We start from the raw sequence: 57671 nt of genomic DNA, 5'->3' as shown, positions 1-57671 counted from the left end.
ATGGAAGATATTGAAGTAACTTTGGAGGCATTCTCTGGTATACGTGAACGATTGGAAAACGGTACGTATAAGAGGCTTTCTGCAGCTGTTGCCGCAGCCATGGGGGAATAGATTAGAGCGCTTTTCTGTATGTTCTTCTTCGTTTGTGGGTAACTGGGTCAAAATGTTTCCAAATCTGCCGTATTGAGGTGTTTTCTTCCAGTTCAGGAGTTCTTATACAATTGACAATACCTCTTTTCAGGAAAGTTTTATAATACTCATTAAAGATTACTGCCGTTACCCCCCTGTTTTGATAATCTGGATGAATGCCAATAAGGTAAAAAATAACATCTTTGCTTTGTTTTTTAGCTTTTAGGAGATGGAAAACCCCAGTTGGAAACAACCTGCCTTTAGCTTTTTGTAAAGCTTTTGAAAATGATGGCATAACAATGGCAAAGGCAACCAGTTCATCCTGTTCGTCAACTACAAATTTTATGTATTCAGGATTGATAAAACTGATGTATTTCTTTTTAAAATACTCTTTTTGTACATCAGTAATCTTTACAAAAGATGCTAGACTGGAATATGAATTATTAAATAAGTCGAACATTTTGTCCACCCATGGCATAATATCCTTGCTGTTTGTAAAATTGAGTTCTCTTAATTTATATCTTTTCTTGATCAACAAATTGGCCTTGTAAAATATCTTGGGGTCTGCGTTTGCAAATAGGAATTTATTTTCTAGGTATTCTTTTTCCTTTATGAATCCGTGTTTTTCATAGTGAGATTGATAATATGGATGGTTGTACCATGTAATCATGTTTCCTATATGATCAAAACCTTCCGTTAACACCCCAACCTTGTCCAAATTGGAAAAACCAACAGGGCCTTCCATATATTCCAGTTTATGTTGCAGACCCATTTCAGCTACTTTTTCCAATAAAGCCTTGGATACCTCCATGTCATCAACAAAATCGAACCAACCAAATCGCATTTTTCTTAGCCGTTGTTCGTTTACTTCTATCCAATTTATGATTGCAGCTACTCTGCCTACTATTTTATTGTCTTTGTAAGCCAAAAAAAATGATGCTTCTGCATTTTGGAAAACTGGGTTCTTGTCTGCATCGAACGACTCCAATTCATCCTTGATAATAGGGGGCACCCAATACTTGGAATCTTTATATAACGAAAATGGAAACTTTACAAATTGTTTTAAATCAGCTTTGGATTGAGCTTGCTTTATGGTGACCATACATTATTTTTTGTAAGGCCAATATTAGGAATATTCCAAGCAGAAGAAAAATGATATAGAAAAAACTTAAAAGTCTATTTTATCTTTTTTCTTTTTGTCCTTTTTCTTTCTATTCTTTTTTGCTGAGTTTTTACGGATTTTTCCGTTCTGTCCTCCTTTTTGGTCTTCTATCGCCACCAATTTATCCTTGTGGAAATCCATTCGATATGAAAATCCCAAAACTGCAAAAATACGGGAAGGAGAGTTTTTAAAATTAGAACCTAAATGAAAATCTGCTTGAAAGTTTGGGTTAAACAAGTATGCAACGCCGGAACGCAATAAAATATCTGAGTACCTATCACTTTTAAATCCTTGGTTTTCTATAAAAACACTCCACTTAGGGTCCCTAAATGCATGTGAGAGTGAAACTGCATAGCTGAGTTCTGGAAAATCAGTTCCAATTCTATCATACGCAATATTGGAAATAAGCACAAACCGTGGAGAAAGTCTACTCTGGGTTGCAACTGCCACTCTAGGGGATACTGTTGGGTCACCAACGTAAAAAGGATTTTCTCCCAAATTAAATGTGGCACCAGCATAAAGCGAAACCGCAGGAATTAAATTTTTCCATTGAAAGACGTTGTTGGCTCTCCAACTATAAAGATTGGGTTTATTGTTTTCAGGGTTCTTGAAAGGGTCGAAAATCAGGTATTTTAGCCCCAATCTATTTCTAGAGAAATCTGTTCTGGTTTCATCGGTGCCCAAATCGGTGAAGGTTATGTTTTGGTTTATAAAAGTTCCTTCATAGTTAATTTCCAATGTTTCAAAGAGCAATCCGTACCTAATGGAGAAATCGGCACCAAAAATATTTGAGTCAGAATTTAAGGATGCGTTGTCCTGTTGTTCATAAACAAGCCCTACCTCCGCCTGAACTACATTTTTCCCAACTGCGTATGCACTTACAGCCCTACCAGGTCTATTGGAGTTTATAACATCTGTATATTGTGCATGTGCAAAAAAGGGAACAAAACAGAGAACGAAAAGGGTTTTTTTTATAATGCGGAGAGCCATATAACTGATTTTAATACTATTTTAAGATACTTTCGGGCCTTTTAAGGGACTAACAATGTAATTTTGATGCAATAGCTATTGTTATATGGTTTTATTACAAACGATTTTAATACTTGTATTAGTATACTACGCGGTAAAAATGCTTCTGAAATGGTTAGCACCCAAACTGCTTAATTATGCTATGAGAAAAACCCAAGAACGTTTTGGGCAGCAATTTGGTAATTATCAAGATTTTGGAAACAAACCTGATAATGAAGGAAAGACTCCATTTTCTAAAAAGCCATCTAGAAAAGCCAATCCTTCAAAAAAAGTTGGAGAATATATAGATTTTGAAGAAATTGACTAATATTTGTCTTTTCAAAATCAATCCATGAATCTTTCTCCAAAAGCTGTTATCACCAATATTTGTGTAATTGCTTTATTCATTCTTGCGTCACTCATATACTTTTACCCAGTACTTCAGGGCAAAGCAATTTTTCAATCAGACATTGCCCAGTACAAAGGTATGTCCAAAGAGCGCAATGATTATAAGGAATTGACAGGTGAGGAGTCCTATTGGACCAATAGCGCTTTTGGAGGGATGCCCACATATCAGTTAGGGGCAAACTACCAGCATGATTATATTAAGAAACTGGACAGACTGATTCGATTTTTACCTAGACCAGCGGATTATCTCTTTTTGTATTTTCTTGGGTTTTATGTTTTAATGCTCTGCCTAAAGGTTGAATATCGACTAGCGGTGCTTGGAGCACTTGCTTTTGGTTTTTCCACATACCTAATTATTATACTTGGTGTGGGGCATAATGCCAAGGCACATGCATTGGGCTACATTCCAATGGTTTTAGGAGGGATTGTTCTTGTTTTTAGAAAGAAGTACCTATTGGGCTTTATTCTAACCGCTTTGGCGATGGCATTGGAAATCAATGCCAACCATTACCAGATGACCTATTATTTTATGTTGTTGGTTCTGGTCTTTGGCCTAGTTCATCTCATTTATGCCATAAAAGATAGAAAGCTCAAGCACTATTTTATTTCTGTGGGAATATTAATTGCCGCGGTCGCCTTATCCATAGCTACAAATGCAACAGGCCTAATTGCCACTAAAGAATATGCGGACTGGAGTACCCGGGGCAAATCTGAACTGACTATAAACCCAGACGGAAGCCCAAAAACAGCTCAAAACGGACTTGATAAAGAATACATAACTCAATACAGTTATGGTATTGCGGAGTCTTTGAATTTATTTTCACCAAGACTGTTTGGTGGTTCTGGAAACGAGAACCTCGGAAAAAAATCCAAGGCATACGAGTATTTAACTGGTCAGGGACTTTCACCAACAAAAGCTTTGGAATTTTCTGGCGGCATGCCCTTGTATTGGGGAAATCAGCCAATAGTAGCTGGACCAGCATATGTTGGCGCAATCATATTTTTTTTGTTTGTTCTAGGTCTTTTTATGGTAAAAGGCAAAAAGAAATGGTGGTTACTAACTGGTGCTATTTTGGCCCTCCTTTTGTCTTGGGGAAAAAATTTCCCGGCACTGACCAACTTTATGATTGACTATTTTCCGTTGTACAACAAGTTTCGCGCGGTATCATCTATTCAAGTAGTTTTGGAATTGTGCCTTCCTGTATTGGGTATTTTGGGAGTTCGAGAACTTTTTAAATCAAAAATAAAGGCATCAAAAAAAATGAGATCACTAAAGCTTAGTTTTTTTATAACCATAGGCTTGGGAGTGGTCATATTCTTGATGAAAGGCTTCTTTGATTTTGATGGATTAAGGGATGAAACATATAGAGGCTACTTTGGTGATGAGCTAATGACCATGATCAAAAGGGACAGAGAAGCGGTTTATGTAAGTGATACGCTAAGATCATTGATCTTTGTTTTGCTAACAGCTGTGGCCTTATGGCTCTTGATAAAGGAAAAGTTTGGAAAAAACTTGGTCACTCTGGTTTTAGGAGCATTGGTTTTGTTTGATTTGATAGGAGTGAACCTCCGATACGTAAACAAAGATGATTTTGTGCGGCAAAGAAATGTGAATTCCCCGTTTCAAGCTAATCAGATAGATGAGTTGATCAAGCAAGATAAATCCATTTTCCGAGTTTTTGATCCACAGGAAGGATTAAATGGAGCCAGAACCTCATATTTTCATAAATCAATTGGGGGATATCATGCTGCAAAACCAAGACCGCTTCAGGATTTATTTGAGTATCATTTGTACCAAAACAATATTGAGGTATTGAACATGTTGAACGTAAAATATATTATTCAACAAGACGAAGAGGGCAACAGTTTTCCTGCTGTCAATGATAACGCCAATGGTAATGGGTGGTTTGTAGAGCAACTAAGGTTCGTTAAATCTGCAAATGATGAAATCCAAGGTTTGAAGGAGTTTGATTCTAAAAAGGAAGCGGTAATCAATACAAATAAATACCCAACGGTTACAAAATCCAATTATGTTGTTGATTCTACAGCATCAATCCAGTTGTTGGATTATCGCCCCAATTACATCAAATATCAAACTAAAAACACCAACAATGGTTTTGCAATATTTTCTGAGATGCACTATCCGTCTGGTTGGAGTGCTTTTGTTGACGGAAAACCAGAGAAACATTACAATGTCAATTATGCACTGAGAGGAATTAAAGTACCGGCGGGAGAGCATGAGATTGAATTTAAATTTGAACCAGAAATCATTCAAACGGGAAGTAAAATAGCTTTGGGTAGCTCTATTTTGTTGGGACTAATTATTATTGGCGGGTTTGGATTTTCACTTCGGCCCAAGAAATCAAAAAACAAGTCTTAATGCGGAAGGTTTTGGTCATAACATACTATTGGCCACCAGCAGGCGGGCCGGGAGTACAGCGATGGCTGAAATTTGTAAAATATTTAAAAGGTTTTAATATAGAACCTATTGTGTACGTTCCACGGAACCCAAGCTATCCCATCCTAGATGAAAATTTGATCAGTGAGATTCCAGAAGGGATCCAAATATTGAAACAGCCCATAAAAGAACCTTATTCATGGGCCTCATTGCTATCTAAAAAAAAGACCCAGACCATTAGCTCCGGTATTATTCAAGAAAGGAAAGTATCTACAGTTGAGAAAATTTTACTTTGGATCAGAGGAAACCTGTTCATTCCAGATGCCCGTAAGTTTTGGGTGAAACCATCCATAAAGTATCTATCAGAGATTATTAAAAAGGAAGAGATTAAGACAATCGTCACTTCAGGCCCTCCTCATAGTTTACATTTAATTGGACTTGGTTTAAAGGAACAACAGGAAATACATTGGATCACTGATTTTAGGGATCCTTGGACCTCTATTGGCTATCATAAGAAATTGCGGTTAACAAAATCTTCTGAAAGAAAACATAAGGAGTTGGAGAAGAGGGTACTTAATTCTGCAGATAAAATTGTGGTTACAAGCGACACAACTAAAAGGGAGTTTGAGCAAATTACCAATAAACCCATACAGGTCATTACAAATGGGTATGATGAAATTCTTGACGCTGTTTCGCTGGACCCAAATTTCACTATTTCTCATATTGGTTCTTTGCTTACAGGCAGAAACCCAATTGCGTTGTGGCAAGCCATAAAAGAATTGGTAGAAGAGCATGAAACTTTTAAAAGCCACTTAAAAATCCAATTGGCCGGAGTAGTGGGAGAAGAGGTTGTGAAATCTATTCGTAAATATGGACTGGATTCGTATACGAAGCACTTAGGGTACCTTTCGCATGAAAAGGTTTTGGATGTACAGCAAAGTTCACAAGTACTTCTGTTGTTGGAAATTGATTCGGAAGAAACCAAAGGAATAATCCCTGGGAAGTTGTTTGAGTACTTAAATGCAAAGAGACCAATTTTGGCAGTTGGCCCTAACGGATGGGAGGCTGGGACCATTGTAAAAGAAACCAACTCTGGAGAGGTATGCAGGCAAAATGACAAGACTGTTTTAAAAAATGTACTTTTAGACTGGTTTGGTAAATATGAAAAAGGAGAACTACAATTCAATTCCAAAGAAATTGAAAAGTACCACAGAAAAGAACTGACCAAAGCACTGGCAAATTTCATTCAATGGGAATCGTCTTAAAGCAGTCTTTAAAAAACATTGGTATTACGTATTTAGGATTTGCTTTTGGAGCAATAAATACATTGTTTCTCTACACAAAGATTTTACCGGATGAATACTATGGGCTTGTCACTTTTATTTTGGCCTCTGGTGCTATTTTAATGCCTTTGATGGCTTTTGGTGTGCATAATACCATGGTAAAGTTCTACAGCAATTATCATGATGCTGAAAAAGATGGTTTTTTGACTTTGATGCTATTAATACCACTGCTGGGAATTATACCAATGGCCATTATAACGTTTCTGTTTCAAGAACAGTTGGGAGCTATGATTTCTCAAGTAAATCCCATGGTGAAAGATTATGTCTGGTATATTTTTCTGGTTGCATTGTCCATGGGATATTTTGAAGTGTTCTACTCTTGGTGCAAAGTACATTTGAAGTCGGTTTTTGGTAACTTCATGAAAGAAGTTTTTGGACGTATTGCCGTTGCCATATTGCTGTTGTTGTTATATTTTGATATTGTCTCTTTAGATTCTTTCTTTAAGTGTTTGGTCGGCCTGTATATTTTAAGGACCATAATCATTAAACTGTATGCCTATAGCATTCGTTTCCCAAGGTTTAAGTTTAATTTCCCGTCCAATACCAAAGAGATTCTTGTTTATACTTTTTTGATTATTCTAGGGGGGTCAGCGGCCTTAATCTTGTTGGAAATAGATAAAGTGATGCTCAATCAGTTTATTAAAATTGAAAATGTGGCGTATTATGGGGTAGCGGTTTATATTGCTACTGTGATTATTGTACCATCTAGGGCCATGCACCAGATTACCTATCCGTTGACTGCCGAGTTGTTGAACACGGGTAATCATTTCGGATTGGAAACACTTTACAAAAAGACCTCTTTGACCTTGTTTATTGCTTCCGGAATATTGTTTGTGTTGATTGTCCTTAATTTGGAGGACCTGTATCTTTTGCTTCCGGAATCTTACCGAAATGGCTTTACAATTGTTTTTCTTATTGGCTTGGCAAAGGTTTTTGATTCTATGCTGGGGAACAATAATTCAATTTTGTTCAATTCAAAATATTACAAAACGGTTCTTGTTTTTGGCATTTGTCTGGCATTGTTGACGATTGTTTTAAACCTGGTGTTAATACCTGAGTTGGGATTGGAAGGTGCTGCTCTTGCAAGCTTTATCTCCATCTTCATTTTTAATTTGGTGAAACTGGTTTTTGTAAAGCTAAAGTTTGGTTTTTTGCCTTTTACTGGAGCTACATTTAAAGTTTTCGCCACGCTGGTGCTATTGGGTATATTATTTCACCTTTTACAGTTTTCTTTTCATCCTGTTATTAATATCATTTTAAAATCAGGACTCATTGTGCTGATGTATTTGGGTATTTTGTATCGCTTCGAAATTTCTGAAGATGTTTCGGGGATACTTGCTAAGTGGCTGAAAAGAAAAACCCCGTAGAGGATAAATCCAACTACGGGGTAAACAACTAACCAACCTAAAAACTATCTTTATTGCACTCTTCCGGAACTTCTTGTCCTAGTGCCTGAATTATTACTTCTTCTATTTGAACTTGTATTACCAGAACTTCTTTTTACTGTTGTTTTAGCACTTCTGGATACAGTTCTTTTTGGTGCACTGCTTCTACTTGCAACCGACCTACTTGTACTTTTTCTAGCTTGTGGTCTTTTATAAGTATTTGTTGTGCTGCGGGTGACCGTTTTGCTTCTGGGCGTGGTGGTCACTTGTCGCTTGGTCACAGTTCTACTGTTCGGCTTTCGCGTTACTTGTCTTTGTGTAACCGTTCTACTATTAGAGTTGCTTCTTGTTGCAACATTTCCTCTTCTATATTCGCTCTGCTTAACTGTTCTATTAGTACCAGTATTTCTTTTTACACTGTTGTTAGAACGGCTTACAGCATTTCCTTTTCTATAGTTTCCTTGATCAGTAGATCTTCTTGTAGTGGTATTTCTACTCACTCTTCTGGTATCTGACCTGTAATCATCACGGTTCACAGACCTATTGCTTCTACCATAATCACCACTTCTTCTCACATTGTTGTTTCGTTCAGAAACTCTTCTGTCATTTCTATAAATATTATCTCTTCTATGTCTTCTATCGTTTCTATATGTTTTACCATATGATGCATAAGACCTTCTATAGTTGTGTCTGTATGGCCTATAATATGTATAGCGTATAGGATTGTAATACCTTCTATATGGCCTGTTGTATACATTACAAAAGGATACTGCCGGTCTTGCAAAATACCTATGGAAAGGTCTATATACATAATGCCTGTTGTAGATATTGATGTATCCTGTATAGTGACTGAAAACGCCACCGTTATAAAAAACGTTTAATCCACCAAGTCTTCGTACCCGACCATTTCTGTACCAAACATCAACACTTCCTATTTGATTTACACGACCGTAATGATCATAATACACAGGGATATTCTCTACCTGTATTACAGATCCGTAATCGTCATATTGTACAAAAGGGTTGTAATTATATCCTGAGTTAAATGTGACACCAACATTTCCAATACGTGCATTAACGCCAACATTTACTTGATTGTCTATATAAAAATCAAATTCTCCATCGGGATATACAGAAAATGTAATTCCATTTTCAACAAAAATGAATGAGTTTCCGTATCTATAAGCATTGCTGATGGCAACCTTATCTTCCATGGTGGTAGCTTTGGTACTTGGAGTACCTAAAAGAACCGCTGCAAAAATGAGTACTAAATGTTTCATACTATAAGGTTTTAAATTCTGAATGCAATTATTTACATCCCGACAAGTAAATACCAAACAGCGTGCCAAAAAAATAGAATAAATGGTAAATACCTGTCAATTAAGTATTTACCATTTATTCTTGTGAAACCAAAACGATTAGTTCTTTATAATGAACATGGATCTTCTATTAAGTTGATGTGCTTTTTCTGAGCATTCCACACCATTGGAACATTCATTTTGAAGTTGCGACTCACCATAACCTTTAGCAGAAAATCTGGCTCTATTAATACCGTTTTTAACCAGCCATTCTAGAGTAGACTTTGCCCTTCTATCTGAAAGTAGTTCATTATAATTGTCATTTCCTCTAGAATCTGTATGGGACTCAATGTGAATGTTCAATTGTGGGTATTCTTTCATAGCAGACAAGATTTTAGCCAGTTCCACTTCTGCATCTGATCTTATATCATGTTGGTCAAAGTCAAAATAGATGGGTTGTAGGGCCAATCTGCAGCCTAAATCATTTACTGGACAATCTGGGGGTGTTAATAACAAATCGACTTCTAAAACTTTGGAAATTCTGGGTGTGTTGACCAACGTTTCATCTGGTTGGTACTCCATTTCCTTATTTGTTGCCCTAACTGAATATTGTTTGTTACATTCAACAACACCTTCAAAGTTGTAGGCTCCCTTGCTATCGGAGATTGTTTGGGAAACTATTTTATTGTTATTATCAAGTAACATAACCAATGAGCTGGAAAGTACTGCCTTAGTTTTCTTGTCTATCACGAGTCCTCTTACAGTAATGCTACAGCTTTCGGAGAATCTATAAATGTCATCAGATTTACTTCCTTCGGAACCATTTCTGTTAGACGACAGGTAACCTGTTCTATTTTCTTCATTGATGATCAGGCCAAAATCATCTTGATTGGTGTTTATTGGTTTCCTTAGGTTGGTAACCTGCTTAAATGGTCCTGAATTACTTAGCGATACTACAAAGACATCTAAACCCCCTAGGCCAACATGACCATCACTAGAAAAGTATAGGTTGTTGTCATCACTCAAATAAGGAAAGGTTTCCCGAGCTTCTGTGTTTATTTTCTCACCTAAGTTTATAGGGCTTCCAAACTCTCCATTGCTTAAAATGTCCACATACCAGATATCCGACATTCCTAAAGTTCCTGGCATGTTGGAAGAAAAATACAATTTGGATTCATCATGATTCAGTGCGGGATGAGCCACAGCGTAAGAATCATCATTGAATGGAAGTTCTTGGATATTGCCCCAACTTCCATTTGCATTTTTTGTGGCCTTGTATATCTTCAAACTTACCAACTTGTTTTTTCCTCTCTTCTTTTTACCATTTAAATAATTGTTTCTGGTAAAAAACATTGTATTGCCATCTTTGGTAAAACATGCGGAGGACTCATGATATGGAGTGTTTATGTCTCCATTTAATGCGGTCGATGTTAAGAAATTTCCATCTTCGTCCAACTCTGCCATATAGAGATCTAAATAGGGGAGTCCGCTCCAATCATGGATTTTACCTCCCTCAGTGTTCTTGGATGTGGATGCGTAGACTATTTTATCACTAAAGAATGCAGGTCCAAAATCTGAACTGGATAATCCGTTCGATGCCTTATGGACTTCATATTCTTCTGATTCAAAATCAATAATGTCATCTAAAATAGAAGTGTTTCTTTGATAGCTATTGGCTATTGGACTATTTTTTGTTGAACTTGTATAAGAATCCATCAATTTTTTAGATTCATCATATGCACCTATGCTCTTAAGGGACTGGGCTGCTCTATACTTATATATTGGTTCGGCATCATCAGGGAATTTTTCCAATAACCTGGCATACCAAATGGATGCGTCCTTGTATTCACTATTGAAATAGTAGGTGTCCCCTAATTTTTTGAACACCTGTGAGGACTCATAACCATCTTCAACAACTTTAAGATAAATCTTTCTGGCATCGATATAAGAATAGGTTTCAAATTCTTCATTCGCTTTTTTAATTTTATCCTTTTGTCCAAAAATGTTGCCTACAAACAAAACGAACAGTAAGCATATTTTTACTTTGTGTAGCATAGTAATTTGTCTTTAAATTTTTAGAAGAACCTTGGGGTTAATATGCGGTCCGATTTTTTGAAGAACTCAAAGCGTAGAAACAGTTCATAAGAACCATCACTAAAAGATTCTATCTCGGTTGATTCGTAATCGTAGGCCATACCAAGAAAGATGGAATCCGAAACTTGAAAACCTAACATGGCACTAACTGATGCGCTCCATCGATAAGAAGCTCCTACAGTAAATTTTTCATTGAACAGGAAGTTTGCCGATAAATCCCACTGTAAAGGTGATCCGCTTACTGCTTTGAATAAAGTTGCGGGCTTTAACTTAAGGTTTTGATTTAAGTTAAAGACGTAACCAGCGATTAAAAAATAATGTAATCTCTCGATAGCTACTCCATCTTCGTTTGTGCCCTCCAGTGAACTTTCATCAAAATGTTTGGTATTCAGGAAATTTGGAACTGAAGCACCTATATAAAATCTGTCAGTATTAAAATACATTCCTCCACCTATTTGAGGCTGTAGTTTTCTATCAACGTTGTTTTGGAAGAAGGGGTCATTTGGGTTGAAAATATTTAATTTTGAGAAATCAACATCCAACAGATTAAGGCCAGCCTTAAGACCAAAAGAGAGCTCGCCGTTCATTGAAACATCAATACTATAAGAATAATCGGCTGTCACATTGGTTTCAGTGGCAGGGCCTATTTCATCATGTACAATGGATAGACCAAGGCCCATATTATCATAAAGTCCAATAGGCGAGTTTACTGTAAATGTTCCTGTTTTTGGAGCACCTTCAAAATTGACCCACTGCATTCTACCCAAAAGGCCAAAACTCAATGCCTCTCTAGAACCGGCATAAGCAGGATTTATGATTTGGGTATTATACATGTACTGTGTGTATTGTGGGTCTTGTTGCGCGTTACCACTTATGATTGAGATCAAGGTAATGGCAATTCCGATAAAAAGGTTCTTAGACATCTTAACTATTATCTTCTGGTTTGTATACTTATGATTTTCCATTTTTTTTGTTGGGGTATTAATCCCTGTTGATATACAGGTATCCGTTGTAACTGTCTTTACCTGGGTTTTCAGCTGAGAATGTCAAGGAATAGAAATAGGTGCCGCTTGGAAGTTCCCTATCTTGAGTCATGGTTGATCTACCCTCGGATATACCTCTGAAAAGGTTGTTACCTTGACCATAATTGTCGGCTTGGTAAACCAAAACCCCCCATCTGTTGAAGATTTTAAGGTTATTGTTAGGATAGTTCTCAATTCCTACGATTTGGAAGTAATCATTGAATCCATCACCATTCGGTGTAATCCCATTGAATATTTCAAAATCAGAACCGCCATCTGCACAAAATCCAGAAACATTAGTTTCAGTTGGGTCGTCTTCTTGATAATTGTCATTATCTGAAAAATCAAAAACTATGTTATTGGATCCTATTAAGTTGGCAGTAACAGAAGCTTGGTTGTTAACGAATACTCCATCTATATCTTCTTGTGTCAAATTATATATTGCAGTGTATTGCCATTCCTCACCTGGTTGTAGAATGTTATCTTCGCTTTCTTCGCTTAGCACCAATCCGTTGATCTGCCCTCCAAGAAGCTCATCGTTTATTTCTACATCTTCTAGATTAATACTCCCGGTATTAATTACTGTAAAGTCATATCTTATGCTGTCGTCACACCCATCTAAATTGATGTCGAGACTAGATCCAATCTTTAGGATTGCAATGCCGAACAGAGGCGTTTCGCCACCATCACCTGGACATGAATCATCTGGCACTTCTGTCCTGGTGGGTTGGTCTTGGAAGTTGCTGTCATCATCAGAGGAATCGACCACTTGCTCATCCAGTCCTACGGGCTCTGCACTGACGGTGGCCTGGTTGATCACTACGGTAGCGTCTATGTCGGCCTGTGTAATGGCGTAGAGAGCCACGTAGGTCCATATCTCTCCCACTTGCAGGATACCGTTTTCGTTAATGCTCTCGGACTCTGGTCCGGGTATGTCGCCGCCGAACAGAGGATCTTCTAGATCCACTTCGTCCAGGTCCACGTCTCCCAGGTTGGTCACGGTGAAGGTATAGCGTATGCTCTCGATACAGCCATCGCCATCGATGTCCGCGAGTTCGCCTTCTTTGATAAGTCCAATGCCTGCACCTCCATCGGTACATGCATCGTCCGGCACTTCTGTCCTGGTGGGTTGGTCTTGGAAGTTGCTGTCATCATCAGAGGAATCGACCACTTGCTCATCGGAGCCCACGGGCTCGGCACTGACGGTGGCCTGGTTGATCACTACGGTAGCGTCTATGTCGGCCTGTGTGATGGCATAGAGTGCCACGTAGGTCCATATCTCTCCCACTTGCAGGATACCGTTTTCGTTAATGCTCTCGGACTCTGGTCCGGGTATGTTTCCGCCGAACAGAGGATCTTCTAGATCCACTTCGTCCAGGTCTACGTCTCCCAGGTTGGTCACGGTGAAGGTATAGCGTATGCTCTCGATACAGCCATCGCCATCGATGTCTGCGAGTTCACCTTCTTTGATAAGTCCAATGCCCGCACCTCCATCGGTACATGCATCGTCCGGTACTTCTGTCCTAGTGGGCTGGTCTTGGAAGTTGCTGTCATCATCAGAGGAATCGACCACTTGCTCATCCAGTCCTACGGGCTCGGCACTGACGGTGGCCTGGTTGATCACTACGGTAGCGTCTATGTCGGCCTGTGTGATGGCGTAGATAGCCACGTAGGTCCATATCTCTCCCACTTGCAGGATACCGTTTTCGTTAATGCTCTCGGACTCTGGTCCGGGTATGTTTCCGCCGAACAGAGGATCTTCTAGATCCACTTCGTCCAGGTCTACGTCTCCCAGGTTGGTCACGGTGAAGGTATATCGTATGCTCTCGATACAGCCATCGCCATCGATGTCCGCGAGTTCACCTTCTTTGATAAGTCCAATTCCAGGACCGGGATTTTCACAAGCACCAAGATCAATTATTGTAGGGTCGTCCTCCAAAATACTATCGTCATCTGAAAGGTCATCTACCGTACTACCCGGCAGCCCGTGTACATTTGCTGTGGCGGTAGCTTGGTTAATCACTTGTCCGTTGTTTAAATCATCTGGTGTTATGGGATAAATCACTGAGTAAATCCAAGTCTCATCAGGGTCTAGGAAAGTGTTGTTGTTGTCATCACCTGAATCGGGGCCAGGTAAATCTCCACCAAGCAGAGGATCATTAAGAACTACGTTTTCCAGTATTTGTGCTCCTTGGTTTGTTACGTGAAATTGGTATATTATAAAGTTGCATCCAAGCCCGGCATCAACTGCTTCAATAGCAATTCCTGTTTTTACAACGGCAATGTCTGATTGACAAAAGGTTAAATCAATTAATGTAGGGTCATCTTCCAGAACACTATTATCATCCGAAAGATCTTGCACGGTATCTCCGGGTTGGCCTTGAACATCCGCTATAACCGTTGCTTGGTTCACTACTTGTCCATTATTCAGGTCTTGTTGGGTAATTGCATATACTCCTGAATAAATCCATATTTCGTTTGGATCTAGTACCGAATCATTATTTTCGTCCCCAGAAAAAGGTCCGGGTATGTCACCGCCTAACAATGGGTCATTGAGTACTATATTCTCGAGTGGTATCTCTCCTTCGTTCGTAACATCAAATTGGTAAAAAATGAGATTACACCCGGGTCCCTGTTCAACCCCTTCGGAGGCAACCCCTGTTTTAATTACGGCTATATTGGGTTGACAAAAAGACAGATCAATAATTGTTGCATCATCTTCCACAGTGCTATTGTCATCTGAAAGATCTTGAACCGTTGTTCCAGGCTGGCCTTGCACATCTGCGGTAACGGTTGCCTGATTAATCACCTGTCCATTATTAAGATCGTTTGGCACTATAATATATACCCCTGAATAAATCCATGTTTCGTTTATATCCAAAAGACTATTGTTGTTGTTGTCACCAGAATTGGGCCCTGGTAAGTCTCCACCCAGCAGAGGATCGTTAAGAACAACGTTTTCTAGAATTTGTGCACCTTCGTTTGCAACTTGAAATTGGTATATAATTAAATTGCACCCTGGACCTTGATCTATTCCCGCGATTGCAATACCAGTTTTTATGAGCGAAATACCAGATTGACATGAGGTTAAATCTGTAATGGTATGATCGTCCTCCAAAACACTATTGTCATCTGATAAATCATTAACTGTAACTCCTGGCTGGCCCTGTACGTCTGCTGTGACATTGGCCTGATTAATAAACTGCCCGTTATCTATATCTATTTGGGTAAGGTTATACACGGCTCCGTATATCCATGTTTCACCCGGGTCTAAAAAAGTATTGTTGTTATCGTCACCAGAAGATGGACCGACAATTATACCACCCAATGATGGATCAGTGACCAAAACATTTTCGAGTATTTCTCCATTAGTACTTTGGTTTACTACTTCAAAAGAAAAACGAATCTGACTACAGTTGACGCTAACTGTCGCAGTTTTGACCAAAGATATCCCCGGTACGAACATTTCATTTTCTGTATCCGCTATAATGCCAGAATCCAATAAAGAATTTCGTGAACCAATATGCTTGGTGTGAGATGCATTTACATTTAATGTCAAAGCAAAAAGAATGGCTAAAAAGAGTAAAAATGATTTTCCCTTTTCAGTCAGATTTAGTTTAAATAACATGCCTTTAATATTACGTTGGTTATAGTATCAATATTTTTGTGTGATGATTAGTGTGTCAAAATCATGTCTCAATGCTTTTATAAGCAATTGCTTGACAGCCTATTATAACTTCTGAATTTGATGTGAGTTTTATATTTGGACGCGAATTTCTTAGAAAGAAATGGAAGAATTGGCTATGGTTTTTTGTATTGTCCTTTCCAATTGATGATTACAGTTTCTGATCTGACCTTCTAACCTGATCGATGACAATATCTACTTTGAAAGTTTTAGTTGAAACTTTGTTTTGTAAGGAAGAATTGGAGCACCAAGAGAGTGCCCCAAAAAATGCTTTGTTTTATAAGGTGGCTCGAAGAGCGAGCAACTTATAACTTTAGGTTCAGTGTAGCTTTGCTAATTATAATTTTTCTGCTAAGTAGCTTGCTGTATGTGAATCTTTGTTTTGAACTAATTCTTCTGGTGTACCTTCGGCAATTAAATATCCGCCATTTTCACCACCTTCTGGGCCAAGGTCAATGATGTAGTCTGCACATTTGATCAATTCAATGTTATGCTCGATTACAATTACAGAATGCCCTTTGTTAATGAGTTCATCAAAAGACTTAAGCAATTTTTTTATGTCATGAAAATGAAGTCCCGTGGTGGGTTCATCAAAAATGAACAGGGCTTTTTCTTTGGTATTTCCTTTTACTAAAAAGGAAGCTAGTTTAATACGTTGTGCTTCGCCACCAGAAAGAGTAGAGGAGGATTGACCTAGGGTAACGTAACCCAATCCAACATCTTGTAATGGTTGTAGCTTGTTTACAATCTTATCCTGGGTATGGGTCTTAAAATGCTCAATAGCCTCATCAATGGTCAGGTTTAAGACATCATCAATACTTTTACCTTCAAACTGAACCTCAAGGATTTCTTTTTTGAAACGTTTTCCGGCACAGACATCGCATTCCAAATGCACATCTGCCATAAATTGCATTTCTACTGTGATCTCGCCTTCTCCCTTACATTTTTCGCAACGCCCTCCATCTACATTAAATGAGAAGTGTTTTGGTTGGTACCCTCTTAACTTGCTCAACCTTTGTGAGGAAAAAAGATTTCGAATATCATCATAGGCCTTTATATAGGTAACAGGGTTAGATCTTGAAGAACGCCCAATAGGGTTTTGATCTACAAACTCCACATGCTTTATATGACTGTATTTTCCTTCTACCTTAGTAAACTGACCAGCTTTTTCACCATAACCACCTACTTCTTTTAAAATGGTAGGATATAATATTTTTTTGACTAAAGTACTTTTCCCACTTCCTGAGACACCCGTTACCACTGTAAGTACGTTTAAAGGAAAAGTAGTATCTATATTTTTAAGGTTATTCTCCCTTGCTCCTTGTATTTGAATGTAATTTTTGGAATTTCTGCGCTCTAAAGGAACCTTAATTTCCTTGGTACCATTTAAATAATCCGCTGTTAAGGAATTAGATGTCAAAATTTGTTCTAGACTTCCTGTGGCAACTACTTCACCACCCAAGGTTCCTGCTTCCGGACCTATATCTATAACTTCATCCGCAGCTTTCATGATATCTTCGTCATGTTCCACCACAATAACGGTATTTCCTAAATCTCTTAGAGACAGCAATACTTCAATTAGGTTTTCAGTATCCTTTGGATGCAAACCAATGCTCGGTTCGTCCAAAATATACATGGAACCCACCAAACTACTTCCTAATGACGTGGCCAAATTTATGCGCTGGCTTTCGCCGCCGGACAATGTATTCGATTTTCGATTTAATGTTAGGTAGCTCAATCCCACTTTGCTCAAGAAATCCAATCTGGTGGTAATTTCCTTTAGTAATCTTTTAGCAATGGTATTATCATGCTCAGAAAGTTGTAGTTCTTCAAAAAATGGAGTTAAGTTTTTTATGGGGAGCTCAATTAGGTCAGAAATAGAGTATCCGCCTACTTTAACATAATTGGCCTCTTTTCGTAGTCGCTTTCCTTTGCAAACGGCGCATTTGGTCTTTCCGCGGTAACGGGAAAGCATTACCCTGTTCTGAATTTTATAGCTTTTTTCTTCAAGTTGTTGAAAAAAAGCATCTATACCCATGAAGTGTTCATTGCCATCCCATACCAATTGTTTTTGTTCTTCAGTTAGCTCAAACCATGGTTTATGAATTGGAAAGTCGAATTTATATGCAGTGTTTACCAACTGATCTCTGTACCATCCCATGCTTTCTCCTCGCCAGGGAAAAACTGCATTTTCAAAAACAGATAGTGCGGTATTAGGTACCACCAAATCTTCATCTATACCTATTACATCTCCATAGCCTTCACATTTTGGGCAGGCACCATAAGGGTTGTTGAAGCTAAAAAGATGGACATTAGGTTCTAAAAATTTTATCCCATCTAATTCAAACTTATTGCTAAATGTTATGGTTTTGCCACTTTCCAAGCTTTCAATGGCACATTTACCCTTTCCTTCAAAGAAGGCATTATCCACGGCATTTCCTAAACGGTTGTAAAAATCTTCATCATCTTTAACAATTATTCTGTCTACGACCAAATCAAAGCTTCTTCCAATATTTGAAGGAACATTATCAATTCGTAAAACCTCTCCTTTATATTTAATACGTGCATATCCCTGTTTGGAGAAAAGCTCCAAAGACTTTAGTGGATCTCGTTCATCCTTTATTGTAATAGGAGACAAGAGTAATAGCTTAGTACCTACCTCTAGAGGTTTTATATAGTTGATAACATCCGCAACCGTATTTTTTTTAACCTCTTTGCCAGAGACTGGGGATATGGTTTTACCAATACGGGCATATAACAATTTTAGGTAATCATAGATTTCGGTTGTAGTCCCTACTGTAGACCTAGGGTTGGTAGAGTTAACTTTTTGTTCTATGGCTATTGCAGGTGCTATACCTTTTATATAGTCCACCTTGGGCTTGTCCAATTTTCCTAAAAACTGTCTTGCATAGGAAGAAAGACTCTCAACATATCGTCTTTGACCTTCGGCATAGAGGGTGTCAAAAGCTAAGCTGGACTTTCCAGAACCGGAAAGTCCCGTAATAACCACCAGCTTATTTCTAGGAATTATTACATCTATATTCTTTAAATTGTGAAGTTTAGCTCCTTTAATAATAATATTGCGCTTGGGATCAACGTTCTTGATAAGGGTCATATGTTAAAATTTGCGTTTCAAAGATACGCTACACCACACTTAATACGTATATTGTATCAGTTAACATCTAAAAATGCTCAAATCACAACATTGTTTTTTCCTGGGCATACTGTTTTTCTATATTTGATGTGTAATTAAAAAGCTGATAGGCCTATACAGAAATAATTACTTTTTTAAAATTAAGCTGATAACTCTAAGTCTTTCTTTGTAAAGGGAGGCCCCTAATTTTAACCAAAAAAGTAATTTGTATGGAACTACAGATTGATGACTCGATATTAGTAAAAAACTACATTGCCGGAGAAGAAAAGGCTCTTGAAGTCTTAATTAACAGGCATAACCAAAGAATTTCCAGTTTTATATACTCTAAAGTATTGGATAGAGATGTTGCAGAGGACATTTTCCAGGATACTTTTATTAAAGTAATTAAAACGCTCAAGAGAGGTTCTTATAGTGAAGAAGGTAAATTTTTGCCTTGGGTAATGCGTATTGCACACAACCTTATCATTGACCATTTTCGAAAGAACAAAAGAATGCCCAAGTTTGAAGGCAGTGATGATTTCAATATATTCTCTGTTATCAGGGATGAAAAACTAAATGCTGAAAAGCAAATTATCAAAGACCAGATTGATAGTGACTTAACTCTTTTAATTGATGAATTACCAGAAGATCAAAAAGAAGTCTTGATGATGAGAATCTACAAGGACATGAGTTTTAAGGAAATATCTGAGAATACAGGGGTTAGCATTAATACAGCATTGGGAAGAATGAGATACGCCCTAATCAACTTAAGAAAGATAGTTGAGCGCAATAATATCGTTTTAACGAATTAATCTGCATTAGGTCGAACACAGCAATATTTCCATTTTAGCGGCGTTATCTAATTGTAACATTAATGCTAGAATATGGAAAACATTTACTCTGAAGAACCAAAAGCCGTTAAATCGGTGAAAGCTAGACGAGAAACAATTGATTTCTTGCTGAGCTACTCTAAATCGATTCAAGTAGTTGATTACAAAACACACAAATTTGAAGTAACGTTGAATTAACAACTTCAAAAAAACCAAAAAGAGCCGCAATTAGCGGCTCTTTTTGGTTTTATAGTAGTCATCAATTACTGTTTTTCGACCAATCGTGTTTGTTATAATATCTTTCTCTAAATCCCAGCCCCTTGCAGGAGAATATTCTCGTCCATACCATATAATCTGAAGATGTAGTCTATTCCAAATTTCCTTGGGAAACAATCGTTTGGCATCTTTTTCAGTTTGTATTACATTTTTACCATTGGTAAAACCCCAGCGGTACATGAGCCTATGGATATGGGTATCTACCGGGAATGCGGGGATTCCAAATGCTTGGGAAACCACTACGCTGGCAGTTTTATGGCCAACTGCCGGTAATTCTTCCAATAGTTCAATTTCCTTTGGTACTTCTCCGTCGTATTTCTCAATCAAAATTTCCGAAAGCCCATGAATACCTTTAGATTTCATAGGGGAGAGGCCTACGGGTTTTATAATCTCACGTATTTCATCCACAGTAAGTTTTACCATATCATATGGATTATCTGCCCTTTCAAATAATAGAGGTGTGATTTTATTTACACGAACGTCTGTACTTTGTGCAGATAGGAGCACAGCAACTAACAATGTGTAGGGATCTTTATGGTCCAATGGTACAGGGATTGTTGGATAAAGTTCATCCAAAGTTCTAATAGTGAAATTAACTTTGTCTTGTTTATTCATTTTTGTTTAACTTTAGCAAAAATAAATTAAACAATAAATTAAAGATTGAATACATATGAACATGCTAAAAGTGGGCGATAAAGTACCTGAATTTTCTTCAAAAGACCAAGATGGAAACATAATTAATCTTAGTGACTACAAAGGAAAGAAATTAGTGGTCTTTTTCTATCCGCGAGCCAATACTCCTGGTTGCACAGCTGAGGCGTGTAATTTGAGGGATAACTATGAAATTTTACAAGAACAAGGATATGAAATTTTAGGTGTTAGCGAAGATTCTCAGAAAAAGCAGACAAATTTCAGGGATAAATATGCTTTCCAATACCCGTTATTGGCAGATGAGGACCACACGGTAATAGAAACATTTGGCGTATGGGGCCCCAAGAAGTTTATGGGCAGGGAATATGACGGATTGCACAGAACAACTTTTGTAATTGATGGTGAAGGAGTAATTGAAAGGGTGATAGCCAAGGTGAAAACCAAAGATCACGCCGCACAACTTTTAAACTAAACACTAACTATAGCTAAAAAAACAGCACCTCCACATTTGGAAAGTGCTGTTTTTATTCTAATTAAAGTGGGTTTAAGCTTTTTCTGGCAATAATTTTCTAGTAAAAAGTTGCTTTTCTTTAATCATTTCAGCAATACCTTCCGGTAGCATTTCTTCCCATCCGTCCTCACCGGTGGTAATTCGTTTTAATACATCTCGAGAGAAAATATCCATGATATCTGGATCGTAATCTATAATGTCCATTACTTTTCCATTATACTTAAAGAACTTGTACAGTTCCTTCATACGTGGGTGAACCTTTACGTTGTTGCTGGTCATAATTTGACCCGTAGCCACATCCTTCATAGGATAGAGGTATACCTTCAAATCTTTAAAGAATAGCTTTCCAAAGGCCTCAAGAATACCGCCACTTAAATCGCGATAGTACTTTTCATCAAAAACATCAACTAAATTGTTGACCCCCATCGTAAGGCCTATTTTAGCCTTGGTATAGTTGTTAAAGTATTCTACTAGCTTATAATATTCTTGAAACTTCGAAATCAGCACAGTATGTCCTAGGGAGCTTAACAATTCTGCCCGATCCATAAAATCCTGTTCATCAATCTCACCAGAAGCTTTAAGGTTAGAGAGGGTAATTTCAAAAACCACAATGGTATTTTCGTATTCCACTGTTTGTTCCCGTATAAAAATGTCATAAGACTTTTGGAACATATCCATGTTTACTTTGGTAACGGGCCTAAAACTACCTCTTAGCGCAAGAATATTTTTCTTGTAAAGTACAGATGCGGGTAACAAATTGTTTCCATCTGGACCAAACATTACGGCATCGGTCATGTCATTTCTAATAAGTTGAAGACTCATTAGTCTATTATCAACTTCTTTAAAATGAGGTCCTGTAAAATTGACCATGTCAATTTCTATGGTGTCCTTATCAATATGGTCGTACAGGTATTTTAATAGTTTTTTTGGCTTATGATATTTAAAAAATGCCCCATAAATAAGGTTAACCCCCAAAGTACCAAGTGTCTCCTGTTGTAATCTTGCCTCGGTCTGTTTGAATCTGATATGCAGAACAATCTCATCAAATTCTTTTTGTTTTGGATCCAATTGAAATCGAATACCTATCCAACCATGCCCTTTATATCGTTTTGAAAAATCTATGGTAGCAACGGTATTGGCGAAAGAAAAGAATAAATAATCTGGGTTGTTCTCTCTACTAATGCGTTCTTCTACCAGCTGCATTTCATGGGCCAACATGCGTTTTAATCTTGCTTGGGTCACATACCTACCATCCTCTTCAACACCATAAATGGCATCACTAAAAGATTTATCATATGCACTCATCGCTTTCGCAATGGTACCAGAAGCACCTCCGGCCCTAAAAAATTGCCGTGCAGTTTCTTGACCTGCACCAATTTCGGCAAAAGTTCCATAGATGTTAGGATTTAAATTGATTCTAAGCGTTTTGGCCTTTATGGAAGGAATGTTTTCAAAAGGATTTTGGTTGCTTTTAGCAGTGGACATAACCGGAGTTTTATTGAAACAAAGTTACACTCTTCATCAAATCTATTAAATAAATAAGTTATAATTTTGATTTTAATGGATGATATGATGACCATTACATTTTTAGGAACGGGAACCTCTCAAGGAATTCCCGTAATTGGGAGTGATCATCCGGTTTGTTTAAGCAAGGATCCTAGAGATAAAAGACTAAGGGTTTCTGTGTTGATTTCATGGAAAAATTTTAACTATGTAATTGATTGTGGACCAGATTTTAGACAACAGATGTTGACAAATTCTGTAACCAAATTGGATGGTATTCTGTTTACCCATGAGCATGCGGACCATACTGCGGGGATAGATGATATTAGACCTTTTTTCTTTCGTCAAGGAGATATTCCCATTTACGCGCACCAAAGAGTAATCAGTTCACTTAACAGAAGATTTGATTACATTTTTGCAGATGAAAATAGATATCCTGGAGCGCCTGCAGTAAAAGTTACGCAAGTTATTAATAATGAAACCATTGAATTGGGAGATTTAAAAGTAATCCCCATTGAAGCCTATCACAACCGTCTTCAAGTATTTGGATACCGTTTTGGTGATTTTGTTTACCTAACGGATGTAAAAAGTATTGAAGAAGCCGAAACCAAAAAAATGATGGGAGCAAAAGTTTTGGTTGTTAATGCGCTAAGAGAAGAACCGCATCATTCACATTTTAATTTAGACGAAGCACTTGCCTTTGCACAAAAAGTAGGGGCAGAAAAAACATATTTCACCCATATTAGTCATATATTAGGTTTTCATGAGGAAGTAGAGAAAAAACTGCCCAAGAATGTATTTTTGGCTTATGATAACTTACAATTGAAGATTTAAGAATAATGAAAAACAAGATTTTCCTTTACCTTTTTGTATTTATTGCGCTAATAGTTCTTTACCAATTTATAAGTGCCAACAACTTTGCAAAAGCTGTTAATTCAGATATTGGAGACTTAAAGAGCGAGGTTGCGGAGCTGAAAGATTCACTTCAGCAATCTCAGTTGAAAATATTGGACATTCAGTATTTCTCATTGGATAACAATGATGATGCTCTTGCGTATTACGATCACCTTAATTTAAAGAACCCTACCCGCTATATTGAAGATAAATTATTGGAAACCAATGAGAAAAAGGGGAGCAACCCCTTGGTGCCATATGAAGGAATGGAAGGTGATTTTAAAATCAATAAGATTAAAATATTGAATCACAAATGGATTGTTGCCGATTTTTCTGATGGAAAATATTGGGGAGATTTGGTGATTAAATATGAACTTAAAGATGATTTAGGCGTAGATTTCACTTTAATGGACCACTTACTGTACGCACGTAGCAACTAAATATGATTGATTAACCATTCTCTAAAGGAATAAAAGTTTTGTTGAGAAACACCGTGTCCTATGGGAAATTCCTCGTATGTATGCTTTATATTTAAGCTGTTAAGAAAATCAGGGGTTTTTTGAGCCCATTCCAATGGGATAACCTGATCTACCTGGCCATGCGAAGCGTATATGTTTAATGAACCATGATCCTTAGTGTCGTAGCCCTCCAATAAAATATTTTTGTTAACATATCCACTAAGTGCAACTACATTTTTTATTTTTTCGGGAAAAGACAGTGCAACAGAATAACTAAGAATTGTTCCTTGACTAAAACCTAATAGCGTAATGTTTTCCTTATCTAAATTATATGCATTAATGGCCTCATCAATAAAGGAAATTATTTTGTCCCGAGATACTTTGGCCTGCTCATCATCACTCCATTTTCCGTATTCAGCATCAAAATTAATGGCATACCAAGCATGACCGAAGGGCTCAAGGTCATATGGTGCCCTAACGGAAATCACTAACAATTCTTTAGGCAGTTCAGAAGCAAATGAGAATAAATCTTCTTCATTGCTGCCGTATCCATGAAACATAAAAATTGAAGGGATTTTACCTGATTGCAGGGATGAAGGACGTAGCAGGTATTCTAAAGATAATGGGATGGGGGACATCTATCTAAATTATGATATAAAGGTAAACCATTTTTGAAAATGATCACCTAAAAGAGGAAGAGGTTTAGTTTTTGCACTTGAGGCCTGTAAAAATCCAGATACCAACAGTATCAAGTAAAGTGCATAAAGTACTAAAGGAGCGTAGACCACACCCATAAAAGTAAATACAATTGCCAGTGCATGAAAAAATAAATGAATTCCAAATGCCTGCCGTACGTGAAAACGGGCAAAAGCATTTTTCGGTTCCATGTTCATTGTAATGGCAATTAAGCATCCTACGATTGTTATGTAACTTATTATTGCAGTCGTTTTTCCTGATTTAGCCTCGCTCAAAATATTAGATTATAATTTGGTTGTTATTGATTACACCATACACCTGTCCTTTTAACGTAGATCCCAAAAACAGACTGTTTTTGGAAGTGGAGTGGATATTGGCCATACTAAAAATATCTTCTGAACTGGTTTCAAACAGGGTTAAGCAGGCTTTTTCACCTTCAGCAAAAGAAGCGGTTTTAACTCCAAAACGTTCCCGCCCTTTGGTCAACAAAGCGATTGTTTCTTCTATATCAAACAGCAGATTTAAACTTCCAAATGAGGATTCTAGACCTATTGTTCCGCTAACTGCATTATCAAATTCCACTCTTTTGTCTTCAATGTCAATTGGGGTATGGTCCGAAGTCACAAAATCAATCACCCCATCTTTTAGACCTTTTATTAGAGCTTTACAATCGGATTTGGTTCTTAACGGCGGCATTACTTTATAATTTGAATCAAACTCTTTTAGGCTTTCATCAGTAAAGATTAAATTATGGACCGCTACACTGCAAGTAACGTCCAAGCCATTCTTTTTGGCATTGCCAATGAGTTTTACAGAATTTGCTGTTGAAATAGTTGGTATATGCAGTTTTCCTCCTGTGTATTCCAAAATAAATAGGTCTCTGGCTATTTGTAACTCCTCTGCCATAGCGGGAATTCCCTTTAGACCCAACATGGTTGAAACATCTCCTTCATGTACAATACCCTTTCCTTTTATTTGTCCGTCCTGTGGGTAAGAAAAAACAAGGCCATCAAAATTCTGAGTATATAATAGAGCTATTTTTAAAAGGTTTGGGTTAGAAATCTGCTTTTTAAAATCATAAAAAGCTACAGCACCCGCGCTTTTCATATCATAAAGTTCCGCCAAGTCCTTTCCTTCAGAATTTACGGTAAGGCTTCCTAAAGGGTGTAAGTTTGTGCTATTTCCGTTAGCTCTTTCCTTGAGAAAAACAATATTTGAACTTGAGTCTGGTAAAGGATTTGTATTGGGGTTTAAAATGATATCTGTAAAACCACTGCTAGTTGCAACACCAAGCCCATTTTCTATTGTTTCCCTTTCTTCAAAACCCGGCTCTCCAAAACTTACACTGCTATCAAACCAACCTAAAGAAACATGAAGGTCTTTGCGCTCAATTGTTTTAACACCTGAGGGTGCTTCAATAGACGCAGCAATCTTTTCAATAACTCCCTTCTTTATAAGTATGTCCCGCTTTTTTAAATGTAGTGCCTTATTTTCTGGGCATACTATTTTTGCAGATTTCAGCAGAATGTTCATGTAACGTATTTTTGAATAATTACCTCTACAAGGGTTAGAAGCAGTGCTAAAATAACAAACCATTTCCAATAAGCCGTAATACTGTTTTCCGCTTCTAAAAATTCAAAAAGTGAAGTAATTGAATCTTGCATGTTTTTGCTTTCAATAAAGCCAATATCAAAATAACTCAAATTGCTTTCATTCCGGGGGTAGTTAAAACTGATGTTTTTGAGCGGATCACCTTCATTGTTGATGCTAAAAATACCATCAACAGTGGGAGTATCTCCAAAGGTCAACCTTACCTTATTTGGAAAAGTCTGTTGTAAAGGAATAAATTCATAACCATCTTTTGATACATTCAATATATCATCATTGCCCAAATCTATGGGGATATCGATTGTATTTGTTCTTCCAAGTGTAAAGTATGTTTCTGGCGCTTTTAAACTGAATGCGGCCATATTATAGAAAGTAGGGACTATTAAAGGTGAGTTTTTAAAGTTTGAATTTCCAATTTCTAAAGACGTGGAGAAAAAGTAAAAACCATCGTTTCCTGATAAAAATGCTTCATTTCCCTCTAACGAAAGTATTTTGGGCGCTCTAGATTGAATCTTATAGAATTGTTTTACGCTAGGGTATTGAAAATTGTACACTTCTTTTTCAAAAACATTTTTGTACAAGGGGTGCTGAAAAGAAATAGTGGTCACCTTTTTGTTTAGGCTTACATTTTCAATAAACCGCGTTGCAAAGAAATTTGATAAAAACTGGTTATAAGAAATCAAATCACTTTCTGTTGCAGGAATTACAATCAATGTTCCTCCGTCTTCTTTAAAAGTTCGCAATACTTTTTGTAAACTGTTGGGAATTGCCTTCAGATTATCCAAAATGACAACATTTTGCTGATCCAAAATACTGTAGTCTACTTGTGTCAAGGGGTGTTTGTTGTAAATAAATTCGTCTTGGGTGAACAAGCGTTCCAAATAACCACTATCAGAATCACTAATGGTCAAAACCTTTATTTTTTCTTTTTTGTTAATATTAAAAAAGAACTGGTTATCGTATGTTAAGCTATTGTCTGCAATACGCAGATGTCCGTTTAATTCCTCATTTGAAGGGATTGAGAACTCAACTTTAGCTGTTCCATTCGCTTTAAAATCCGCAGAGCTTTTAGCAATTAATGTGTCCCCATTATATAGGGATATGGGCAAGTTTTCACTATCTAATCCTCCAGACAGAAGCGTTGTAAGTTTTGATTGTGCGGTTACACTTTTTTCCAAATATGTGGAATCTATAGAAACATTTTGTACTTCTCTAGGGCGAATAGGTACGTAATAAATGTTGACTACTGAATCTAAGTGGCTAGTTGACATCCCCATTCTTGTCTGAAAATCTGAAATTAAGATCAGATTTTTGGATGTGGTATTGATACCGGAAAACAATGTTCCAGCTTTTAGTTTTATCTCTTCAAAATTCAATTGTTTATGAGAATATGGAAGTGATAATAGATTGTTTTGAATATCTTTAATTGTCACATTCTTGAATGTCCTTTCGTTCGTAAAAAGGCTAAAAGTGTTTTCAGGACCTATATTTTTTAGTAAATCCTGGATAGATTTTTCCATTAGGGAAAGACCATTTTTTTTAGCTTGCATGCTAAAAGAATCATCCAAGTAAATAACAGTTTCCTTTTGCCGCAAGGCCGTATTAGTGGCGGAAAATGGTTGTGCAAAAGCAAGTATTAGAGCAGCAAGCATTAAAAGTCTTGTGAGCAGTAACAACCATTTTTTTAGGGTATTGCTTTTTCTGGATTCTGAAACCACTTTTTGCAGCATTGCCACATTCGTAAAAGGAGTTTTCTTAAAACGACGTAATTGAAAAAGATGGATTAAAAGGGGAATTAAAAGAAGTACGAGGGCCCAAAGGATTTCCGGATGTTTAAATTGCATTCCCAACTTTGATTGAACAAATATAGGGATTAAAACAATTTTGATTTAGATTTTTGCCTGTTAAGACTTTGGTAATTTATTGAATGGATATAAATGATGGCTTAGCAAAAGAAAAAAAAGTCTTGCATTGGTAGTTGGTTGGTCCTATTTAGAAAGTCCTTGATTTCATTTTGAGCTTGCTCATTAGCAACAGTTATAATGCTTTGTGGGCTTTCTAATTCTTCCAATGTTTTAAAATGAACTAGCTCCTTGCCATAGATTTTTTTTCCAATCTTCTTTGGATTGTCGCATAGCCAAACAAAAGAAATATCAGCTTTTAAAAGAAGTTTCGCCACAGATTTTCCTTTAAATCCGGCACCCCAAATTACCAATGGGCGGTTTTTGTCATAATCTAATCTTAAAAAATAGTGCAGCTTTAATTCCAAAAAATAATTTTGGGCGTAATGCTCGCTAGTTCGGGAGGTCCTACTGTCATAATCTCGCCAAAGGTGCAAGGTTTCACTGCACGGAATAACTTTTAGTCCGTTTTCATAAAATCGGAAGGTAAGGTCATAATCCTCTGGGTATCTGTCTGGTTCAAAAGCCCCACATAGCTCAAGGTCTTTTTTAAATGTCATCCAACAGGGTGATGGAATAACACATTCTTTATAAATTTCATCGTAGTTTTTCCCTACTTGGGTCAACTTGTTCAACCAAGATTCGTAACGCGCATACCCATTGCTGACACCTCTTTCAGAAAAGTATTTTACTTTGCCCACGGCCACATGACCTTCTCCATTTTCAATCAAGGATTTCACCATTACGTCCAGACGATTGGGTTTCATGATATCATCTGAATCCATTCTTGTTATATAATCCCCAGAACTGTTTTTGTAAGCTGTTCTTAGGGCAGGGATAATACCTTGACCTTTATTCTTAAAAACTTTTATTCTTTGGTCTTTTTTAGCATAAAGAGTTAGTAAGTCTAGACTCCCATCATCCGAATGATCGTTGATAGCCAGAACCTCCCAATTTGAATATGTTTGTTCTAAAATCGAATCTAGGCACTCAGGAAGAAAGTGTGCTGTATTTTTAAAGGGAATTAGAATACTTACCCTAGGGTTTTGCATTTTGCAAATTAATCAAAAGGTAGCAAATCAGGTTCTATAAAACTGGTTTTAGCTTCTTTATTTGAAAATATATCCAAGTTATAATGTTGATATAACAGCTCTTTGAAGTCTGACTTTAACCTTGAGAATTTTTTTATAAACGTATAAAAATCATTGGATTCAGATTTTTTAATAAAATGATCTACCATTTTAATAGCAGCAACAGAAACAGTGATATTGAATTTATCTCCTTTTCCATGTAAATGGTCAAACTGTTTTATTTCCTTACATATTTTCTCAGCTGCTTTTTCTTGGCCATATTTTTTAATGTAAAGCCAAGCCAATCTAAGATGTGCTTCATGACTGAAAAGAGAAGGAGGTAGGTCTCCCTTTTCAAACATTTTTTCAAATTTTACATCGCTCAATTCCGAGTGATCTGTCATTTTTTTTTATACCATTGATTTGGATTAGAACACGACATTTTTTTGTCTTTTAGGGGTTATTGAGTCCAATACTGTTAAGCAATGCTTTTCGACCTTTGTGATTTTTTAATACATAATGCATTCTAGCTATTTGATTTTTTGTAAAAACGTTCATTACATCATCTTCTGAATAGTTCATATAATTCTCTATCATTACTGCTTCATCATTACAACCTAAAAAAGCTATTCGTCCATAAACTGGTTCATCAACGGCAGGTGTGTCGTCACAATAATCGTTGGATTCACAATCCTTGTTGCCCCAAGTATGAAGCAATCCTAAATAATGCCCCATCTCATGTGTTAACGTTCGACCGTACTTTGCATGACAATCAATATCTGATTCTCCAAAATGCATCCAATTTATAAGTATCCCTTCTGAATCATTAGGCCCTGGCAAGGCCAAGAATTCACTGCCAGGCAGGTCGGTGTCTGGTCCTGTTGCTTCTCCCAAGGCCAAGCACATGGCGGACTCTGGTAATGGGGTCACCCATATATTGATGAACTGATCTGGAGGCCAATAATCATATTGGGAATAATGGTTCTGGTTATAACCTAAATCTGGTATGGTGACTTGATCAGCGTTTATTCTATTAATACCATTTGTGGGTGTTCCATCAGTAGTCTGCTTTGCCAAAACAAATTCAATTTTTGAATCTTCACTGACAGGATGGTCATTAAACCCTCTAGTACCTTGTTTACGTCTAAAATCTTCGTTCAATATCTCAATTTGACGCCGTATTCTTTCATCCGAAAGGTTAGGGCCTTCTCCAATAGTTTCGCCAGAATGAATTATATGAACAACAACCGGAAGGAATGATACCTCTTGGCCAGGTTCTGGACCAATGGGTGACACTCCTTCATCACTTTTAGAACAGGAGCTTATTGACAACAGTATCAATAAAGCTATTTTTTTGAATGCTTTTTTTTTCAATTTTTGAATAGATTCATTAGCTTTCTCCACTTACATCTTTAAAGGTCAACATATCCAAAACTTTAGCGGAAGCCCCATGATAAAAACCAGTTTCATACTCATACTTTGAAGGGTTTTTAAATGTACCAAAGATGATATCGAACAATGGAATATCTGAATAGTTATATGCATGTATTCCCTTTGCGTGATGAACCGTATGTGCTTCTGGTCTTTGTACGATGTATCCTAACCATGCCGGAGTTTTGATGTTACTGTGCTGAAAGATTCCTAAAAATGTGGTAATCAAAATAAACAGTGTAGCGGCCTCTGCAGTAAAACCAGCTATCACAATCAAACAAAGACTTCCAAGAAAGGTAAACCCTATCATATCCATTGGGCTAAAGTAAAAAGCGCCGTAACTATCCATACGCTCAGCACTGTGGTGCATTTGATGAAACACCTTCCACAATCTCCCATTTTTGTGCATGCTTCGGTGCCAAATATATAGTCCAAATTCATAAATCATAACAGCTGCAAAAGCACCCCACCCTGCTCCCAAAACCGTCAAATCAAATACTTGGTATTCTACTAAATAAGTGTCCCAAATAAGCGGGAAATAGGTGGACAAATAAAAGAATACAGCAAAAGAAGTTAGCCCTCTTAGTTTCCAGAATTTCATCTTTGGAAGTTTCCTGGCGGGAAAAATAGCTTCCCAGAGCATTAATACCCCATACATACCCAAAATTATTAATGAGATAGGGTCTGTAACTACCTCCCAGGGGTTTGGTAAATTTTGTAAAATAGTTTCCATTTTCTTGTTTTAAAATGCTTAATCATGTTATCTACTCCTATAGGCAAAAGTTTTTGCCTTACAATGTGAGGAGTTGTTGTAAGTATCTAAACACTCCAATCTTGAGGAGATTCGGGGATGTAGCTGCAATAAGTTCCTGTTTTGATCGAATTGGTAAGATGTTTGGCCAATTTTGGATGGGTTTTCTCTATTTTTTTAATAGCGCTTCGAATACGCCAAGTAACCGCAGATCTTGCTTTTTCAAGAGAAGACCCTATCTTCCTTACCCTTTTGGACATACCGGTTGCTTTAGATAGGTGTTCCAGTAAATTCTCGTATTCTTCTCGTAATTGATCGGCTTTTAAAGTATTACCCATTTCTTCATAGTCCGTTATGTCAGACTGCAATACAAGAATTCTTTTTTTATATTCTTTCATAGCCTGTTCATCAATGACCTCGGCACCTTCACTTTCCAAAACCGTTCCCATCAATTTTGTACAATGGAGTTGTTCTTCTGGATGTTCTAAGAGCGTGGCAATGTCATGAAGCCCTTTAGAATCTTTAACTATAACCGAATCGCCCAAGTATTCCAGCTCCCATAGTTCACCTTTTGAAACAAAACTTCCCGTAGGGCTCTTAACGGATTTTGAGGAATCTTTGATAACAGGAGGCCTCGCTCTTCCCATAAAATCCCAGAAGGGTTCTAGATGTGACCTTACTTTATAGGGATTAACCATTATCTGCCAATCAAGTGCTTGTTGATTGGTTGGTTCTTTTCCATTGTTTATGTTCTTTTTAAACAAACACAGATATTTTCCCCAATAGTTTTTCATTTTATCAAACTCGGAAAGATGATAGTATGCCGCAGCTACATAAGCGGCAAAATCCGTCCAAACAGATGTATCGGTAACTTTTTCGGCAAAGGCAATTGATTTTTCATAATTCCCCAGTTCAAAATAAATAAAGGAGGCATGTGGGAAATAAACGTCAGGATGCAATGGGTTTAAATCCTTGGCCTTAAGGTATAATTGTTCTGCTTCTTTTGAAAACCCCAGATATACAAAACAAAAGGCTATTAGGATAAGATTATCAGCATCATTTGGATTCATTCTGAGCGATTTCCTCAAAAAATGCTCAGACTTATCATAATCTCCCAGATATAAAAACGTTCTTCCCAATACCGCCAATGATATGTAATCGTTCTCATCCAGTTCTATTGCTTTAAGTGCATATTCATGGGCTCCTTTTTGGCTTATTTCCCAACGATCCCAGAGTTGGCAGCTCCACTCGTTAAAATAGGACAATGAGATTCCGGTATAGGCACGTGCAAATTGGGGGTCTATATCCAAGGCGGCTTCAAAATGTTTTCTTGCCAGTAGGTCACTTTCCAGAGAGCCTTTTTTTAAGAGTTTCATTCCCAACAGCCAGTTTTCATAGGCGGCAAGATCAACCAATTCTTTTCTGTAAGAGTATGAAAGAAGATCATAATTAATTTGCTGCTGTAAAACACTCACAATTTGTTCGGTAACCGTATTTTGTGTATTCAAAATAGTTTCCGGAGTTTCATCGTGGTTCCCGGCAAAAATGACCTTATTGTCACGAACCCGTATCAATTGCACACTAATTCTAAAATTGTTTTCCAAGGTTCTGAAACTGCCTGTTACAAGATAATCAGTGCCCAATTGGGAAATTAAAGAAGTATCTGAGGGACTAACAATACCCAATGTGGAATACTGTGAGATAACAGACAGCCCTATGAATTTTGAAAAATTGATAATAAGATCCTCTGTGAACCCTATTATCACTGGGCTCAGATTTTCTGCGTCGCCCAAAATCTGAAAAGGCAAGACAGCAACTGTTGTTTCTTTGTTGCTTATCAACTCCACCATAAATCAATTTGAAGTTTTAAATATACAAAATGAAGCATTTGCCAGGAAACTGGTACGTTGAAAATTTCATGTATAAATCGTTCAAAATTAGAAATTTATACTGGATGGTTTTTGAAATTGTATAAATGGTTATTTTTTGTGTTCAGTTGGTTTGAAACAGTATAAAGTTGGCAATATAGATGGTATTTAATTTATTTTTTTGATAGCCCCCTATTGAGATTGTGTAAGTACTTTTTTAATTGCTTCATTCGCCAAAACTTCCATAATTTCATATCCTTTCTTTGTGGGATGCACACCGTCTTCAGCCAAGTCCTTTGGAAGCCCATTTCTTTCATCAGCCATTGCAGAAAAATAATCTAGGTAAAGAATCCCTTTTTGGTCAGCAATGCTTTTGAGCATTCCATTAAGCTTTGGTATTTTAATATTGGGGTTTAACCCAGGTCGCCATGAATAATCATAAGCAGGTAAAACGGAACAAACAATTGGGCAGATACCATTTTCTTCCGCCAATTCTACCATAGAAAGTATATTGTCCCTTATTTGCTCAAGGGTCATTGGGCCTGTATTGCCCGCTATGTCATTAGTGCCCGCAAGAATCAAAACTACCTTTGGGTTTAAGTTGATTACATCTTGTCTAAATCGTAACAACATTTGGGGAGTTGTTTGCCCGCCAATACCGCGGTTCACATAAGCTTTGCCCGAAAAAAAATCAGGATTTGCAAGTAACCAACCTTCGGTTATAGAATTTCCCATAAAGACCACTCTTTTCTCTTCAGAAGATGGTTCAGTTAACATACTATTTGCTTGTTGGTATTTGGTAAGGTTTGGCCAGTCTTGTGCAATCATACTTAAGGTTGAAAGATAGCAAACCGCTATTAACAGTCTCATTGTTATTCTTTTGGAGGAGTGATCATAATATGTGCTCTATGTGTTCCAGGATCCATCAGCCATGCATGACCGGGAGGAGTTGGTGTTGTTGGCAATCCTGTAGATTCACCGGTAGCAAATGGAATATAAAAAACATACCGTAAGTAGCCATTTTCAATTTCTCTAGAATAAGAATTGACCTCGCCTGTAAAGACACACAAGGTTGCCTTATCTGGCATTTTTAGCTTTCCGGATTTCACTTCCTCTTCCCGTATGTCAAAAATTTCTTTGAACTCCTTACCTTGGGCTTTTAGTTCTCTGCCTCTAGCCATAAATAAATCCAAACTTTTATGATATGCCGCAGTGGAAAATTTTTCTTTTTTTGGGTCAGCTGCTAGGGCTATATAATCATTGTTACCTTCCCTTAACGTGGTAAAGTTTCCATTCAAATCATATCCATAAACCTTTGCTCCATCTTTATAGTCTGCAGGTACTGCCAAAAGTGCGGTTTTTATCTGCCATTCTTTAGGTGGGATTTCTTGTGATGTACCAACCTGGGCAGCAAAAATCATGATTAGACTGAGGGATAAATACTTTTTCATAGCTGTTTTATTAATATTTTGCACTTTTTCCATTGGTCATTGTCCTAAGAATGAACGATCGAATATCATCATTAGCTTTTTGCAAATCTTCGCGTCTCAGATACATCATATGACCAGAACGATATCCTTTAAACTCAAAACGGTCTTTCATACGCCCACTTGGATCAACTTGCCACATGGTGTATTTTGCATTAAAGTAAGTAGTGGCACCATCATAATAACCTGATTGCACTAGAACATTTAGATAGGGATTTTGGGCCATTGCCTGGCGCAAGTTATCTCTGGTGTTGTCATCTTCGTTGTTCCAAGGATGCACAGGGCCAAACATATTGTACTTGATATCTGTTTTGAATTTTAGTTCTTCTTGTAGGTAATAGTTTATAGCTGGGGTAAAACTATGAAGCCAGGAAGTAAGCTCAGCAGAATAATCTGGACTTTCGCCAAATAGTTGTTTGTCTATACCCAAATAGCGACTGTCTAACCTTCCAACGTTATAGGCCCCTTTGTCCTTTAGTAAATTTTTCCAAAAAAATTGGGTTGGCACATCTAGATTATGGTCAAGTATATCTTTTTCTTTCAACCCAGAATAATAGGCCATTTTTTTTGCCACAGCCGAACGTTCAGCATCAGAAATAAAACCACCTTTTGCTATTGCCGGGATCAATGTGTTGACTGTATATGCCTCGGATTCGGGTAAAACCTCCAGTAGGTCTTTACCCTGCAAATCTGAAGGCAATGCTTTATGATGCCATGCAGCCGCAGTGAAGTAAGGTAGGTTTAATGCACTTGAAACCGGCCCTCCAACTCGTATCACCTTGTAATCTGCCGGAGAAACCATAATCACTCCATTAAGATACATCCATTGTTGATTCTGTAATGCCAATGAGAGTCCCATTACTCGGGTACCACCGTAACTTTCCCCCACAATATATTTAGGTGATCTCCAGCGATTGTTTCGCGTAACAAAAGTGTTCAACCATTCTGCCAAGTATTTAGTGTCCGCGTTGATTCCAAAGAACTTATCCCTGTCAACTTTGTCACCTGTTTCGGGAATAGTTCTGGAGTATCCTGTGTTAGCAGGGTTAACATAAACAATATCGGTAACGTCCAACACTGAATAAGGGTTTTGTTTTACCCCATAGGGTTGAACAGGATAACCTTCGTCATCTATTTTAAGTACTTTGGGACCAGTATAGGCAAGGTGCATCCAAACAGACCCAGACCCTGGTCCTCCATTAAACGAAATCAATAAAGGTCGTTCTGCTCTATTTTTTACATTGTTTCTGGTATAATATGTATAGTGAAGCGCTGCAATTGGCTCTCCCATTTCATCCCAAACAGGTTGCGTACCTATAGTAGCGGTATAGTTAAGATTTGTTCCATTTATAGTAACACTGTGCTGGGTGGTAACGGTAGTATCAATTGGCAATTTTCTATTTTGTGATAAAGCAATTGCGGTGTACAATAGCATGCAGATGGCAAGCTGGTTTTTTTTCATTTTGTGTTGAATTAGTCTGGTATTAAAAATAAGTATTTTACATGACATTCTTTTAGCTTTAAGGGAATTGTAACAGGACAAAAGCTACACCTGGATATCTTTTTTTTAACTTTAATATTTCTGCATTAATAATTACGAGTATGAAAAAATTTTCGAGAAGGGATTTTAGTTCAACTCTTGCTAAAGGAGTAGGAGGTGCATCTTTAATAGGGAGCATGCCATTGGCATGCGCAATGGGGAACAGTCAAACTAAAAAGAAACTGGGAATAGTCCTTGTAGGTTTAGGTAGTTACAGTACATATCAACTAGCGCCGGCATTATTGGAGACCAAACATTGTTACTTAGCCGGAATTGTAACGGGAACTCCAGAAAAGGAATCAGTATGGGCCAACAAATATGATATTCCAAGAGAAAACATATATAACTATGAGAATTTTGATGACATAGCAAAAAATGATGCCATTGATGTGGTTTATGTTGTGCTTCCAAACAGTATGCACGCAGAATTTTGCATTAGAGCGGCCAAAGCAGGAAAGCACGTGATTTGTGAAAAACCAATGGCGATGAACGTGGAAGAGTGTGATGAAATTATCCAAGCCTGTAATTCTTCCGGCGTAAAATTGGGCATAGGGTATCGTTTGCATTCAGAACCTTACACTCAGGAGATAAAACGATTGGTAAAAGAAAAAACATTTGGAGCCATAAATTATATATCGGCAGATGCTGGCTACCGCTCAATGTCCAACCCAGACCAATGGCGATTGAACAAAAAGCTATCTGGAGGTGGAGCATTAATGAATATGGGGGTATATGCTATTCAAAGTGTGATTTATGGAACTGGTGAAAACCCAATTTCAGTTTCGGCACAAGAATACAGCACACGCCCTGAATATTTTAAGGATACAGATGAAACTATTACTGCTCAATTTGAATTTGAGAGTGGAACAGTTGGAAGCATTATGACGTCACACAATGTAAGAGCCAATAGACTTTTTGCATCTTGCCAAAACGGTTGGTTTGAGTTGGACCCAGCAAGCACCTACATTCCTTTGGCGGGTAGAACATCTCAAGGGAAATTGAACTTTCCTCAAGAGAGCCAACAAAAACTGCAAATGGATGATTTTGCCAAACATATTCTTTTTAATGCACCAAATAGGGCCCCTGGCGAAATGGGCAGACGTGATATGATTATTGTAGAAGCTATATATGAATCCATTTTTAATGGGGGGCGAAAAGTCAAACTGGACTTTGCTCCACAATATGGTTTTGGAGGATAACAATTTGCTTGGAGTTTCAAGCACTGCAACGCATCTGGAACCTCTAAAAACGAGCTTAACGTTATGCTTAAACTACAGGAACGTTGACGACACGTAAACTTTACAAACTAACAGTTTTTTAAAAGTGACATAATCAAATCAATATATTGAGGTAACCAAATGCTAAAGGTTCATAAATAGTTTTGAGAATTCAACAAAACCTAAAACTAAAATTATGAATTTGAAAAAATTGTTATTTGGATTAACCCTTACTGCTGTCATCGGATTTGGCCTAACCAGTTGTGATGGTGAAGACGGATTAGATGGCACCAACGGTGTGGATGGAGTAGATGGTCAAGATGGCCAAGATGGAGATGACTTTACCCCAGTAACTACAATGTTTGAAAACAAGTCAGCATTGGAACCTTTGGTTGCCATTCAACCTCAGTTTAATTTTGTAAAAGCCTATTCTTTAATTAGTTCAACGGATATTCTTGATGATGGATTTCAATTTGTAGGCGCTGCCGATGGTGCCGGATTTTTAAAAGACCCCAACAGTGACGGCTATCTGTATATAGTGAATGCAGAAGACAATTATGCTGTGGCACGAATTGAATTGGATGAAAACCTAAATCCAACAGGTGGAGACTGGCTATTAAACTCAGGAGTTGCCGATTTCGCTCGACAGTGCTCAGGAACTATGTGGGAGGCTGATATACATGGTGGAGCAACAGACCTTTTCCTATCAGCATCAGAGAGTTTCAATTATGATGTAAAGGGGATAGATCCATATATAGATACTCCAACGCCAACGGCAGATTTTGGCTTGGACGCTTTAGGGGAATTCTCATGGGAAAATGCGGTACCATTACCCAAAGACGCATACACTGGTAAAACAGTTATTATAGGAGGTGATGATGACTCCAGCGGTTCAGAGGGACAGATAACATTATATTATTCAGAAGAAGGAGATGCAGACTTAAACAACGGAAAAATCTACGTGCTAAGACTAAAGCAGATTTCTGATGGAGCAGGAGGAGTTATGGATGTAGCTGCCTCCACTATTTACAATGAAAGTAATTTAGATCATGGAGTAACCTATGATTTTGAATTTGTTGAGGTACCAAACGGGGCTTCTTTAACCAAATCTGAAATGGAGGATGCTTGTGTAGCTGTTTTTGCATCTGCATTTATGAGAGTAGAGGATGTAGATTATCAAAAAGGATCTGATGCAAACGGAAGAAATGTATTCGTTGCAGTAACCGGAAGGGGCCCAGGAAGAGGTACTTACAATGACTGGGGAACAGCTTATAAATTGGAATTGGATCAAGCTAATCCACTTACAGGAAAGCTTACTCAAATTATTTCAGGAAATACTGACACCAACAATGCGGATGGTAATTTAGCAAGTTTACAAAGCCCTGACAACATTACGGTAACGGAAAACTTTGTTTACCTTCAAGAAGACCCCAATTCTTTTGATAGAGGACATGCAGCCTACATTTACCAATCTGATTTGGATGGAAACAACATCAAGACCGTTTTGGAATTGGTTGTTAGACAAGATTTGGATCCATCCGGAAGCACTGGTTTCAGTGGAGAATTTGGAGCTTTAGAAGATATTTCAGATAAAATAGGAGTTCCAAACACCTTTTTGTTGAATCTTCAGCCACACTATTGGGAAAGTGATGATTTCAAAAATGTTGATGGTCATGACATGGAAACCAACGCCACTGCAATAGCGAATGGTGCAAGGGAAGATGACCAAGGAGGACAGATAGTTATATTAAGAGGACTTCCTAGATAAGTTTAAATAATTGCAATGTAAAGACCTCCATTATTTAATGGAGGTCTTTCTATATTTAAAAAATCACCAAAAATGAATCGAATACTCATCATTTTATTGTTTTTTAATCTAAGTTGTAAGCAACAGCCCAAAGAGAAAATTATTGTTGAAAACCAAGCAAGCATTGTTGACTGGAAACCTGCAAAAGACTATTACTTAAAACATATCACCGACGCCATTGCTACTTTGGATGAATTGGCAAGGCTTCCGATGACCAGCGATGAAGCAAAAAAAACATTTGCAGAAGCCAGAGTTTCTTTTAAAAAAGCCGAACCATATGCTTCATATCTTAATCCTGAAATAGGACATCGTGCCAATGGTCCTGCGTTACCGGTTGTTACAGATGATAGTCAAAAAGTATTGCTTCCCGTAGGATTACAAAAATTAGAAGAGAGTATTTACGAAGGAGAAGAAAGTGAAGCGCGTTATAAAGAGGAAATCTCCATTACCATTGGGATGCTCAAAAACCTTCAAAATAATATACGAAATAGAGAGGTTACCCCACAGCGCTTCTTTATAGCTACCCATCAACAATTAATGCGCGTTATTAGCTTGTCCATTTCAGGCTTTGACACACCCATAAGCCAGCTCGGTTTAAAAGAGACTATTGTTTCACTGGAAAGTTTGAAAGAAGTCTATGATAATAGTATCAGACAAATAGTTTTAGATAAGAATCAAGAACTGGATGCACGGTTTCAATACAACATTAAGGAAGCGGTTGGTTTTGTTCATTCAAACACAGACTTCAAAACTTTTGACCGTTATACCTTCATCAGGGATTATATGAATCCTATTACAAGGAACTGGGTGGCCATTCGTAAGGAAAGTAATCTTTGGAATGGGGTTAACAACAAACCTTTCAATTTTGATGCTCCCACTTTCTTTGAAGAAGATTCATTTAATGTCGAGTTTTTTACCCCTGCAATTAACCGCAATCCTACAGAGAAAAAAATTGTATTGGGCAAGAAACTTTTTTTTGAGCCAAAACTTTCCCAAAATGGAAAAATGGCTTGCGTCACATGTCATAATCCTAAGAAAGCATGGGCAGATGGGGTAGCGGTGAATGTTGATAATAATGGGAAACCTTTACAACGAAACACCCCAACATTGATCAATTCAGCTTTTCAGCAAAGTTTCTTTTGGGATGGTAGGTCGCCCAACCTATTAGATCAAATAACATCTGTTTTTACCAATGAGAAGGAGTTTGACAGCTCCGTACATGAATTTTCCAATGAGATTTTAACGGATACCACATACATTTCCCTGTTTAAAGAAGCTTATGGAGGAATATCAGCGAGAAATACAGAAATCATCCGTGCGATATCCTCATACATTTCCAGTTTAAACGGATTTGACTCCAAGTTTGATAGGAACATTCGTGGGGAAGAAGAAACGTATACAGAAGAAGAAAAACTAGGATTTAATCTTTATATGGGCAAAGCACTTTGTGCTACATGCCATTTTATTCCGTTGACTAATGGTACAGTACCACCGTTTTTCTCAGAGCATGAGAAAGAAGTGATTGGCGTGCCCGAAACTGACACTAATAAAAAACTGGACGATGATTTAGGGTTTTATTGGCGACATAATGAAGAACTGGAGGTACATAAGGGGATGTTTAAAACACCAACAATTAGAAATGTTGAGCTAACAGGACCCTATATGCATAACGGAGTTTATGATAATTTAGAAGAAGTCATCAATTTTTACAACCTTGGTGGAGGTGGTGGCTTGGGCTTTGATTTACCTTATCAAACACTTCCTTTTGATAATTTACAGCTCTCAAGTTCTGAAGAGAAAGCTTTGGTGGCTTTTATGAAGACTTTGACGGATACTGAGGTAGGGGAGAACTATTAGAATTTTTCAAAAACACCAAGTCCAAAAAGGGCAAAATCATATTTAACCGGATCCTTTGGGTCCAGTTTTCTTAGATTTCTGTCCAGTTCGGCCAGCGCTTTTGCATCGTTTTGTTTGCGTTTTAAAAGCTTTAGTTTGCGAGCAACATTACCAGAATGTACATCCAAAGGGCAAGAAAGTTGACTTGGGTTCAGTTTTTTCCAAATACCAAAATCAACGCCTGTGTTATTATTTCTTACCATCCAACGCAAAAACATATTTATTCGTTTTGCGGCAGAACCCTTATTTGGGTCAGAAACATGTTTCATTGTCCTTGTTTGATGGGGTATTTCAAAAAAAACTTCCTTGAATTTTGATATTGCGGATTGCAATGAATCTTTTTCTTGGTTTTGAACAAAAATGGATTCCAGTCCACCGTGGTTTGCATAGATATTTTGCAAGCTTTGGATAAAATACTGTAAATCTAGACCATTGAAGGTTCTGTGGACAAAGGGAGTTAATTTTTCAAAATCTGTTTCGGTATGGTTCAGCACAAAATCATAAGGTGCGTTATCCAAAAGCTCGATCAATCGCGAAGCATTTTTAATAATACTTTTGCGGTTTCCCCAAGCTATAGTAGCAGTTAAAAAACCACTGATTTCTATATCTTCCTTTTTTGAAAAAAGATGTGGAATCTGCAAGGGGTCATCTTCCAGGAACTTGGGATTATTGTATTGTTCCACTTTTTCATCCAAAAAATCCTTTAGATCTGATTTTATCATAACATCAAGAAACAATCAATCCATCGACCATGGTCAATTTTCGGTCAGCCATGTTCGCCAACTCCAAATTATGGGTGACCAAAACGAAGGTTTGCCCAAATTCATTACGGAGCTTAAAGAAAAGTTGATGTAAATTATCAGCACTTTCAGAGTCTAGATTACCACTAGGCTCATCTGCTAAAATTATAGATGGATTGTTAATTAATGATCGGGCCACAGCTACGCGCTGTTGCTCACCACCGGACAGGGCATTGGGTTTGTGGTTATATCTGTTTGAAAGCCCCAAAAAGTCTAACAATTCCTTTGCTCGTTTTTCGGCTTGTGCCCTAGCTGTTTTTTTTATAAAAGCAGGAATACAAACGTTTTCCAAAGCTGTAAATTCTGGTAACAGTTGATGGAACTGAAAAATAAAGCCTATGTGTTCATTTCTAAACCTGGCTAAGCTCTTGTCATTTAATTGAGTAACATTTGTATTGTTTATGAACAAAGAGCTGTCCTCTGTGTTAGATGGAGAGTCCAACGTGCCCAATATTTGTAACAATGTAGTTTTTCCGGCGCCAGATGCACCAACAATGGATACCACTTCACCTTTTCTTATTTCCAAATCAACTCCTTTTAAAACTTGAAGGTCGCCGTAGTATTTTTTAATGTTATTCGCCTTTATCATGAAGAACCACTTATCGGGGTGAAAGTAATGATTACAGTTGAGTGAACAAAAATCGTAAGTTTCAAATAAAGTTTTTACATACAACAACGACTACTTATCAAAATTTTATAATAGATTTCAATTTGTAAAACATTAAAGTTGTTTAACTTTACATAGAAATGGATAAACAAAATAACAATTCTTTAGAGACCGCCGTTTTTGCTGGCGGTTGTTTTTGGTGTACCGAAGCTGTTTTTCAAAGGCTTGCAGGAGTTAAAGAAGTAATTTCGGGATATACAGGGGGGGCAATCAAAAATCCTGCATATAGGGAGATTTGTACCGGAAGGACTGGACATGCAGAAGGCATAAAAATCACATTCAATCCAGATGAAGTTTCGTTCACAGAATTGTTGGAGGTTTTCTTTGCTACTCATGACCCGACTACGCTGAATCGACAGGGCAATGATGTTGGCACTCAGTATAGAAGTGAAGTTTTTTACACAAACCCAGATCAAAAAAGACTTGCAGAAGAATTTATTGCTCTTCTAGAGAAAGAACGTGTTTTTGCATCGCCAATAGTTACGGCTGTTTCAGAAGCTAAACCATTTTACGTTGCTGAGGAACAACACCATAACTATTACAATGAGAATTCAAATCAACCTTATTGTCAGTTTATCATAGACCCAAAAATTAAAAAACTAAACAAGCATTTTTCAAATAAGCTAAATACAGTCAAATAATATATGTCACCATATCAGAACTTGGAAGAATACAACATCAGCATCACCAATGAGGTAAAAGAGCGTTTTTCAAAAATTATTGATGAAATAGGGGAGGATGTAGAACGGGAAGGATTATTAAAAACTCCAGAAAGAGCTGCCAAAGCTATGCTTTTCTTGACTCAGGGCTATAAACAGGACGCCGCGGAAATCTTAAAAGGAGCAATGTTTAAGGAAGACTATGATGACATGGTCATCATTAAGGACATTGAAGTGTACTCCCTCTGCGAGCATCATATGCTTCCATTTTTTGGGAAAGCCCATATCGCCTATATCCCCAACGGACATATAGTGGGTTTGAGCAAAATACCTCGTATTGTAGATGTTTTTGCCCGTAGATTGCAGGTTCAGGAACGATTGACACACGATATTTTGGAATGCCTTAACAATACATTAAAACCAAAGGGAGTGGCAGTTGTTATTGAAGCATCTCACATGTGTATGATGATGAGAGGAGTTCAAAAACAGAATTCAGTGACCACAACATCTGGTTTTAGAGGACAGTTTGAAAAAATAGAGACCCGCAGTGAGTTCCTTAAACTGATAAGCTCCGATTTATCTTAGTTAATTTTTCAGATTCATTCCTATTTGGTATTTTTCATCCATGACAGAAGAAAAAGACCTAAAATATCGTAACCTATTTATGGGATTATTGTTTGATGGTATTGGCATGTTATCTTTTGCAATACCTGGAATAGGGGAGTTCTCCGATGTCATTTGGGCCCCAATCGCCGGCTGGCTCATGACTAGAATGTACAAGGGCAAAATTGGTCAAGCAGCGGGAGTAGTAACTTTTATAGAAGAATTGGTGCCTGGGTTGGATATAATACCTTCATTTACAATTATGTGGATTTACACTTATTTGATTTCTAGCAAAAAGGCGTAAAAAAAAGCCACGAAACCTGCGTGGCTTTCTCAAACTAACTAAAATCTAAAATTGCTTTAAAAGCGTAATCTTACTGATGAACTGTTTTGTGTTTATTGAAGGGTCGAAAATATCGGTTTGGGTATCGTTAAAGACTAAATAAATAAAAGATAGAGGCATATACTCCCAGCTAAAACGGGTATTCCAGCGGCCTTGTTCATTAAAGCTATTATACTGATAAAAAGTAGATAATTGAAGCCTTGGGTTTAAAGCTAATCGTAGATTTGCAGAATACAGATTCGTAGTCAGATTGGAGTTATTGATTCCAACATCTTTGATTGTATTATGTTCATAGTCCAACGTTAGCGCGGCATGCGGAACAGGTGCAAAACGGGCAGCAGCACTAATAGTACCTCTGGTTCCATTATAAAAGTTTCCAAAATTATACCCCACATCTCCTGACCATTTTTTGGATTGGTCCGTGTTATACTTTACTAAATATCTGGTATAAAAATAATTGTCTTGCTCAATTTCCAATCCTAGGGGGGCGAATTCAAAATTAATGTTTTGCCAAGTAGGGGTAAAGGAGGTTTCCATAAAACTATTGTCTTTGAACCATGTGAAAATTGGAAAAATATAAAGACTTGCCTGCTGAAATTGGCTTGGGTCGGTTGCGTCGTGATTATAATTGACAAACATACCTGGGTCCCATCGCCTGATCCAATCAATGTTCTTTGGTCTCCATATGTAATAACCACCGGGGTTGTGTCTAATTACATTGTTTTGTCTTACAAATCCCATTCTTGGGTTATAATTGGCATCCGTATATTCAGTTACCCATCCATAGTAAAACTTGTTACTATCGTTCCCTACAAAAATTCTCCCGGCATATCCGGTTTTTCCGGTAGACTTATCAATAGAACTGGACAATAAATATTGCACATCCCATTGGCTGGTTGGTCTAATCTGTCCATCTATGGTTATGGTGGTATTACTATTGTTTTCCAGATTGAGTTCAGCGTAACTGTCATCAGCTCTATGGGTAACCATTACGCCAATGTTGTTTTCCCTTCCATAGTTTTTCAAATAACGTACAACACCAAAATTTACGGCTGCAGAATTTTCAGTTTCTCGCTGGCGAACAAAAAGACCCGCCAATGCACTTTTTTCTGTTCTTTGTGTAAAACGAGCACCAAAATCAATGGGTGCCGGGGTTGCATTGAATTCGCCTTGCAAGCCAATCCTTCTGCTGAAAAAAGGGCGAATGGATTGCTGTAAACCGCCAGCCCAAATACCTGAGTTTTCTAAAAAAAACTGACGACGCTCAGGAAAGAAAATATTGAAACGTTCTAGGTTATTTATCGCCCTGTCAACATCGGCCTGTGCAAAATCCGTATTAATGGTTAAATCTAGTACGGTTTTTGGGTTTATGGCCCATTTAGCATCAATACCTATCTTAGGGTCACTAGTTTTTGTAGTTAATGATGCCCCTTCTTTGTTCTCATCATATTTGTACAACGTGTATGGTTCCACACGAATATTGGCCGATGGAGGTGGCACTTCAATACCTGTGAGTTTGGCTGCATAGGTCATGCGATAAGGGGTAAAGGACTGCGGAATAGCCGGAAATGTTGAAACCTCAATATCCCTGCGAGCATACCGGACCAGTGTCATTCCCCATTCAATCGTATTGCCGTTCTCTGGAAGGTTATATCGTAATGATTTAAAAGGAATGGCCATTTCCACAGAATAACCTTTATCCGTTCTTTGTGTACGAACCCTCCATAAGGTATTCCAACCAGTGTCAAAACTATTTCCATTGAAATTTTGAAAATCACGTTGGTTACCATAGGGAGTAGTTTGAAACCCTTGCGCATATTGTTTGAGGTTTTGTGGGTCAAGGGCTACACCAAAAATGTCGTTTTCTCCCCAGTCAAAATCTCTTCTTAAATCCTGGATTCTAACTCCCCGTAAACCTAAAGAATCGCTGCAGAATGCAGCAACATATAGGTTCTTGTTATCATACAAAAACTGAACTTGAGTTTTATATTTGATTTTGCCACCTTGCCTTGGTTCTATTCTGAAAAAATCTTCCGTTATTTCTGCTGTTTGCCAATCTTTTTCATTCAGAAAACCATCCAATTGAATTCCATTGATAGCTTTTGAAACCTTTATTTCCTGAGGTATTTCTGGCGGCGGAAAGTTTTCACCGTCATTTTCCTGGGCGTTCAGATGTAAACAGATGCAAAGGAAACAAAGCCACAAGTTAATCCTGTATAACATCATGTTGCTAAAGTTGATGATGATTTAGACTTGGAACTTAGTCCAATACTTGTTGCTCCCAGCACTATGGAAATTACTAGCAAAACTAGCCAAGAAAGCGAACTGTCATTCGATTTTAAAGGTTGGTAGGTAAAGACAGGTAAATGATCATAATCCTTGCTAGTGAAGGATTGATTGTTGTATAAAAAAGGAACCAAATGGGTGCGCCATGCCTCTGCAAATTGTATAACTTGCCCGCGATAGTTTTCATAATCTGCTGTGGATGTTCCCGCATTTGTACTCAGCGATTGTTGGGTAACAATGGCAGGGGAAATCCATCGAAGTTGCGAAATCCAAGCTTGTTGTTTTTGCAGTTGCTGTTCAAATTTATTTATGATAGGTTTAAGCTCTTCTTTGACTAGCTTTTGAGCTGCCACATAGCGATGGTAGAACTTTCTATTCTGATTGGGGTCATTAATTGCGTACTCTGGATGGTCTCTCAAGAAATTATCCAAAATTTCATCCTGCCTTTTTACCGTCTGGGCTTTCAGATTTCTCATCTCATTGATCATCAACGTCCGGGACGGCATTGGATACAATGTGCTTCCCAACTGATTCAATACCGAAGGAACCAATAAAACAAAAACCACCCAAAGCCCTAAAAGTATGATAGCATTTTTTGAAGAACTTCCTGTTTGTAAATTCACCAGAAAAGCCATGGTAAACCAGAACAGCATATAGGCAATTGTGATACCCAAAATTGAAAACCAATCTTTCAGATTTGTGTTAGTTCCAAAGAACATCATTACCAGAGTCAAGATTACGATGGTAAGCAAGGCCACCCAAAAAAAACGTAAACTTATTTTCTGTAACACCCAATTGCGCAATGATATGGGCTGTGAGGCCAGCAGTTTTAACGAACCACTTTCCCGTTCAGCCGATAGAACATTGTAAGAAAACGCAATGATGATAAGGGGAAGCAGATAAACAATCACAAAGGAAAGATCAAAACTTCCAAAAAGCTGCTGTACTGGGTTCGTGATTTCGGTAAAATTTAATGTGAAATCATCTCCGGTCATTGTTGGTTTTACATAGTGGGTGAACAAATCACTTTGTCCCATTGCTATAAAAGCCAGAGGTTTAGGGCTCATATCGGCAACCCTAGGGTGATAGTTGCCTACTGCGGTGGGACTTGTTGGAATTGTCCACCTAGAGGCGCTGACCTCCATTCCCTGTTCTACAGAATCCAATAACATTAACATGTCATGATCAGACTCCCTTACTTCCGTCTTAGCTGCTTGAATGTCCAGCTTTCTTTTTTCCACTTTTTCGCTTCCATTAAATGCGGCAAAACAGAAAAGACCCAACAAGAGTAGACTCAACAATTGAATCCATCCGTTGCGTACCAAAACTTTGAGTTCGTAAACAAAATTGTATTTGTACATGGTTAGAACTTTTTAATTGTGATGAATAAAAAACCGAAGGATGCCAATAACCAAAAAGCAATTGAAGCTATATTGGAGGAATTTCGCCAGAGGATTTCATTAAGCTTCAACGGGGCATATTGGAAAGTGGGTAGCTGTTTCCAAGTGGTTTCACCGGTCTTATAGCTCCAATCGCCATAAGTGGAGTTTTCCGCAAAATCATTGTTCAAAAAGGCCTGTACCTCTATACGATACTTCTCTGCAGTATCTGCGAAATCCCAATGTGTAGAATAGTCTGTTTTTGCTACTGCCATACTTAGAAAACGGGTAGGAAGAAACGGGGAAAGCGTGGCTAGTGAACGATATACCTTGGATTGGCTTTCAAATTGTATTTTCAGATAGTTGTAATGCTTGAAATATACTTCAGCGTTATGTTCTTCCCCTTTCTGCATCCGATAAGCATCAAAATTGAAAGGCAATTGGTGCAGGCTATCAACACCATATTCGTTCATAACATCTTGTTCCAATAATTTGGCCTGTTTGTTCCATGGGTCATGCCCATCCAGACCTTCTTTTTTGTCCATCAAAATATTAGCTGCGAATTCCTGTCGGGTTGGGTAGGGATGTTTTCCCTCAGCAATGTTGCTCGCTGCCTTGGGAATGGCAAGGCAGGCCACAATCCATATGCTTAAGGATAAGACTAAGGCAACACCGGATTTTTTAGCCCTAGAAGAAATCAACAATACCAGATTAATAAAAATGATGTAATAACATAGATATACCAGACAAAGAACCCCAAGGTGTTCCCACTTAAAAACACCAAAATCGTTAAGATTGGACAAGATTGCTCCTGCACCCACAAAAGTTGCAAGTGTGACGATGAAAATGGGGGTGAAAAGGGCCAACCATTTTCCAAAAATCAGTTTCCAAATTGTTATCCCCTGGCTTTTGAGCAAAAGGAGCGTTCCCATCTCACGTTCTTTGGTGAAGGCATTGTACCCTAGCAGAACAATTAACAATGGAATGATGAACAAGAGGACAAAATCGGGGGTCAAATCTCCAAAACGAGCCAGACCTGTTTGATCGGCTGCCTTACTAAATTGAGCTTCATTGCGCTTATGGGCCTCTAAAAAAATTGATGAACCTGCATATTTATCCACACCTTGATCTATTAGTGACAGAGGGTATTTTGGCTTAAAAGCATAGGTTCCATAATGTGCGGCAGAATGCGGATTCTTTTCTCCCTGGTTGTCCCATATCAATCTTTCTGCAGCTTTGGCTTCAGCATGTTGTTCGTTTACGGAACGATATTGTTTACCGCTGATCCAGGTAGCTATGGCAAGCAGTAAAAAGACTATTCCGAAGGCAATCTTTATCCTTCCATCTCGGATTATCTCCTTTACTTCTTTACGGAATGTATTTCGAATCATACTTCCAATTCTTTAAAATCCATGGTTTCAAGGTATGCCGCTTCCAATTCTGGAAGTGAAATATTCTGTGCGTTAAATTGTTGTCTTAGCACTCCTTGTTTCATAATGCCAATCTGGGTGGCAACCTCTTTAGCACGGAAGAGGTCGTGAGTGGCCATAAGGATTGCAACACCCTTATCCCGCAGCAAATGCAGCAACTGGCCAAATTCGTTACTTGCCTTTGGGTCAAGTCCAGAGGTAGGCTCATCCAGCAGAAGTGTTTTTGCATCCTTGGCCAATGCAATGGCTATACCTACTTTTTGCCGCATTCCTTTAGAAAAAGTGGAGATCCGTTGATGAAATGCCCCTTTCTGTAGGCCAGCTTGATTGAGAAAATCTTCCAACTGAACTTTAGAAAGATTTTTACCTCCAATACCGGAAAAATAATCCAAATTTTCCACCGCTGTCAAAGTAGGGTAGAGCATAAGGTTTTCAGGAATGTAAGCTAAAAAACGCTTGGTCTTTCTAGAGTTTTCTGAGACATTGAGCCCATTTATAAAAGCACTTCCTGATGTAGGTTTAATAAAACCTAGCAGTAAATTAATAGTTGTTGTTTTTCCTGCGCCATTGGCACCGAGCAAACAATAAATTTCATGTGGTTTGATGTTGAGAGATAATTGATTCAACACCAAAGCTTCACCATATTTTTTGGTGAGTTGGTCTATAATTATCATGACTGATGTAATTAGGTTTGGAAAATATGATACTCCTCAAAATCATAAGATTTTGAAGTATGCACGGTTGTTTGCTATTCCTTCTGGGAATACCAATAAAAAAGATATTCTTAGAAGTCCGTGGGAGGTCCCCGCAGGAAGTAGAGGGCAAATGTTGGAAAGGAAGGTGTTAGCTCCTCTAAAGCGTTTATGGTTTGGAAAAAAGTAATGGTAAAGTCGACTTCAGGCGCTAAAATAAATAGCTCTGACTTTACACTTAGTTTAGCGCAAAGGTCACATTTAGTGTCCGCACCTGAAATCGCTTCATTACTGTTATCAACCTCAATTTGAGAATGAAAAGCATGTGAAGTAAAAACGTGAAAGGTGGTAAAGCCCAATTGAAACAACAATGCAATTGTAAGAAGGGAACTATACCAAATATGTCTCTTTCTAGTTTTCACTCTTATGATCATTGCCGAAAGGCAATATTATATTTGTAACATTAATCTATTGAATGATCAAATTGAAGGCTTGTGTAATATCTGTTTCCCCACCAGCATCTGCAAGAGTACCATCATTGGGCTTTTTAGGCTCATGTCTTAAGGTAATAGCCAAGGTTCCAGTACTAGCATCTGTAGTAGTTAAAGTAAATACTATGCCTACTGGATTGGTAGTGGTGAAGTTTTCACCTGTCTCATCAGAAACATAATCAGATTCGTCATCTGCATATGTGACAGTTGCATTTAGGCTACTATTTGGAACGAAGAAAAACTGATGCTCGGCCGCTTCTCCCTCAATCTCCTCATTGATAATTTCAGCAGGTGTTTCTGTTTCATTTAATAGTACAACCGTTCCATTATAAACAGTGTTTTCAGATAAATCTCCAGATACGGATACCATTGGTGGATTAGGTCCATCTCCATCTAAATCTTGTGATTGTAATGTGACGGTGGTTCCCCCTCCTTGTGGTACCAAGGTTGCTGTCATTGTGGTAATAGTTTCCTCCTCGTTTACAGGGTCTGGATTTTCGTCGTCATCTGAGCATGATACGAATGCTACTCCCAGAAGTGCGAAAATGGATAAAAATTTAATGGTTTTCATAGTCTTTAATTTAAATTTGATTTAATAATTGAATTTTAATTGTAAAATGATATTTCTACCCAAATCATCTGCAAAAAGACGCTGACGATTTAGGTAATCTCTATAATTTGTATCTAAAAGGTTACTAACTGTTAATCCAGTTGTTAGCTTTAAATTGTTTTTGAATGGAAACTCCATTTTTGAGCTAACACCCAACAGATGATAGGCGCCAGGAGGTGTGTTTATTTTTAACAACACTTCTTGCTGTTGTATTGGAGAAAATACCATAATATCTTCTGGATGCTCATTTTGCTCAAATACATACTGACTTTCTAGGCTAAACTCAAAATCATTCCATTCCGGTTTGGTAAAAGTCAATTTGTTTCTAAGATTAGCCGCCGGAATGTTGATTAAAGCAATATCTGTTTCAGTGTCCGTACCTTTTACAAATGAAAACTGATGGTCAGTCATCCAAGTATTGGACCAATTAATATAGGCTGCAGCATCAACTCCTAATAATCTGGCATCCGTCTGTCGATATTCCCAAAGAGGAAATGCCCCTCTATTGGTGAATTCAGCATCAGTTGGTTCCAATAGAATAAAATCTTTAATGAAATTAGCATAGGGTTCTAGTGTAAATCCCCAATTATTTAAATCCTTTTGATATGATGCTGAGATTTTATGGGAAGTCTCACTTTTAATACGAAGATCTCCCAACTCTATGCGCGCTGCAGAGTGATGCAAACCATCACTGAACAGTTCTGAAGGATTAGGAGCTCTTTGAGAAAGCGCATAATTAACTCTAGTTACAGAACTATTGTCCCCGGTGTACTGTGCACCAATAGTTGTAGAGAAATTATGATAATCAAAAATAGGATTGGTAAGCAATTGTGTTCCCAAATCATCAATAATCAGGTCTTGAAACTCTTGATCATAACCACGTTCTTCCCATCTGGATGTTTGGTAAAACTTTTTAGCATCGATACGGTTAAAATCATAACGAAGACCTGCATCAACAAGAATTCCATCAGTTACCCGATATTCTCCGGTAACAAAAGCTCCAAAATCATACTTTTCATAGTCAGGAATTAATCGTCTAACATCGGTTTCTGGATTAGCAAAATTGTCTTGAAATCTCCCTAAAATACCAAACTGAAGTTCGTATGATTCTTTGGCATCCAATTTAAAATCAGTTGAAAAGGTATGTGTGGTCAATTCTAAATCTATGGATGCTTGGTTATCACGCTCGCCTCTTCGCACATCAAACTCGAACCGTCTGTTGTTTTGATAATCATATTGAACATTCCATTTACCCAGACCTTCAAATCGTTTGTAGAATTTTAGTTTACCCAAATGGTGGGTTACTTCTTGTCTAGGGTTTTGAATATCATATGTAAAAGGTCTGATTATCTCAGGTTGACCATTGTTGATACCACGTATTAAATCATCAACATTGCCAATATGAGAAGCTCTAAGTACTGCTATTTCAGAATTGTAATAGGAGTATTTTGCATCCCATCCCCAGGTAAACAACTGTTTCCCCAACTGCAAAGAAGCTCCTATTTCTTGAACCCCAGTATTAGAGAGAATATAATCTGGAGCCTCATGATCTCCCAATCGTTTATATGAACCTTGACCTCTTAGGTACCATCCACTTTCAAATGCTTTGATAAGCTCCGTGGTTATATTGCCGCCTCTACCGTTTAGCACCCCATTTACAATACTTTTACCATATAAAGTATCCTTAGCAGGAATTCTTGCCTGCTCCATTACAATAACACCGCCAATAGCATCTCCTCCGTATAAAAGTGCAGAAGCGCCTTTTATTACTGAAATTGAACCAGTTGCATTGATATCTATGTTGGGAGCATGTTCATCTCCCCATTCCATATCTTGCATGCGCACCCCATCGTTCAGTATTAGAACTCTACTGCCATTGAGACCATGAATAGCTGGTTTTACGATATTAGCTCCTGTATTTAAAGATGAAACACCTGACAATTCCTTTAAAGCATCCCCTAAACTGCCAGAGCTGTATTGCTCTAATGTTTTAAGTCTTAACGACTCTTCTAGGGCGGAAGTGGTTTTCTCAGCAATAGCATCCCCAACAACCTTTACTTCTTCCAGTTCCTCTAAGTGGTGTTCAAGTTTTATATCAATCCACGCAATTTTATCTACCTCTACTTCAATGAAAGTGGTAGTGCACTCTGGGTGGGAGATTTCCAATTCGTAAACACCAGGACAAAGGTTTGGAATCTGAAACTTTCCCTTGCTGTCGGTTTTCACAATTTTTGGGTTTCCGATTATTTGAATACTTGCGTTTTCAAGTGGCGTTTTGTTATGATAGTCCATAACTTGACCGGTAAGGATATCGTTACAATCTTGAGAAAACCCATAAAAGGAAACTAATAGAAAAAGAGTAATGAAAATGTTTATTTTCATTCTGAAAAAAATAAATTAATAAAAAATAGATAGTCCGTATAGAAAGACGGAATGTTTTGGCTAATTAACTAATGTGTTGAGGAGGAGGCCGAGAAAATAGGTGATAAGAAAAGTCTTTTTTAGTGTTAAGACTTATGTAGTAAAAGTTATTGTCTTGTAAGTTGAGAAATGTAGTATATAAAGCTTCAGAATTTACAACTTGATTAAGTTCCATGCCTTGGTTTTCAACTACCAAATCACAGATTTTGCAATTCTCAATTTTTTCTTGATCACCGTCTTGGTGTGAATACACGTGTAATGATGAAACCTTGACCAACATCAAGGAAACAAACAGGAAAAGCCCAAGAATTTTTCTAAAATCCTTCATTACAAAGCAAATCTAAATAATTTGTTGGCTTCCGGTGTGTTAAGAAAAACATAATTAATTAAATAAAAAGCCCAATCCCATGCGCTTCAACATTTTCTTCTCAAAGTTCCAAAAAAAGCGAAATTGTCCAAACAACCATCCAAAGAAAACCAACAAAATCTGGTAAATTGGAAAGATGAGCAGAATTCTAGCAGTCCAGAAAATCCATCCACTCACGGTGTCTTGTTTTAGACCAATTAATTCCGTTAAGGGGCCTGCAAGTTTTCCTGATATACTTCCTGTTACAGCAAATACAATAAAGATTGCGATCATCTCCCATCTTTGCTCCACTGGCCATTTATTTGCTAATTTTTTAAAGCACCATAGAAAAAAGCGAAGCAATAAATAATATATGGCAAAACCTGCGCCCAAGGTAAATATCCATTCTAACATGGTATTGTTAAGATCCAACAAATGTAAAATGCGCCTTGCAATGGTATAGGCCGTAAGTAAAACTAGTAAAATCCCGAAAAAAGGAAAGAAAAGATGCCAATTCTCAGTAATGTCCCAACGATTTTTTAATTTTTCCATCAACAGGTTTTCGATGGCAAAAATAGCACATTATATCCTAGGTATAAAAGGACCTAAACGTTGGTTGTATTTACGTTGAAAATAAATGAAATAGTTATACAGTTTATAATTTACTTCATACCCATAATCAATGTTGGGGTCGTAGTTTATCTGAAGTTCATACAGATTTGGGTTGAAGCGCTGAGGCTGTAAGACCCGTTGGTTCCAATTGATGACCATTAGTCTATTTCTGTTTTCCAAGAAGCTTTGAGAATAGTAACCTTCAGGTCTCGCTATACTTTGCAGCCATGTATAAAAGCCTGGCTCAATAATGGTGATTTCGTATTCTGTTTCCTCATTTTTTATCTCAACTTGTTCTTCGGCATTGGAATTAAATACTTCTTTTTCTTTGGTTGAAATATCAAGTGCTTCTTTTTTTGCAGTGCAGGATGCAAACAATCCTAAAACCAAGAAGAGTGCAATTAATTTATTTAAATCGTTCTTTTTCATAACATTAAAGTACAAAAAAAGCCATTTAGAAATCTAAATGGCTTTGTTAAATAAAGTTAAGATGCGTGCTTATTTTCCAAAAAGACCTCCTAAAAGACCTCCAAGTCCGCTCTTTTTTTGACCTCCGCCATTTAATACCATTCCTGCTAGATCATCTATTACGCTCCCGTCCCCATCCGAGTCTAAAAAGCTCTCGATTAAAGACTGCTGTTTGTTGGCAGTATTGCCTCCGCCCATTAGACCACCTAAAAGACCGCTTAATGCATCTGGGCTGCTCACATTTTGTTGTTTTGTTTGTTTACCCAAATAACCCAATAAAATAGGGGCCGCAATTTTTAGAATTTGTGAAATCGAGCCAGCATCAATTCCTGATTTACTGCTTAGGGCATTTTCCACCTGTGGTTGTTTAGATCCAAAAACATGACCTAATATACCAGCGCCATCATCCATAACTCCCTGATCAACGCCTCCGCCAAATAGACCTCCAAGGTTATCCAATATACTACCATCGTGTTTTGACGATAGTGCATTCATCAAGCCCTGCGCACCGCCTGGAGTGGCTGCGTTTTTCTTCATGGCCCCCATTAAAAGAGGCATGGCCATGCTTAGCACATCTGCTGTTTTATTCTCGGGTTGCCCCGTTTGACCCGCTACACCGCTTATCAATTGTTTACCCATTGGGCTGTTCAATAAATCTAATAATCCTGACATTTTATAGTGTTTAGTTTAGAATGACAATGTACAAAAAAGAACGTTTTGCTTAACTGCTTTAAAATGAACTTATTTGAGCAATTTAATAATTTGCGCAGCCAATTCTGTACCTATGCGTTGTTGTGCTTCTTTTGTTGCGGCACCTATATGAGGAGTGAGAGATATTTGCGGGTGCATTAATATTCGTATTTCTGGGTTTGGTTCAGATTCAAAAACATCTAATCCTGCAAAGGCTATTTTTTCTGACTCAAGGGCATCCACCAACGCAACTTCATCTAAAACTCCCCCACGAGAAGCATTGATTACTCCAACGCCGGGTTTCATCATTTCAAATTCTTTTTTACCAAGAACGTAGGTTTTCTGCGCCGGAACATGAACGCTTATAAAATCGGAGGTTTTAAGAACGTCATCCATAGCGCTGTTCTCAAGGTCAAATTTTATGGATTGACCATCAAAAAAAGGCACCTCTAGAGTAGCTTTAGGTACAAGTTTATCATTGTACAAAACTTTCATTCCTAGGCCTAAAGCCATTTTTGCAGTTGCTTGACCAATTCTTCCAAACCCGATTAAACCCAAAGTTTTCCCCCGTAATTCTGTACCACCAGCGTAACTCTTCTTAAGTTGTTTGAACTTACTATCCCCATCTAGGGGCATATTCCTATTTGAATCATATAAAAAACGAACACCACCGAATAAATGTGCAAAAACCAATTCTGCAACAGATTCGGATGACGCTGCTGGAGTGTTTATGATATGAACTCCTTTTGATTTTGCGTAGTCAACATCTATATTGTCCATACCAACCCCACCACGTCCAATAAGTTTAAGGTTTGGGCAAGAATCGATTAACGATTTTCTTGCTTCTGTTGCGCTTCTTACCAACAGACAACTTATATCGTTATCATTGATAAAATTGGCCAATTGTTCTTGCGCTACAGTCGTTGTGATTACTTCAAAACCCGCTTTTTCAAGTAGGTCAATTCCGGTCTTTGCTATTCCGTCGTTTGCTAAAATTTTGCTCATTAACCTATCCTTTTTTTTCTAAATCGCTCATAATATCTACCAGAACACCTACACTTTCAAGGGGAAGGGCATTGTACATAGAAGCTCTATAGCCACCAACAGACCTATGTCCATTAAGACCATTTATTCCGGCTTCTTTGCATTTTTCATCAAATATTTCCTTTAGTGAGTCATCTGTAATATTAAATGTAGCGTTCATTATGGATCGGTCTTCTTTTGCAGCATAACCAGAAAAAACAGGATTCAATTCTATTTCAGAATAGATAAGATTTGCCTTTCTTTCGTTGATCTCTTCAATAGCACCTATTCCTCCCAAATCTTTTAGCCATTGCATGGTTAGCATAGAGACATACACTGGAAATACAGGTGGTGTATTGAACATGCTATCTTTTCCTATGTGCACTGCATAATCTAACATTGATGGAATTTTGTGTGATACTTTGCCCAAAATGTCTTCTTTAACAACAATTAAGGTTGTTCCTGCGGGACCCATATTTTTTTGTGCTCCAGCATAAATTAAATCGAATTTGGAAAAATCCATCTGTCTGGAGAAAATATCTGAACTCATGTCACAGACCAAGGGAACATTTGTCTTTGGGAAATTTTTTATCTGTGTTCCAAAAATGGTGTTGTTAGAAGTTAAGTGCAAATAATCCAAATCGTTCGGAATTGAATATCCTTTTGGAATGTAATTGAAGTTTTGATCTTG

General features: G+C 37.7%; 50 protein-coding genes (2 of these 50 running past the window's edge). 16 read left to right on the top strand and 34 right to left on the bottom strand.

Going from position 1 to position 57671, the window contains the following annotated elements:
• Window positions 1-111 carry the 3' portion of a cysteate-C-fatty acyltransferase gene (locus tag DKG77_RS12600; protein WP_109663452.1) on the top strand. The gene continues 1149 nt to the left of window position 1, outside the view, so only the last 111 of its 1260 coding nucleotides appear in the window; its start codon lies beyond the left edge, outside the window; its stop codon occupies window positions 109-111.
• Window position 112: 1 nt separating this feature from the next.
• Here the strand turns inward: DKG77_RS12600 and DKG77_RS12595 are convergent, their stop codons facing one another.
• A complete protein-coding gene (locus DKG77_RS12595) occupies window positions 113-1231 on the bottom strand; it encodes a GTP cyclohydrolase (RefSeq protein WP_109663451.1) in 1119 nt (372 codons plus the stop codon).
• Window positions 1232-1297: 66 nt separating this feature from the next.
• Window positions 1298-2281 (bottom strand): transporter, encoded by a 984-nt coding sequence (locus DKG77_RS12590; RefSeq protein ID WP_109663449.1) that lies wholly within the window; start codon window positions 2279-2281, stop codon window positions 1298-1300.
• A 181-nt stretch (window positions 2282-2462) separates the two neighbouring features.
• Here DKG77_RS12590 and DKG77_RS17300 point away from each other — a divergent pair, with 181 nt between their 5' ends.
• From DKG77_RS17300 to DKG77_RS12570, 4 genes are read left to right on the top strand one after another with little or no spacing between them, the layout of a single operon-like run.
• Window positions 2463-2627: a hypothetical protein gene (locus tag DKG77_RS17300; protein ID WP_470295044.1), complete on the top strand. Its 165-nt coding sequence runs from the start codon at window positions 2463-2465 to the stop codon at window positions 2625-2627.
• Window positions 2628-2651: 24 nt separating this feature from the next.
• Window positions 2652-5087 carry a YfhO family protein gene (locus DKG77_RS12580; protein WP_109663445.1) on the top strand — a complete coding sequence of 812 codons (2436 nt, stop codon included), beginning with the start codon at window positions 2652-2654 and terminating at the stop codon, window positions 5085-5087.
• Window positions 5087-6370 (top strand): glycosyltransferase, encoded by a 1284-nt coding sequence (locus tag DKG77_RS12575; protein WP_109663444.1) that lies wholly within the window; start codon window positions 5087-5089, stop codon window positions 6368-6370. Before DKG77_RS12580 ends, DKG77_RS12575 begins: the two co-directional genes overlap by 1 nt.
• Window positions 6355-7815, top strand: a complete 1461-nt coding sequence (locus tag DKG77_RS12570; protein ID WP_109663442.1) for an oligosaccharide flippase family protein — start codon at window positions 6355-6357, stop codon at window positions 7813-7815. Before DKG77_RS12575 ends, DKG77_RS12570 begins: the two co-directional genes overlap by 16 nt.
• 50 nt (window positions 7816-7865) lie before the next feature.
• Here DKG77_RS12570 and DKG77_RS12565 read toward each other — a convergent pair whose 3' ends face one another.
• The 5 genes from DKG77_RS12565 to uvrA form a co-directional block, all read right to left on the bottom strand.
• Window positions 7866-9113, bottom strand: coding sequence for a hypothetical protein (locus DKG77_RS12565; RefSeq protein ID WP_109663440.1), 1248 nt, complete (start codon window positions 9111-9113; stop codon window positions 7866-7868).
• Window positions 9114-9251: 138 nt separating this feature from the next.
• Window positions 9252-11186: an OmpA family protein gene (locus tag DKG77_RS12560; RefSeq protein WP_109663439.1), complete on the bottom strand. Its 1935-nt coding sequence runs from the start codon at window positions 11184-11186 to the stop codon at window positions 9252-9254.
• Window positions 11187-11206: 20 nt separating this feature from the next.
• On the bottom strand, window positions 11207-12148 hold the full coding sequence (locus DKG77_RS12555; protein ID WP_109663802.1) for a PorP/SprF family type IX secretion system membrane protein: 942 nt from the start codon (window positions 12146-12148) through the stop codon (window positions 11207-11209).
• 58 nt (window positions 12149-12206) lie between these two features.
• Window positions 12207-15875 (bottom strand): gliding motility-associated C-terminal domain-containing protein, encoded by a 3669-nt coding sequence (locus DKG77_RS12550; protein WP_109663437.1) that lies wholly within the window; start codon window positions 15873-15875, stop codon window positions 12207-12209.
• Window positions 15876-16269: 394 nt separating this feature from the next.
• Window positions 16270-19047, bottom strand: a complete 2778-nt coding sequence (gene uvrA, locus DKG77_RS12545; protein ID WP_109663436.1) for an excinuclease ABC subunit UvrA — start codon at window positions 19045-19047, stop codon at window positions 16270-16272.
• A 248-nt stretch (window positions 19048-19295) separates the two neighbouring features.
• Here uvrA and DKG77_RS12540 point away from each other — a divergent pair, with 248 nt between their 5' ends.
• The gene (locus tag DKG77_RS12540) at window positions 19296-19877 is read left to right on the top strand and encodes an RNA polymerase sigma factor (protein WP_109663434.1); all 582 of its coding nucleotides are present in this window, start codon (window positions 19296-19298) and stop codon (window positions 19875-19877) included.
• A gap of 246 nt (window positions 19878-20123) precedes the next feature.
• Here DKG77_RS12540 and DKG77_RS12535 read toward each other — a convergent pair whose 3' ends face one another.
• Window positions 20124-20786 (bottom strand): endonuclease III domain-containing protein, encoded by a 663-nt coding sequence (locus tag DKG77_RS12535; protein WP_109663433.1) that lies wholly within the window; start codon window positions 20784-20786, stop codon window positions 20124-20126.
• A gap of 55 nt (window positions 20787-20841) precedes the next feature.
• Here DKG77_RS12535 and bcp point away from each other — a divergent pair, with 55 nt between their 5' ends.
• A complete protein-coding gene (gene bcp / locus DKG77_RS12530) occupies window positions 20842-21294 on the top strand; it encodes a thioredoxin-dependent thiol peroxidase (protein ID WP_109663431.1) in 453 nt (150 codons plus the stop codon).
• Between the two features lie 72 nt (window positions 21295-21366).
• On the opposite strand, the gene DKG77_RS12525 is transcribed toward bcp, so the two are convergent.
• Complete coding sequence (locus DKG77_RS12525; protein WP_109663429.1) at window positions 21367-22818, bottom strand: nicotinate-nucleotide adenylyltransferase; 1452 nt, start codon at window positions 22816-22818, stop codon at window positions 21367-21369.
• An 87-nt stretch (window positions 22819-22905) separates the two neighbouring features.
• On the opposite strand from DKG77_RS12525, the gene DKG77_RS12520 reads away from it, so the two are divergent.
• Both DKG77_RS12520 and DKG77_RS12515 read left to right on the top strand, forming a co-directional pair.
• A complete protein-coding gene (locus tag DKG77_RS12520; protein WP_109663800.1) occupies window positions 22906-23670 on the top strand; it encodes an MBL fold metallo-hydrolase in 765 nt (254 codons plus the stop codon).
• 5 nt (window positions 23671-23675) lie between these two features.
• Complete coding sequence (locus DKG77_RS12515; RefSeq protein ID WP_109663428.1) at window positions 23676-24170, top strand: hydrolase; 495 nt, start codon at window positions 23676-23678, stop codon at window positions 24168-24170.
• On the opposite strand, the gene DKG77_RS12510 is transcribed toward DKG77_RS12515, so the two are convergent.
• The 12 genes from DKG77_RS12510 to DKG77_RS12455 form a co-directional block, all read right to left on the bottom strand.
• On the bottom strand, window positions 24167-24826 hold the full coding sequence (locus tag DKG77_RS12510; RefSeq protein WP_109663427.1) for an alpha/beta hydrolase: 660 nt from the start codon (window positions 24824-24826) through the stop codon (window positions 24167-24169). The genes DKG77_RS12515 and DKG77_RS12510 overlap by 4 nt on opposite strands.
• Window positions 24827-24835: 9 nt before the next feature.
• A complete protein-coding gene (locus DKG77_RS12505; protein WP_109663426.1) occupies window positions 24836-25159 on the bottom strand; it encodes a hypothetical protein in 324 nt (107 codons plus the stop codon).
• 4 nt (window positions 25160-25163) lie between these two features.
• On the bottom strand, window positions 25164-26417 hold the full coding sequence (locus tag DKG77_RS12500) for a dihydroorotase (RefSeq protein ID WP_109663425.1): 1254 nt from the start codon (window positions 26415-26417) through the stop codon (window positions 25164-25166).
• Complete coding sequence (locus DKG77_RS12495) at window positions 26414-28336, bottom strand: BatA domain-containing protein (RefSeq protein WP_243414923.1); 1923 nt, start codon at window positions 28334-28336, stop codon at window positions 26414-26416. The genes DKG77_RS12500 and DKG77_RS12495 overlap by 4 nt, the downstream gene beginning before the upstream one ends.
• Before the next feature lie 101 nt (window positions 28337-28437).
• On the bottom strand, window positions 28438-29445 hold the full coding sequence (locus DKG77_RS12490) for a glycosyltransferase family 2 protein (protein ID WP_109663423.1): 1008 nt from the start codon (window positions 29443-29445) through the stop codon (window positions 28438-28440).
• Between the two features lie 8 nt (window positions 29446-29453).
• Window positions 29454-29867 carry a hypothetical protein gene (locus DKG77_RS12485; RefSeq protein WP_109663422.1) on the bottom strand — a complete coding sequence of 138 codons (414 nt, stop codon included), beginning with the start codon at window positions 29865-29867 and terminating at the stop codon, window positions 29454-29456.
• Between the two features lie 49 nt (window positions 29868-29916).
• Window positions 29917-30837: a M43 family zinc metalloprotease gene (locus DKG77_RS12480; protein WP_165819394.1), complete on the bottom strand. Its 921-nt coding sequence runs from the start codon at window positions 30835-30837 to the stop codon at window positions 29917-29919.
• A gap of 16 nt (window positions 30838-30853) precedes the next feature.
• On the bottom strand, window positions 30854-31627 hold the full coding sequence (locus DKG77_RS12475; protein ID WP_207785454.1) for a sterol desaturase family protein: 774 nt from the start codon (window positions 31625-31627) through the stop codon (window positions 30854-30856).
• 86 nt (window positions 31628-31713) lie between these two features.
• Window positions 31714-33495, bottom strand: coding sequence for a tetratricopeptide repeat protein (locus DKG77_RS12470; RefSeq protein WP_109663418.1), 1782 nt, complete (start codon window positions 33493-33495; stop codon window positions 31714-31716).
• Between the two features lie 210 nt (window positions 33496-33705).
• Entirely contained in the window at window positions 33706-34383 is a 678-nt protein-coding gene (locus DKG77_RS12465; RefSeq protein ID WP_109663417.1) for an SGNH/GDSL hydrolase family protein, read from the bottom strand.
• Between the two features lie 2 nt (window positions 34384-34385).
• Window positions 34386-34964 (bottom strand): hypothetical protein, encoded by a 579-nt coding sequence (locus DKG77_RS12460; RefSeq protein ID WP_109663796.1) that lies wholly within the window; start codon window positions 34962-34964, stop codon window positions 34386-34388.
• 10 nt (window positions 34965-34974) lie between these two features.
• Complete coding sequence (locus DKG77_RS12455) at window positions 34975-36462, bottom strand: S10 family peptidase (protein ID WP_109663415.1); 1488 nt, start codon at window positions 36460-36462, stop codon at window positions 34975-34977.
• Window positions 36463-36602: 140 nt separating this feature from the next.
• Between DKG77_RS12455 and DKG77_RS12450 the strand changes: the two genes are divergently transcribed.
• From DKG77_RS12450 to DKG77_RS12440, 3 genes are all read left to right on the top strand, one after another.
• On the top strand, window positions 36603-37739 hold the full coding sequence (locus tag DKG77_RS12450) for a Gfo/Idh/MocA family protein (RefSeq protein WP_109663414.1): 1137 nt from the start codon (window positions 36603-36605) through the stop codon (window positions 37737-37739).
• 214 nt (window positions 37740-37953) lie between these two features.
• Window positions 37954-39525 carry a PhoX family protein gene (locus tag DKG77_RS12445; protein ID WP_109663412.1) on the top strand — a complete coding sequence of 524 codons (1572 nt, stop codon included), beginning with the start codon at window positions 37954-37956 and terminating at the stop codon, window positions 39523-39525.
• A gap of 72 nt (window positions 39526-39597) precedes the next feature.
• The gene (locus DKG77_RS12440) at window positions 39598-41421 is read left to right on the top strand and encodes a cytochrome-c peroxidase (RefSeq protein WP_109663410.1); all 1824 of its coding nucleotides are present in this window, start codon (window positions 39598-39600) and stop codon (window positions 41419-41421) included.
• On the opposite strand, the gene DKG77_RS12435 is transcribed toward DKG77_RS12440, so the two are convergent.
• Both DKG77_RS12435 and DKG77_RS12430 read right to left on the bottom strand, forming a co-directional pair.
• Window positions 41418-42182 carry a TIGR02757 family protein gene (locus tag DKG77_RS12435; RefSeq protein WP_109663795.1) on the bottom strand — a complete coding sequence of 255 codons (765 nt, stop codon included), beginning with the start codon at window positions 42180-42182 and terminating at the stop codon, window positions 41418-41420. The genes DKG77_RS12440 and DKG77_RS12435 overlap by 4 nt on opposite strands.
• 4 nt (window positions 42183-42186) lie before the next feature.
• Window positions 42187-42849, bottom strand: a complete 663-nt coding sequence (locus tag DKG77_RS12430) for an ABC transporter ATP-binding protein (RefSeq protein ID WP_109663409.1) — start codon at window positions 42847-42849, stop codon at window positions 42187-42189.
• 158 nt (window positions 42850-43007) lie between these two features.
• Here DKG77_RS12430 and msrA point away from each other — a divergent pair, with 158 nt between their 5' ends.
• From msrA to DKG77_RS12415, 3 genes are read left to right on the top strand one after another with little or no spacing between them, the layout of a single operon-like run.
• Complete coding sequence (gene msrA / locus DKG77_RS12425; protein ID WP_109663407.1) at window positions 43008-43568, top strand: peptide-methionine (S)-S-oxide reductase MsrA; 561 nt, start codon at window positions 43008-43010, stop codon at window positions 43566-43568.
• A gap of 3 nt (window positions 43569-43571) precedes the next feature.
• On the top strand, window positions 43572-44171 hold the full coding sequence (folE, locus tag DKG77_RS12420; RefSeq protein WP_109663406.1) for a GTP cyclohydrolase I FolE: 600 nt from the start codon (window positions 43572-43574) through the stop codon (window positions 44169-44171).
• A gap of 40 nt (window positions 44172-44211) precedes the next feature.
• Window positions 44212-44493 (top strand): hypothetical protein, encoded by a 282-nt coding sequence (locus tag DKG77_RS12415; RefSeq protein WP_109663404.1) that lies wholly within the window; start codon window positions 44212-44214, stop codon window positions 44491-44493.
• A 45-nt stretch (window positions 44494-44538) separates the two neighbouring features.
• On the opposite strand, the gene DKG77_RS12410 is transcribed toward DKG77_RS12415, so the two are convergent.
• From DKG77_RS12410 to DKG77_RS12395, 4 genes are read right to left on the bottom strand one after another with little or no spacing between them, the layout of a single operon-like run.
• A complete protein-coding gene (locus tag DKG77_RS12410; protein WP_109663402.1) occupies window positions 44539-46758 on the bottom strand; it encodes a DUF5916 domain-containing protein in 2220 nt (739 codons plus the stop codon).
• Window positions 46755-48179, bottom strand: a complete 1425-nt coding sequence (locus DKG77_RS12405) for a DUF3526 domain-containing protein (protein ID WP_109663400.1) — start codon at window positions 48177-48179, stop codon at window positions 46755-46757. The genes DKG77_RS12410 and DKG77_RS12405 overlap by 4 nt, the downstream gene beginning before the upstream one ends.
• Window positions 48180-48181: 2 nt before the next feature.
• Window positions 48182-49588, bottom strand: a complete 1407-nt coding sequence (locus DKG77_RS12400; protein WP_109663399.1) for a DUF3526 domain-containing protein — start codon at window positions 49586-49588, stop codon at window positions 48182-48184.
• A complete protein-coding gene (locus DKG77_RS12395) occupies window positions 49585-50301 on the bottom strand; it encodes an ABC transporter ATP-binding protein (RefSeq protein ID WP_109663397.1) in 717 nt (238 codons plus the stop codon). The genes DKG77_RS12400 and DKG77_RS12395 overlap by 4 nt, the downstream gene beginning before the upstream one ends.
• Between DKG77_RS12395 and DKG77_RS12390 the strand changes: the two genes are divergently transcribed.
• Window positions 50300-50509, top strand: a complete 210-nt coding sequence (locus DKG77_RS12390) for a hypothetical protein (RefSeq protein ID WP_109663395.1) — start codon at window positions 50300-50302, stop codon at window positions 50507-50509. The genes DKG77_RS12395 and DKG77_RS12390 overlap by 2 nt on opposite strands.
• 278 nt (window positions 50510-50787) lie before the next feature.
• On the opposite strand, the gene DKG77_RS12385 is transcribed toward DKG77_RS12390, so the two are convergent.
• From DKG77_RS12385 to serC, 7 genes are all read right to left on the bottom strand, one after another.
• Complete coding sequence (locus tag DKG77_RS12385; protein WP_109663394.1) at window positions 50788-51381, bottom strand: type 1 periplasmic binding fold superfamily protein; 594 nt, start codon at window positions 51379-51381, stop codon at window positions 50788-50790.
• Window positions 51382-51402: 21 nt separating this feature from the next.
• On the bottom strand, window positions 51403-53802 hold the full coding sequence (locus tag DKG77_RS12380; protein ID WP_109663392.1) for a TonB-dependent receptor: 2400 nt from the start codon (window positions 53800-53802) through the stop codon (window positions 51403-51405).
• A 421-nt stretch (window positions 53803-54223) separates the two neighbouring features.
• Complete coding sequence (locus DKG77_RS12370) at window positions 54224-54739, bottom strand: DUF6787 family protein (RefSeq protein ID WP_109663389.1); 516 nt, start codon at window positions 54737-54739, stop codon at window positions 54224-54226.
• Between the two features lie 30 nt (window positions 54740-54769).
• Window positions 54770-55228 carry a DUF6146 family protein gene (locus DKG77_RS12365; protein ID WP_109663388.1) on the bottom strand — a complete coding sequence of 153 codons (459 nt, stop codon included), beginning with the start codon at window positions 55226-55228 and terminating at the stop codon, window positions 54770-54772.
• 69 nt (window positions 55229-55297) lie between these two features.
• Window positions 55298-55939, bottom strand: coding sequence for a DUF937 domain-containing protein (locus tag DKG77_RS12360; RefSeq protein WP_109663386.1), 642 nt, complete (start codon window positions 55937-55939; stop codon window positions 55298-55300).
• Window positions 55940-56008: 69 nt separating this feature from the next.
• A complete protein-coding gene (locus DKG77_RS12355) occupies window positions 56009-56962 on the bottom strand; it encodes a D-2-hydroxyacid dehydrogenase (protein ID WP_109663384.1) in 954 nt (317 codons plus the stop codon).
• 4 nt (window positions 56963-56966) lie between these two features.
• On the bottom strand, window positions 56967-57671 hold the 3' portion of the coding sequence (gene serC / locus DKG77_RS12350) for a 3-phosphoserine/phosphohydroxythreonine transaminase (protein ID WP_109663382.1). Its footprint extends 360 nt past the window's final position; only the last 705 of its 1065 coding nucleotides appear in the window; its start codon lies off the right edge, out of view; its stop codon occupies window positions 56967-56969.

The organism is Flagellimonas aquimarina (assembly GCF_003149745.1).
Taxonomy (GTDB): Bacteria; Bacteroidota; Bacteroidia; order Flavobacteriales; family Flavobacteriaceae; genus Flagellimonas; species Flagellimonas aquimarina.
Note: the sequence above shows the minus strand (reverse complement) of the source record. Positions and strands in the feature narration are given on the sequence as shown.

Bases quoted from the DNA above. Each gene is read 5' to 3' on its own strand.
- DKG77_RS12495 (WP_243414923.1), bottom strand. From the start codon at position 28,336: ATGCAATTTAAACATCCGGAAATCCTTTGGGCCCTCGTACTTCTTTTA.
- DKG77_RS12395 (WP_109663397.1), bottom strand. From the start codon at position 50,301: ATGATAATTATAGACCAACTCACCAAAAAATATGGTGAAGCTTTGGTG.
- DKG77_RS12595 (WP_109663451.1), bottom strand. From the start codon at position 1,231: ATGGTCACCATAAAGCAAGCTCAATCCAAAGCTGATTTAAAACAATTT.
- DKG77_RS12465 (WP_109663417.1), bottom strand. From the start codon at position 34,383: ATGAGACTGTTAATAGCGGTTTGCTATCTTTCAACCTTAAGTATGATT.
- DKG77_RS12515 (WP_109663428.1), top strand. From the start codon at position 23,676: ATGAAAAACAAGATTTTCCTTTACCTTTTTGTATTTATTGCGCTAATA.
- DKG77_RS17300 (WP_470295044.1), top strand. From the start codon at position 2,463: ATGAGAAAAACCCAAGAACGTTTTGGGCAGCAATTTGGTAATTATCAA.
- DKG77_RS12590 (WP_109663449.1), bottom strand. From the start codon at position 2,281: ATGGCTCTCCGCATTATAAAAAAAACCCTTTTCGTTCTCTGTTTTGTT.
- DKG77_RS12440 (WP_109663410.1), top strand. From the start codon at position 39,598: ATGAATCGAATACTCATCATTTTATTGTTTTTTAATCTAAGTTGTAAG.
- DKG77_RS12560 (WP_109663439.1), bottom strand. From the start codon at position 11,186: ATGCTACACAAAGTAAAAATATGCTTACTGTTCGTTTTGTTTGTAGGC.
- DKG77_RS12570 (WP_109663442.1), top strand. From the start codon at position 6,355: ATGGGAATCGTCTTAAAGCAGTCTTTAAAAAACATTGGTATTACGTAT.
- DKG77_RS12485 (WP_109663422.1), bottom strand. From the start codon at position 29,867: ATGACAGATCACTCGGAATTGAGCGATGTAAAATTTGAAAAAATGTTT.
- DKG77_RS12490 (WP_109663423.1), bottom strand. From the start codon at position 29,445: ATGCAAAACCCTAGGGTAAGTATTCTAATTCCCTTTAAAAATACAGCA.
- DKG77_RS12365 (WP_109663388.1), bottom strand. From the start codon at position 55,228: ATGAAAAAGAACGATTTAAATAAATTAATTGCACTCTTCTTGGTTTTA.
- DKG77_RS12410 (WP_109663402.1), bottom strand. From the start codon at position 46,758: ATGATGTTATACAGGATTAACTTGTGGCTTTGTTTCCTTTGCATCTGT.
- DKG77_RS12525 (WP_109663429.1), bottom strand. From the start codon at position 22,818: ATGTCCACTGCTAAAAGCAACCAAAATCCTTTTGAAAACATTCCTTCC.
- DKG77_RS12370 (WP_109663389.1), bottom strand. From the start codon at position 54,739: ATGGAAAAATTAAAAAATCGTTGGGACATTACTGAGAATTGGCATCTT.
- DKG77_RS12430 (WP_109663409.1), bottom strand. From the start codon at position 42,849: ATGATAAAGGCGAATAACATTAAAAAATACTACGGCGACCTTCAAGTT.
- msrA (WP_109663407.1), top strand. From the start codon at position 43,008: ATGGATAAACAAAATAACAATTCTTTAGAGACCGCCGTTTTTGCTGGC.
- DKG77_RS12550 (WP_109663437.1), bottom strand. From the start codon at position 15,875: ATGTTATTTAAACTAAATCTGACTGAAAAGGGAAAATCATTTTTACTC.
- DKG77_RS12500 (WP_109663425.1), bottom strand. From the start codon at position 26,417: ATGAACATTCTGCTGAAATCTGCAAAAATAGTATGCCCAGAAAATAAG.
- DKG77_RS12355 (WP_109663384.1), bottom strand. From the start codon at position 56,962: ATGAGCAAAATTTTAGCAAACGACGGAATAGCAAAGACCGGAATTGAC.
- DKG77_RS12575 (WP_109663444.1), top strand. From the start codon at position 5,087: ATGCGGAAGGTTTTGGTCATAACATACTATTGGCCACCAGCAGGCGGG.
- DKG77_RS12400 (WP_109663399.1), bottom strand. From the start codon at position 49,588: ATGATTCGAAATACATTCCGTAAAGAAGTAAAGGAGATAATCCGAGAT.
- DKG77_RS12445 (WP_109663412.1), top strand. From the start codon at position 37,954: ATGAATTTGAAAAAATTGTTATTTGGATTAACCCTTACTGCTGTCATC.
- uvrA (WP_109663436.1), bottom strand. From the start codon at position 19,047: ATGACCCTTATCAAGAACGTTGATCCCAAGCGCAATATTATTATTAAA.
- DKG77_RS12475 (WP_207785454.1), bottom strand. From the start codon at position 31,627: ATGGAAACTATTTTACAAAATTTACCAAACCCCTGGGAGGTAGTTACA.
- DKG77_RS12555 (WP_109663802.1), bottom strand. From the start codon at position 12,148: ATGTCTAAGAACCTTTTTATCGGAATTGCCATTACCTTGATCTCAATC.
- DKG77_RS12580 (WP_109663445.1), top strand. From the start codon at position 2,652: ATGAATCTTTCTCCAAAAGCTGTTATCACCAATATTTGTGTAATTGCT.
- DKG77_RS12415 (WP_109663404.1), top strand. From the start codon at position 44,212: ATGACAGAAGAAAAAGACCTAAAATATCGTAACCTATTTATGGGATTA.
- DKG77_RS12520 (WP_109663800.1), top strand. From the start codon at position 22,906: ATGACCATTACATTTTTAGGAACGGGAACCTCTCAAGGAATTCCCGTA.
- DKG77_RS12435 (WP_109663795.1), bottom strand. From the start codon at position 42,182: ATGATAAAATCAGATCTAAAGGATTTTTTGGATGAAAAAGTGGAACAA.
- DKG77_RS12510 (WP_109663427.1), bottom strand. From the start codon at position 24,826: ATGTCCCCCATCCCATTATCTTTAGAATACCTGCTACGTCCTTCATCC.
- DKG77_RS12470 (WP_109663418.1), bottom strand. From the start codon at position 33,495: ATGGTGGAGTTGATAAGCAACAAAGAAACAACAGTTGCTGTCTTGCCT.
- DKG77_RS12385 (WP_109663394.1), bottom strand. From the start codon at position 51,381: ATGAAAACCATTAAATTTTTATCCATTTTCGCACTTCTGGGAGTAGCA.
- DKG77_RS12535 (WP_109663433.1), bottom strand. From the start codon at position 20,786: ATGAATAAACAAGACAAAGTTAATTTCACTATTAGAACTTTGGATGAA.
- DKG77_RS12455 (WP_109663415.1), bottom strand. From the start codon at position 36,462: ATGAAAAAAAACCAGCTTGCCATCTGCATGCTATTGTACACCGCAATT.
- bcp (WP_109663431.1), top strand. From the start codon at position 20,842: ATGAACATGCTAAAAGTGGGCGATAAAGTACCTGAATTTTCTTCAAAA.
- DKG77_RS12450 (WP_109663414.1), top strand. From the start codon at position 36,603: ATGAAAAAATTTTCGAGAAGGGATTTTAGTTCAACTCTTGCTAAAGGA.
- DKG77_RS12540 (WP_109663434.1), top strand. From the start codon at position 19,296: ATGGAACTACAGATTGATGACTCGATATTAGTAAAAAACTACATTGCC.
- DKG77_RS12460 (WP_109663796.1), bottom strand. From the start codon at position 34,964: ATGAAAAAGTATTTATCCCTCAGTCTAATCATGATTTTTGCTGCCCAG.
- DKG77_RS12360 (WP_109663386.1), bottom strand. From the start codon at position 55,939: ATGTCAGGATTATTAGATTTATTGAACAGCCCAATGGGTAAACAATTG.
- folE (WP_109663406.1), top strand. From the start codon at position 43,572: ATGTCACCATATCAGAACTTGGAAGAATACAACATCAGCATCACCAAT.
- DKG77_RS12380 (WP_109663392.1), bottom strand. From the start codon at position 53,802: ATGAAAATAAACATTTTCATTACTCTTTTTCTATTAGTTTCCTTTTAT.
- DKG77_RS12390 (WP_109663395.1), top strand. From the start codon at position 50,300: ATGACTGATGTAATTAGGTTTGGAAAATATGATACTCCTCAAAATCAT.
- DKG77_RS12405 (WP_109663400.1), bottom strand. From the start codon at position 48,179: ATGTACAAATACAATTTTGTTTACGAACTCAAAGTTTTGGTACGCAAC.
- DKG77_RS12565 (WP_109663440.1), bottom strand. From the start codon at position 9,113: ATGAAACATTTAGTACTCATTTTTGCAGCGGTTCTTTTAGGTACTCCA.